The 46,450-nt window shown below is 57.2% G+C and carries 32 protein-coding genes and 2 pseudogenes; 12 read left to right on the top strand and 22 right to left on the bottom strand.

Translation table 11 applies throughout. The features are described 5' to 3' along the window. The 13 genes and pseudogenes from Q2B33_RS05485 to Q2B33_RS05545 form a co-directional block, all read right to left on the bottom strand. A pseudogene (locus Q2B33_RS05485) lies at positions 1-764 on the bottom strand (hypothetical protein); the annotation flags it as partial. Positions 765-971: 207 nt separating this feature from the next. Then, positions 972-4,760, bottom strand: a complete 3,789-nt coding sequence (locus Q2B33_RS05490; protein ID WP_300566166.1) for a DUF4132 domain-containing protein — start codon at positions 4,758-4,760, stop codon at positions 972-974. Between the two features lie 132 nt (positions 4,761-4,892). Then, positions 4,893-7,856: an SWIM zinc finger family protein gene (locus tag Q2B33_RS05495; protein WP_300566164.1), complete on the bottom strand. Its 2,964-nt coding sequence runs from the start codon at positions 7,854-7,856 to the stop codon at positions 4,893-4,895. A 217-nt stretch (positions 7,857-8,073) separates the two neighbouring features. After that, positions 8,074-9,063, bottom strand: coding sequence for an aldo/keto reductase (locus Q2B33_RS05500; protein ID WP_300566162.1), 990 nt, complete (start codon positions 9,061-9,063; stop codon positions 8,074-8,076). Positions 9,064-9,457: 394 nt separating this feature from the next. Continuing rightward, on the bottom strand, positions 9,458-10,591 hold the full coding sequence (locus tag Q2B33_RS05505) for a VWA domain-containing protein (RefSeq protein ID WP_300566160.1): 1,134 nt from the start codon (positions 10,589-10,591) through the stop codon (positions 9,458-9,460). 141 nt (positions 10,592-10,732) lie between these two features. Then, positions 10,733-13,084: a DUF5682 family protein gene (locus tag Q2B33_RS05510; protein ID WP_300812641.1), complete on the bottom strand. Its 2,352-nt coding sequence runs from the start codon at positions 13,082-13,084 to the stop codon at positions 10,733-10,735. Beyond that, entirely contained in the window at positions 13,072-14,181 is a 1,110-nt protein-coding gene (locus Q2B33_RS05515; protein ID WP_300566156.1) for an AAA family ATPase, read from the bottom strand. The genes Q2B33_RS05510 and Q2B33_RS05515 overlap by 13 nt, the downstream gene beginning before the upstream one ends. A 116-nt stretch (positions 14,182-14,297) precedes the next feature. Beyond that, the gene (locus tag Q2B33_RS05520) at positions 14,298-16,937 is read right to left on the bottom strand and encodes a glycoside hydrolase family 3 C-terminal domain-containing protein (protein ID WP_300566154.1); all 2,640 of its coding nucleotides are present in this window, start codon (positions 16,935-16,937) and stop codon (positions 14,298-14,300) included. Continuing rightward, positions 16,937-17,104 (bottom strand): hypothetical protein, encoded by a 168-nt coding sequence (locus Q2B33_RS05525; RefSeq protein ID WP_300815079.1) that lies wholly within the window; start codon positions 17,102-17,104, stop codon positions 16,937-16,939. Before Q2B33_RS05525 ends, Q2B33_RS05520 begins: the two co-directional genes overlap by 1 nt. A gap of 59 nt (positions 17,105-17,163) precedes the next feature. Beyond that, positions 17,164-18,366 carry an MFS transporter gene (locus Q2B33_RS05530; RefSeq protein WP_300566150.1) on the bottom strand — a complete coding sequence of 401 codons (1,203 nt, stop codon included), beginning with the start codon at positions 18,364-18,366 and terminating at the stop codon, positions 17,164-17,166. Beyond that, complete coding sequence (locus tag Q2B33_RS05535; RefSeq protein ID WP_300566148.1) at positions 18,363-19,217, bottom strand: MurR/RpiR family transcriptional regulator; 855 nt, start codon at positions 19,215-19,217, stop codon at positions 18,363-18,365. Before Q2B33_RS05535 ends, Q2B33_RS05530 begins: the two co-directional genes overlap by 4 nt. 249 nt (positions 19,218-19,466) lie before the next feature. Beyond that, a complete protein-coding gene (locus Q2B33_RS05540; RefSeq protein WP_300566146.1) occupies positions 19,467-21,215 on the bottom strand; it encodes a right-handed parallel beta-helix repeat-containing protein in 1,749 nt (582 codons plus the stop codon). Positions 21,216-21,345: 130 nt separating this feature from the next. After that, a complete protein-coding gene (locus Q2B33_RS05545) occupies positions 21,346-21,621 on the bottom strand; it encodes a hypothetical protein (protein ID WP_300566144.1) in 276 nt (91 codons plus the stop codon). 268 nt (positions 21,622-21,889) lie between these two features. Between Q2B33_RS05545 and Q2B33_RS05550 the strand changes: the two genes are divergently transcribed. Both Q2B33_RS05550 and Q2B33_RS05555 read left to right on the top strand, forming a co-directional pair. Next, on the top strand, positions 21,890-23,194 hold the full coding sequence (locus Q2B33_RS05550) for an MATE family efflux transporter (protein ID WP_300566211.1): 1,305 nt from the start codon (positions 21,890-21,892) through the stop codon (positions 23,192-23,194). 142 nt (positions 23,195-23,336) lie between these two features. Further along, complete coding sequence (locus Q2B33_RS05555; RefSeq protein ID WP_300566142.1) at positions 23,337-25,679, top strand: ADP-ribosylglycohydrolase family protein; 2,343 nt, start codon at positions 23,337-23,339, stop codon at positions 25,677-25,679. On the opposite strand, the gene Q2B33_RS24705 is transcribed toward Q2B33_RS05555, so the two are convergent. Genes Q2B33_RS24705 through Q2B33_RS05565 form a run of 3 tightly spaced genes read right to left on the bottom strand, consistent with a single transcriptional unit; the run spans position 25,676 to position 26,587 of the window. Next, positions 25,676-25,771, bottom strand: coding sequence for an AraC family transcriptional regulator (locus Q2B33_RS24705; protein WP_369124242.1), 96 nt, complete (start codon positions 25,769-25,771; stop codon positions 25,676-25,678). The two genes, Q2B33_RS05555 and Q2B33_RS24705, sit on opposite strands and share 4 nt — an antisense overlap. After that, the gene (locus tag Q2B33_RS05560) at positions 25,750-26,451 is read right to left on the bottom strand and encodes a putative ABC transporter permease (protein ID WP_300783749.1); all 702 of its coding nucleotides are present in this window, start codon (positions 26,449-26,451) and stop codon (positions 25,750-25,752) included. The genes Q2B33_RS24705 and Q2B33_RS05560 overlap by 22 nt, the downstream gene beginning before the upstream one ends. After that, a complete protein-coding gene (locus tag Q2B33_RS05565) occupies positions 26,420-26,587 on the bottom strand; it encodes a hypothetical protein (protein WP_300566138.1) in 168 nt (55 codons plus the stop codon). Before Q2B33_RS05565 ends, Q2B33_RS05560 begins: the two co-directional genes overlap by 32 nt. A gap of 82 nt (positions 26,588-26,669) precedes the next feature. Between Q2B33_RS05565 and Q2B33_RS05570 the strand changes: the two genes are divergently transcribed. From Q2B33_RS05570 to Q2B33_RS05580, 3 genes are all read left to right on the top strand, one after another. Next, positions 26,670-28,046 (top strand): MATE family efflux transporter, encoded by a 1,377-nt coding sequence (locus tag Q2B33_RS05570; RefSeq protein ID WP_300783747.1) that lies wholly within the window; start codon positions 26,670-26,672, stop codon positions 28,044-28,046. Positions 28,047-28,135: 89 nt separating this feature from the next. After that, positions 28,136-29,485, top strand: a complete 1,350-nt coding sequence (locus tag Q2B33_RS05575; RefSeq protein WP_300783745.1) for a 5-bromo-4-chloroindolyl phosphate hydrolysis family protein — start codon at positions 28,136-28,138, stop codon at positions 29,483-29,485. Positions 29,486-29,555: 70 nt separating this feature from the next. Continuing rightward, positions 29,556-30,713, top strand: a complete 1,158-nt coding sequence (locus tag Q2B33_RS05580; protein ID WP_300770047.1) for a toxic anion resistance protein — start codon at positions 29,556-29,558, stop codon at positions 30,711-30,713. A gap of 133 nt (positions 30,714-30,846) precedes the next feature. On the opposite strand, the gene Q2B33_RS05585 is transcribed toward Q2B33_RS05580, so the two are convergent. The 5 genes from Q2B33_RS05585 to Q2B33_RS05605 are packed head-to-tail and all read right to left on the bottom strand — an operon-like array spanning position 30,847 to position 38,012. Further along, positions 30,847-31,623, bottom strand: a complete 777-nt coding sequence (locus Q2B33_RS05585; protein ID WP_300566131.1) for a carbon-nitrogen family hydrolase — start codon at positions 31,621-31,623, stop codon at positions 30,847-30,849. A 16-nt stretch (positions 31,624-31,639) separates the two neighbouring features. Continuing rightward, positions 31,640-32,830, bottom strand: coding sequence for an LL-diaminopimelate aminotransferase (locus Q2B33_RS05590; protein ID WP_300791888.1), 1,191 nt, complete (start codon positions 32,828-32,830; stop codon positions 31,640-31,642). Between the two features lie 30 nt (positions 32,831-32,860). Beyond that, positions 32,861-34,276: an amidophosphoribosyltransferase gene (gene purF / locus Q2B33_RS05595; RefSeq protein ID WP_300791886.1), complete on the bottom strand. Its 1,416-nt coding sequence runs from the start codon at positions 34,274-34,276 to the stop codon at positions 32,861-32,863. After that, positions 34,273-35,886, bottom strand: coding sequence for a CTP synthase (locus Q2B33_RS05600; protein ID WP_300791884.1), 1,614 nt, complete (start codon positions 35,884-35,886; stop codon positions 34,273-34,275). Before Q2B33_RS05600 ends, purF begins: the two co-directional genes overlap by 4 nt. 29 nt (positions 35,887-35,915) lie before the next feature. Further along, positions 35,916-38,012, bottom strand: a complete 2,097-nt coding sequence (locus Q2B33_RS05605; protein ID WP_300791882.1) for a glutamine synthetase III — start codon at positions 38,010-38,012, stop codon at positions 35,916-35,918. Positions 38,013-38,373: 361 nt separating this feature from the next. Here Q2B33_RS05605 and Q2B33_RS05610 point away from each other — a divergent pair, with 361 nt between their 5' ends. From Q2B33_RS05610 to Q2B33_RS05630, 5 genes are all read left to right on the top strand, one after another. After that, the gene (locus Q2B33_RS05610) at positions 38,374-39,468 is read left to right on the top strand and encodes a glutamine amidotransferase family protein (RefSeq protein WP_300795013.1); all 1,095 of its coding nucleotides are present in this window, start codon (positions 38,374-38,376) and stop codon (positions 39,466-39,468) included. Next, entirely contained in the window at positions 39,468-40,973 is a 1,506-nt protein-coding gene (locus tag Q2B33_RS05615; RefSeq protein WP_300795017.1) for a glutamate synthase-related protein, read from the top strand. The genes Q2B33_RS05610 and Q2B33_RS05615 overlap by 1 nt, the downstream gene beginning before the upstream one ends. Positions 40,974-41,020: 47 nt before the next feature. Further along, a complete protein-coding gene (locus tag Q2B33_RS05620) occupies positions 41,021-41,743 on the top strand; it encodes a glutamate synthase (RefSeq protein WP_300795015.1) in 723 nt (240 codons plus the stop codon). 120 nt (positions 41,744-41,863) lie between these two features. Then, on the top strand, positions 41,864-43,114 hold the full coding sequence (locus Q2B33_RS05625; protein ID WP_300775273.1) for a glutamine synthetase family protein: 1,251 nt from the start codon (positions 41,864-41,866) through the stop codon (positions 43,112-43,114). 88 nt (positions 43,115-43,202) lie between these two features. Continuing rightward, entirely contained in the window at positions 43,203-43,787 is a 585-nt protein-coding gene (locus Q2B33_RS05630; protein ID WP_300785445.1) for an ANTAR domain-containing response regulator, read from the top strand. 20 nt (positions 43,788-43,807) lie between these two features. Here Q2B33_RS05630 and Q2B33_RS05635 read toward each other — a convergent pair. Continuing rightward, a pseudogene (locus tag Q2B33_RS05635) lies at positions 43,808-43,954 on the bottom strand (IS1380 family transposase); the annotation flags it as partial. A 684-nt stretch (positions 43,955-44,638) separates the two neighbouring features. On the opposite strand from Q2B33_RS05635, the gene Q2B33_RS05640 reads away from it, so the two are divergent. Both Q2B33_RS05640 and Q2B33_RS05645 read left to right on the top strand, forming a co-directional pair. Next, positions 44,639-45,703: a helix-turn-helix domain-containing protein gene (locus tag Q2B33_RS05640; protein WP_300785446.1), complete on the top strand. Its 1,065-nt coding sequence runs from the start codon at positions 44,639-44,641 to the stop codon at positions 45,701-45,703. A gap of 70 nt (positions 45,704-45,773) precedes the next feature. Beyond that, on the top strand, positions 45,774-46,394 hold the full coding sequence (locus Q2B33_RS05645) for a DUF6550 family protein (RefSeq protein ID WP_300566111.1): 621 nt from the start codon (positions 45,774-45,776) through the stop codon (positions 46,392-46,394). Positions 46,395-46,450: the final 56 nt, after the last annotated feature.

Here is a 46,450-nt window from a genome sequence, read left to right on the forward strand (position 1 = left end):
TTCATGGAAGGGTTCTCCGCCAGGAGATAGGGCACCAGGTGGTAGGAATAGGCCTTGATCACGCCGCCGATCAGGGTCAGGCCCCAGAGGAACAGGAAGAGGCCCGTGACAAAGTTCGCCACGGCCACATGGCACCATTTCTTCACCCGCAGCAGGAACCAGATCCGCTGTCCCGGCACCTTCTCATAGCAGCGCCCCTCCAGGAACATCCGTATGACCACCGTCCGGCACACGCCTACCACGAATATCTGGAACAGGCACAGCAGGGCCAGCGCCCCCAGCAGCAGGACGACTACAGCCGCCTCGTCCGTCCCCACCAAGGAGCGCAGGCCCACCAGCAGGGTCATCAGATAGGCCCCGGAGGCCAGCTTGTTCACCACAGAGGCGAACACACCCCTGCTCCGGCCGAATATCTCTCCGCCCTCCCGCTCCGCTTCCTCTGCGTAGCTCCCTTCCTTTTCCCGGATCCGCTGTTCCCGGTCTTCCTTCTTTCCCTCCGCCACGTCTACCACGAATTCCGTGAAGGAGGTGGCGATCGCATCCGTGAACGTCACCCGAGTCTGGGGCGTCATGTCCTCCGCAAGGCCCCCGCCGGACCTGCCGGATCCGCCGGACATGACCAGCTCCCCGGCCAGCAGGGATGCCGCCAGACATAGCAGCAGGAACAGGAAATAGTGCTGTTTCAGCGCTTTTTTGGCGGCTGTCTTCATTTGTTTTCTTGTGTGCATCTTCTCTCTCGATTCTGTGATTATTTCTGTGGGCATGGGCCCGCGCATGCCCGCGGCATACAGCGCTCCCCTCCCCCTTAAGCCATTATATGTCCGGCAGTCCAGATCGGCAAGGCGCAGTTTCGCACGATATCTCTCCGTAACGTGGACACGGGCGGCTGTCATAAGCCGCCCTCATCATGCATGGCATCCTTTCCTCTGTTCATGGCATATTCCATGCGCCCCCCGGCGGAAAGCGGAATCCTATTTCCGGGATTTCCAGTCGGCGTCCTTCTCCTTGCTGGAGGCTGTGGCCTTGGCCAACTGCAGCACGATCTCGCTGAAGTAACGCTCAGGAATCTCTTTCAGGCAGTAGGAATTGCTGTCATTGGCCTCATCGTACACATAGCTGCCCCGCCTGATGCCTGCGGGCGCGCTGCCTCCGGGAGAGGCGCTGTCCCCTGTCATGACGCCCCCGTTTCCGGCAAGGACGGTCCCTCCCGCATTGTAGAACCTGGCCTCGTATACGGTCACATCGTCGTTCTGGCCTCCCACGAAGCTGCCGGAGAAGTGGAGTTCCACCCCCAGCGCCCCGTCCTCCCTGTAATAGCTGTAGAAGCCCCCCGCGTCCTGGACGGAGCCCCGATACCAGCCAAGGGCCATGAGCTTGCCCCCCAGGGACAGGTCGTTCACGATGCAGCCGCCGAAGCGCTCCAGGCTCTTTGACTCCCCCTCCTCCTCTGTCCGGTAGTACACCGGCCTGTCGAGCTGCTCGATGGGCTGGAGGATCTCATAGTCCTCAAGCTGCTCCTTCCAGGCGCTGCGGGAGTCCTCCGACAGCTCGATGGGGTGCACGATCCCTACCATGGGCACAGGAACGGCGCTTTCCCCGGATTTGCCGCCGGATGCGGCCGCCTTATCGTCCGCTTCCTCCCTGCTCCCGGCTGCGTCCTGCAGGCCTCCAGTCTGCTGTCCGGCATCCGTCTGCCCCTCCGGCAGCTCGAACTCGTCCTCGTCCTCTGTGTTGAAGGAGCCGTCCTCCATGTAGCGGAAGGTATTTACCAGTTTTCCGTCTTCGTAGATGCCCCAGATCAGCCCGGTGGCGAACTGGTGCATCACGGGGTTCTTCACGAACAGGTTCCGCCAGGCCTCCACGGTCCACTGCCTGCCGGTGGACAGGGCCATCTCCAGGCGCATCTTCTGGCTGCTCACCGTGGCCTTCATCTGCTTCTTCATCTGCTTGAATTCCTCGTAGGCCGCGGGCGCTTTCTCTTCATCGTCCCGCTTGCCCGGGGCGGGGAGGTTCTTCAGCTTCTTGCCGCTCTCGTCGAAGACCTCTATCTCCAGGGCAGTGGTGATGGTGACGGTGAACTTCCGCCCGCCGTAGTCGAACACCCGCTCCATATTTTCGTTAAAGCCCAGATCCGGCACGATCCTGTCCGCCAGCTCCTCCGTGGTGATGCCCAGCTGCGCCGCCGCGAACTCCAGGGCCTTCCCCGCCGCTGCCTTCACCTGTTTGAATTTAAATTTGCGCGATATTCCGTCAACAATCAGAAGCGCCTGGGGCTCGGGGCTTAAGGCCAGGGCCTGCACCGCCTCCGAGGCGATGGCCCCTCTGGCCGCATTGGGCCACTCCTGGATTTGGTGGTGGAGCTTCTTCACCATGTCCGCGCCGCCGTGGATGGACGCCGCGTAGAGCACCCAGCGCTTCTTGGACTCCGCCCCGGCCTCCATCCATTTGTCGAAGAGCTCTCCCACATAGACGGCGAGCTCACGCCGGTCCAGATCCTGGGCCAGGGTGGCGGCCGTAGGGCTCACGCCGCAGGGGGACATGGAGGCATAGCTTAAGAACAGGGCCTGGAGGTACTCCTCGCCGGCCTCCTCCCCGTCCTTTTTATGTACTTTGGAGAAAGGCGTCTCGTAGGCCCAGGCCAGGGAGCGCTTCTTGCCGCCCTTGTGGAGGTCTTTCACCAAATCCTCCCGGGTCAGGGCCTTTCCGCCCTGGTTTTCATCGGCGCCGCTGACATGGAGGGCTGTCTCCAGCAGGGTGCGCACCTTGCCGTTCTTCTCCTTTTCCAGGCTTTCCTTCAGGACGGGGGCGTATTTCCCGCTGTCCCATCTGGTCAGGACGCGGATGGCGATCTCACGCTCCGCTGCCTTTTTGGAGGACAGGAGTCTCAGCATATCCGCCTCCCAGTCATTGCACCGATAGAGGATTTCCAGAAGTTCTTCTCTGACGGCTTTGGAGCTGTCCTGGGAGAAGCCCAGGATTTCCTCTCTGTACTGCCCCGGATGCTGTCCCAGAACCGTAAGACCCAGGCATCTTCCTGTGCTGGCGGCCTCCCGGAAACCGGTTACGGCCTCTTCCCGCCTGTCTGCCAGGTATCCCTGGAAGATCTCTCTGGCGGCGTTCTTCAGCTCGTCCTTCCATCTGTCCATGTAGAGGGAATCATAGGCGTCCGCATAGCCGTTGAGCTGTCTCCCCAGGCTCAGGCCCGCCCTGTCCACCGCGGCGAAGAGGCGCTTCACCCTGTCGCCGCTGACTTCATTGCTCCCCTGTCCGTTCCCGCCCCGCAGGCTGTTGGCGTTGACATACCCTCTGTACAGCATCAGGAAGGCCTCGCAGCGGTCGCTCAGCGCGTCATAGCCGTAGGTGTTCTGATAGGCCTGGAGGATGTTCCAGTGGCTGCCGCCCCAGCGGTAGCTGGCGCCGCTCTGCAGCCCGTCCTCATAGGGGTAGAGCGCGGAGATCCCGCTGCCGTTCTCCAGGTAATCCCGCACCGCGGCGGCTGCCTGGGTGTCCACAATCTTCACCAGGGCGTCGACGAGCCTGGACTGCTGCCTGGACTTGTCCGTTCCCTTCCGCTCCTGGTACAGATCAGGATCCATCTTCTTCACGATGTCGTTCATCCGGTTGAAGGTATCGAAATCCGCTGATTTCATGCACTCCAGGAAAATCTCCCTGTTGCGTTGGAACTGGCTTTTCAGGATTTTGGCCTTTCCCTTGGCGGCGGCCCAGGCGATGAACTTCTTTTTGTCCATGGAGAATGTCTCGTCGAATGCGCCGCCCCTTTCATTCAAATCCCCCCGCAGGTCTATATTGTCCATGATGTCCAGCATGTTGGCCGTGTCCGCCGCAAGACATATCTTCAGCACGTTTCCCAGCACGGGGGACTGGGCGTAGTTGACGAAGGCCGTGCCGCCCAGGATGCGCAGGATGAACCGGTTCACCGTCAGGTTCGCCCTGACCTTTTTCAGTATCTTGTCGTCTACTTCGTCACGGTATACCGCATTTTTAATCTCGTCCATCTCCAGCTTCGCCATCTGGTTCCCGTAGAGGCTGTGCAGGCTGTTGGCCAGGATTTCCCCGTACTCCCACAGAAGGGCCATGTCCCCGGAATCGATCTGCACCGCTTTCTCCTCCTGGCTTCCCCCGCGGCCCAGGAGCCTGTTCATACCGGCCAGGAGCCCGCCCTGCCTGTCGGCAGCCTCCTCTTCCGTCAGCCTTACATTGGGGTACTTCATCCGGAAATAGGCCATCAGGAGGATGATCTTGCCGTTCTCCGTTCTGCTTTTCTGATACGATATGGCTTCGCGGATGGCGTCAGGCTGGTCGGCTGCCAGCTTTATCAGGTTCTGGATGGTGTAGCGGTTGATCATGTGCTCATTGTTGCCGATCTGGGCCGCATAGACTGCCGTCTGCATGGAAGTCTGCGGCAGGAGGATGCGGTTCTTGTCGTAATTGTAGTAGCCGTTCCAGGGCATCATCTCGCTGCAGGTGGACTGGCCCGCGGCGAACAGGATATGGGCCAGGCGCTCCGCCTCCTGGTCCCGCCCCTTGTTGATCAGGTCGATGCCCATGGACCGCAGCCTCGCCGCCACCTCCTCGGGAGCGGCGGTGAGGTCGCGAAACGCCAGCTTCTTCAGCGCCTCCTCCCCCGCCGCCCCGGAAAGGTAGTCCTCCGCCAGGGCGATTTCATCCGCCGTGAACAGGTTGGTCTGCTCCAGCAGTTCCACTATTTTAGCGGCTCTTTGATTTTGTGGGTTGATCATTGGTTTGGTTCCTCCTTTTCCTGTGCTTGTGAGCGCATTCCTTTATCGGTTTGCTGCTGTCTGTTGCGGAAGCGCTCGCTGGTTATGCGTTTATGCCGGCAAATGGTTTCGGGGGGCATCAATGTTTTAATGTTATTCCCCGTAATAATCCTCTCCTCGGGAATATTCGTTTTTTTGTTTCATTAAGTATAGATATTCGCTTATTTCCGTATAGATTCCTGCCAGGGGCCCGTTCTCCTGCGCAATCCGGTGGCGGTTCGCCGCCAGATTTTGCTCCAGGGCGGCCAGAAGCCCCGAGAGGTACTCCATGCCGTACTGGGCTGTCAGGGCCGCGGATTTCTGCAGGCCTTTAAGCGTGCTGTCATGGACGGTGGAAAAGCCGCTCTGGCACAGGTCCGCCATCAGGGAGAGGATTTCAGCGGCCATGTCCTCCATGACCAGGAATTTGGGCTTGTGGTCTGTGGATATGGCTGCTGCGCCCTCTTTGCTCTCCGCAGTTCCGGATGCTGTCTGTTCTGCTACGGCGCTTTCGTTTTCTCCGGCACTTCTGTCCTCTGTGGCTGTCGCTTCTGCCAGGGTGCTTCCGTTTTCTCCGGCATCTCCGCTTTCTGTGGCTGTCCTTTCTGCCGGAACGCTTCCATTTTCTCCGGCATCTCTGCCTTCTGTGGCTGTCCCTTCTGCCGGGACGCTTCCTCCTTGCCTGGCTGTAACGTCTACCGGGGCGCTTCCGCCTCCTGGCGCTGCCTCTCCGTCGGGAGCCTCGATTTCCAGCAGATCCACCGGATACATCCGAAGCCTCCCGTCCCGCAGATAGACCTTTCCCAGGAAGCAGGGCGGCTTCTTCCCGGAAATCCGCTCCAGGTATCGAATCGTGCCCGCCTCCTCCTTGGAATAGGCCACCTCCACCAGAAGCTCCCGGCCCGCCGCGTCATAAAGAGGCAGGGTCAGCCGCTGCTCTGTCTGGGAGAATTCCGCCCTGGCGCAGCTCTTTGGCTGGACGAACAAGGGCTCCACGCCCTTTCCCCCGGCGTCCTCCTGTCCGGTATCGCCCGGGCTGTCCGGCTCTCCCTCTTCCGCAAGCCATGTCCTCTGCTGCTTCCAGATCTGCTCCCGGAACAGGGCGCCGAAATCCTGATAATACCACTTTGCTATATCGGATACGTGCAGCCCTGCCTCCCCAGTGACCTCCCCTTTGGTCTCCTGGCTGGAGGACAGGCGGTTCCGGCTGTCGCATTTGGCCCCGTTCAGGTGTATCCTGACCTTCAGAAGATTCTCGAAGGAAATGTTCAGTCCCCAGGGAGCGCCTGCCTGCCGGTTCCTCCAGGCCCCCTTCTTTTTGGATTCGTCATAGAACACGGGCCTTGCGTTGGTATAGGTGTACCACTGTTTCGTCTTCTCTTCCAGGAAATAGACTGTCTCCCCCTCGTATCCCGTCTGGCTCCGGAAATGCTCCATGGCTATCCCGATCAGGTCAAGGTTCCCCACAGGGAGATAACCGGCCCGGAATTCTCCCGCCAGCTTTCCCACTGCCTCCTGCCCCGTGACCTGGCCTTCCATCTGCCCCGTTGCCTGCCCCAGGAGCTGTACCCGCCGGCAGAGCCTTGTCAGCTGCTCCATCAGGTCTTCCGTGCGGAAAACCGCCTTTCTGGCAAAGTATCTGCCGTAGGAGTCCGCCAGCGCCCGGAAATATCCCTCGAACCTGGAGAGCCTGGCATTGTGGCTGATGATGGCAAGCCGCTCCAGGTAGTCCGGCACGTCGGGGGACACCCGGGACAGCCCGGTGCCCAAAAGCTCCTCCAGGAAGCGCTCCATCTGCCCGGCCGCGTCCCTCACTTCCTCCAGGTCGTAAACCGGCGTGTCCGCCGTCTCCGCCCGGAGGGCCTCTCTGGTCAATACGCCAGTCTCCATCTGGCACCAGAGGATGGCGGCGGCCTTGTGCCTGCACAGTTCCTTTTTATGGCAGGTGCAGGTGGAATATTCCAGAGGGGACAGGAGCTTCACTGTCATCCCCTGTTCCGGCAGGTGGACGGTGACCACCGAGGACTCCTGTATCACCGGGCGGATGCCGCCTGCGGCCTGGTTGACGAAAGCCTGGAAATAGCGGCTGCCCAGGGCCTTCTGGAGCTTATCGAAGGGGTAGGCGTCTATCTCTTTCCATGCGGGGCTGTGTCGGTTTTTATCGACTACGTTTATGTCGTTATTTTGGTTTTGATTAGTGGAACCGCCCCGCCCCGGCACGATGCCGGAATCCGGAATGGGCTCCGATTCTTGGGTGGCTTCCTGTAACGGACTGCTCTTTGGATTTTGGGCGGCTACCTGTACCGGACCTCTCTCCGGTTTTTGGGCAGCTTCTTGTACCAGGCTTCCCTCCGGTTTTTGGGCTGCTTCCTGTACCAGACTTCCCTCCGGTTTTTGGGCTGCTTCTTGTACCAGGCTTCCCTCCGGTTTTTGGGCTGCTTTCTGTACCAGGCTTCCCTCCGGTTTTTGGGCTGCTTTCTGTACCGGACTTCCCTCCGCTCGCTGGGCGGCCTCCTGTACCAGGCTTCCCTCCGCTCGCTGGGCAGCTTCCTGTACCAGGCTTCCCTCCGGTCGTTGGGCGGCCTCCTGTACCAGGCTACTCTCCAACCGTTGGGCAGCTTCCTGCACCAGACTTCCCTCCGGATTCTGGGCGGCCTCCGGCCCACACAGGACCGGGCTTCCCCCGTCATCCGCATCCCTCGCATCCTGCCCATTCTCCGTGCCCGCTGCCGACAGGTTCTGCGCATCCTGTCCTGCGGAATCCGTGCCGCCCCTAAGGCAGCGTTCCCGCAGAATCAGAATCCCATGTACCACATGGCGGCAGATGCTCCTGGAGGGGCAGGTGCACTTGCTCTCCCCCAGAGGAAAGCGCACCGTCACGGTCTCCGCCCCCACCTTTACCACAACCTCTTCCCCCAGCGCGCCAATCCCGGCAGCGGCTCCTTCCATGGAACTCTCCTCTTCCATGGAATGCCCTTCTTCCATGTCTTTATAGGCCCGCTTGACAATTCCCTTATTGCTGATGCCGATCAGATAGTCGTCGTCTATCCCGGCCAACCGTTCTCTCCACTCATCCATAGAAATCTCCTCTTATTAATATAGTAATTCCTGTCATTCTTCCTGTCAAGCCGCAATGGAGCGCCAAAACCGCCCTTTATCCATACTGAAAAACAGCTCCGGGCCTGTGAGCACCGGAGCTGTATATTTTTGAAATGCCATATCCTGTTTTCACTGCGGGCTGCATACAGCCTTTCTCCCGGAAAATCTATATATGCAGCGATTAAATGCCGTTTATTTACTCCAGTATCCGGTCAATCCTCTCCCGCTCTTCCCGGTCAAACTCCACATTGCCAAGCATCCCCACATTGTCCAGTATCTGGGATGGCCTTGACGCACCGATTAGCACGCTGGTGATGTCCCCGTCCCGGAGGATCCAGGCCAATGCCATCTGGGCCAGGCTCTGTCCCCGCTCTCTGGCGATTTCACCCAGGGCGCGCACCCTGTCCAGGGTCTCCTCCCGGATGGAGCTCTCCTTCAGGAACCTTCCGTCCGTGCGGACGCGGCTGTCCGCCGGGATGCCGTTTAAGTAGCGGTCCGTCAGGAGCCCCTGGGCCAGCGGGCAGAACGTGATGATGCCGATGCCGTTCTTTGCCGCATAGTCCTTCAGCCCATCTGCCTCGATGCTGCGGTTCAGCATGGAATAGCTCCTCTGGTTGATGATGAAGGGCGTGCCCATCTCCCGGAACAGCTTTGCGATGGCAATGGTCTGCTCCTTATCGTAATTGGAAATCCCCACGTACAGGGCCTTGCCGCTCCTGACGATGCCGTCCAGCGCCCTGGCGGTCTCCTCCAGCGGCGTCTCGGGATCCGGCCTGTGGTGGTAGAAGATATCTACGTAGTCCAGTCCCATCCTGCCCAGGCTCTGGTCCAGGCTGGCCACCAGATACTTCTTGCTGCCCCAGTCGCCGTAAGGCCCCGGCCACATGTCGTATCCGGCTTTGGTGGAGATGACCAGCTCGTCCCTGTAGGCCCCAAGGCTCTTTTTCAGGATGCGGCCGAAATTCTCCTCCGCCGCGCCGTACACCGGGCCGTAATTGTTGGCCAGGTCGAAATGGGTGATGCCATTGTCGAACGCAGTCTGGCACATGTCCAGCATGTTGTCGAAATTGCCGTTGGAGCCGAAATTGCGCCACAGCCCCAGAGACACCGCCGGGAGCTTCAGCCCGCTGGCCCCGCAGCGGTTATATTGCATTTTTTCATACCTTGATTCGTCTGCGATATACATTTTTCTATCCTCCTAAGTAAATCTATATCTATGCTTTCCTGTCGATGCTCTCATCCCCTCCGACAAATCCACCTTTTCCCATTGCAGTATAGCATACAAAAAATGCCTACAGGAAAAATATTGTGAAATTAGCAAAAAAAGATTGCATGGTCCCTCTCCTCCATGTATACTATAAGCAATAGAAGGGCTATATGCCTTTCATGTGGGCTGACACAAGAATCCGAAATTCATTCCAGACTTCGGGCGCTGGACGGTTGGCTGGCAACGGAAAAACCAGAGATTCATTCCAGACTTCGGGCGCTGGACGGTTGGCGGACAACAGAAAAATCAGTCAGGAAGAGGCGAGATTATCTGCTGCGGCAGGTAGATCGCCTTTTCGCATTCCCCACTCCCCTCACGCAATAATCTTCCCCATCCACCCCGCCAGCTCCTCCGGCGTCATAGCCCCCACGAAGGCCCCCATGTCCGACAGGGTCTGGGCGGCGTTGCGGTCATAGTTGGGGTTGGCGTCCATGTCCAGGGCTGTGAGCACCACCAGCTTCGCGCCGCTCTCGATGATTCCCTTCGCGGTGCTGTAGAGCCGCTGGTAGCCGCCGCCCTCGTAGAGGTCCGTCACCAGCACCACCATGGTCCGGAAGGGAAAATCAATCAGTCCCTCGCAGTACCCCAGGGCCCCGGCGATATTGGTGCCGCCGCCTAGCTGGACGCTCATCAGGGTCTCCACCGGGTCCTCCACATAGCCGCTTAAATCCACCACATTGGTGTCGAATATCACCAGCTTCGTGTCCAGCATGGGGAGCCTGGCGAATATCCCCGCCATGATGGCGCTGTGGATGACGGAATCCAGCATGGAGCCGCTTTCGTCCACGCAGACAATCACCCGCCACTGGTTGTATTTCTTCATCCGCGAATTGAAATATACGTTTTTCAGTACAAGCTGCTGCCGCTCCCTGTCATAGTTCTTCAGATTCCGCTGGATGGTCTTCTTCATGTCCAGGTTCCGGGCGGACTTTACCGGAGAGCTGGCGTTACGGTTGATCTGCCCGAAAAAGGAGACCCGCACCTCCTGCTCCAGCTTCCTGGCAATCTCCTCCGCCACTTTGCGCACGATTTCCCGGGCCAGGGAGAGCACCTCCCCCTTCATCATGTGCTTCAGCTCCAGGATGGTCTTCAAAAGCTCCTTGTTGGGCTCCAGCCTGCGCAGCACCTCCGGGTCTGTGAGCAGCTCTGTCATGCCGTACTTTTCCAGGGCGTGGCGCTCCAGAATCTCCACCGTCCGCCTGGGGAACAGCTTCTTCACCTGGTGCAGCCAGTCCGGCACGGTGAGCTGTGAGCCGTCGCTGCCGCCCCTGCGGTCTTTCCGTATCTCCTGCTCGTCCCCGTACTCTCTGGAATACAGATAGTCCAGCACATTTTCCATGTCCATAAATTTTAGGTTCACGGCCCCGGAGGAAAAAGGAATCTGCCCTGACGCATATTTCCCCAGCACCAGCCTCCAGCGGTTCAAAATCTCCTGTTCGTCTGCCATTTTTATCTCCTAATTGAGTCGCTGCGCGACGGCACTAAAGAGTAAAGTCCCTTCGGCGCACCTTTATGAGAGGAACTTTCATTCGAAAGTGCCTCATGAAAGTTCCTCTCGTGCGCCTTCGCGACTTTACCGGCCAGCGCATCAACGCTGCATTCGCGACTTCACAAAAGCATCCAGTTCTTTCCCATAAGCATACCAGTCCGGGTAGACCTCCTGCCGCTCCAGGATGTCTCTCTGGCCCTTTCCGTGGATTCCCGCGGCCATGGACGCGATCCTGTCGATCTCCCGGGGCGTGAAATAGGCAAAGGCCATACGCAGCTTGGGCAGCAGCTCCAGGAATTCCTCCTCGGAAACCGCGCCGTAGAATCCGTCCAGCATCCGCAGGAACTGCTCTCCGATGAACACCAGGTCCCTGGCCGTGAAGAACAGCCCTCTGAAGAACTGGGCCGTGGAGAACAGCTGCTCCCTGGTCCCGCTCAGATACCCCCTGCAGACCATCTCTATCTTTTCCGCCGTCTCCCGGCCGCTGCCGTAGAGGATACCGTGGACGCAGCCGTTCAGGCCCGCGTTGATCTCCCCGTCCAGCGTCATCTTTTCCAAGACATCATAGTAGTCATCTCTCTCCCGGCCCTCTGCCCCCTGCCGCCCCGTGACCCGGTACAGGAGCTTCACGGCGTTCATGCAGGGGTCCAGATCCTCGTCCTTGATCCTGGTCATGGAGGGCAGGAGGCCGATCAGTTTCCGGCAGCCGATGGAAATCAGTTCCCCGAATTCCAGTCCGGAGCCGTACAGCGTCTCCAGCTCTTCCATCATCATCAGGCTCTTTAAGGCCTCCGCCATGGAATAGAAATCCGTGTCCGCCAGCATCAGCTGATGCACCCGGGAAAAGACTGTCTGCAGCTGCCCCTGCAGCCCCATCTCGAAGACCCTGGTCAGCAGCAGGGCGCTCTCTTTGGCCCCCAGCTCCCGCTCCAGCTCCTCCTTCACCAGGCTCACCGCCGCCTCCTCAATAGTAGCGCCGTAGACCGACACCTCGATCAGGGCGGCGTCCACCTGGGCGTTCCATTTGTACTTCCAGATCTCCCGCATCAGGTTCCTGTCCTTTTTCAACTGCAGGTTGGGGCCCTTCACCTTTTTGGCAAAGGCAGTGTCCAGGTAGAGCATGCGGTTGAAGAACATGCTCTGCTGCCTGTGCCTGGGATTGGAAAATATGGACAGGGTGGACTCCGACTCCAGGGTGGAGGTTATCTTCAGACAGAACTGCCTGCACTCTCCCCGGAAGTCGTGGAGGATGGGCGGCACGTCCGCCTGGGGGCACAGCGCGCCCACGGCGTTCCCCGTCATGAGCCCGCGCAGGATCCGCATGGGCGTGTCGGAGGCCAGATTGTATTCCCCCTTCACAAAGGAGGAGAGCACCGCGTCCTGCAGCTCGTAAGCCCCCGGCTCCCGCTTCCCCCGCAGCTCGGCCAGGCCCTTTGCCATGGCGCAGGCGCAGATTTCGTCATAGGTGGACAGATACCCCTCCCTGCGCCTGGTCTCCTTGCCCGATGCCACCACCATGTCCAGCACCGCGTCCCCGTAAGGGACATCGGATTCCGCTGCCCGCTCCCAGATTTTCTGGTAGAATCCGGGAAAGGGCATGCCGCTGGCGTAGCCGTTCAGGGCGTCCGCCGCCTCCATGGAGTAGGGCATCAGGTACACGCCCTGGTCCTTTTCGGGAACCTTGCCGGTCTTGCCTTCTGTCCGCGCCGCTTCCTCTTCCCCTGCCAGCAGCGCCCGAAGCCCCGGCGTGTGGAAGCCCCCCGTGACCGCCAGCACCGTGCCCCCTGTCCCTGCCAGCTCCCGGGCGTGCTCCCCGATCCGCTTCGCCATATGCGCCTCCCGGGCCAGGCATCCGTCCTCCTCCATGGATTCCCGGGGCGTGTTCTCCCTGGCCAGCCCGCAGTACACCAGCAGATTGTCGAACCAGCGTTTGCTTTCATCCCGCATACCGTTCAGTTCGAAATACTTCTCCCAGAACTCGTCGAAGCTGCGCAGCCCCGTCCGCTCGCAGAGCTGACGCAGATAGTCGTTTCGGGACAGCAGATAGTCGTCGTTGTAATTGCTCTTCTCCTCTTCCTCCTTCCGCAGGCCCTTCCCCTCCCGGGAGGCCGCCAGGATGTCGCCGTAAGGCAGGTCGATGAAAGCCGTCCGGATCCCCAGCCGTTTTCCCGCCCGGAATGCCGCCAGCTCCGGCGAATAGTCCAGAAAAGGATAATAGCATTTATAGCGCTCCTTGTCCTCCGAAATCCGGCCTGACTGGTCATGATAGGAATAATAGATGGCAAAGGGCGCCTTCGTCTGGTCATGGACCATCACCGGAATCAGGGAATCCGCATTGTCCGGCCCCTCCACCAGGATGACGTCCGGCCGCAGCTCCTCGATCGTCCGGTCCACATGGTACGCGCAGGCGGGACTGTGATGGCGGACCGGAAGCAGGATTATCTCAGCCATTTCCTTGCTTCGTAATATTCTTTCCATAATCCGCCCTCTTTGCTGCTCTTGTCCCGGATCACCGTGTTGAAATACCCCTTCACCTTCTCCAGGTCGTCCTTGTTTTCCTTGGAGATCGCTCCCACCAGGTTCTGCACCAGGCTGTCCATGGCAATTCTCCCGTCCCCATAGTAATAGCCTGTGATCATAGCCTGGTAGTACACCGACACCGCCTCCGCCGTGCTCATCACCGCCGACGGCCTGTCGATCCTGTGCCCGTAGGAGGAGACCCCCTCCCGCAGCTCGTGGTAGGTGGAGGCCAGAATCTCCGCCACGTCCTCGTCCACTTCCATGGCCATATGGCTCTCCGCCGCCAGCTTCTCCACCTCGTTCACGATGATCCGCTTCTCCATCGCCGCCTCCCGCACGGGCATCACCGTCTCGAAATTGAACCTCCTCTTCAGGGCGCTGCTCATCTCGTTCACGCCCTTGTCCCTGGTGTTGGCCGTGCCAATCACATTGAAGCCCGGCCTGGCGAAGAGGAACCCGTCGTCCCCCAGCTCCGGCACGTTGAGCACCTTGTCGGAAAGCACGCTGATCAGGCTGTCCTGGATCTCCGCGGGCGTCCTGGTGATCTCCTCGAACCGGGTCAATATCCCCTTCTCCATCCCCACGTAGAGAGGCGACGGCACCAGGGCCTCCCGGCTGGGCCCCTGGGCCAGCAGGAGCGCGTAATTCCAGGAATATTTTATCATATCTTCGGTAGTCCCCGCCGTGCCCTGGATGGTGTTGGTGCTGACCCCGCTGATGGCGGCGGAGAGGAGCTCCGAGAGCATGGTCTTGGCCGTGCCCGGCTCCCCCACCAGCATCAGGCCCCTGTTGCCCGCCAGGGTCACGATGCAGCGCTCCACCAGCGCGTCGTTGCCGAAGTATTTCTTTTCTATGGTATATTCTTTTCCGTTGTACAAGACGGGCTTTGCACTCCCCAGGATGAAGGTCCGCACCGCTCTGGGGGACATCTGCCAGTTCTCCGGACGGCTGGCTGTATCGTTGGCCTTTAATGCCTCCAGCTCCTCCCGATACCGAACCTCCACCGGAGGTTTTATGTATTGCTCCATTGTCTCTGCCTCCTGTTCTGCCATTTTGCCGCATCGCCCCGGCCCCTTCCCCTGCCGTCCGGCGGAATGCTTAGGATAAGTATAGCAAATGCCGCCAGAAATTTCCATAGGCTTCCTTAGGCCTGCAGCATAAATTCCCCTGTCAGCAGAATGTCCGCCGCATTGTCCCCGACCATGACCCTGAAGCCTCCGGGTTCCACATGCCACTGAAGGTTCCGGTTCAGGGTCCGCAGCTGCCTGCTGCCGACAGCAAACTCTACCCTGCGGCTCTCCCCGGGATGCAGGGCGACCTTTTTGAAGCCTGCCAGTTCTTTCCCAGGCTTCACGGTACTGGAAACCAGATCCCGAAGATAGAGCTGCGCCGTCTCTTCTCCGAAGCAGCTGCCCGTATTGGTGACAGTGAAGGACACCTTTACGGCGGCTCCCTTCTCTACGGCCTCCGCGGCAATCCCGTCCCCCTGGATTTTCAGATCGCTGTAGGAAAAGCTGGTGTATGTCAGCCCATAGCCGAAGGGATACAGCGGATTCCAGTCCATCTCCACGTAGCGCCATCCGCCTCCGGGAAGCCGGTTATAATTGCAGGGCACCTGCCCCACAGTTCTGGGGAAGGACATGGGAAGCCGTCCGGAAGGGTACGTTTTCCCGAACAAGACCTCCGCGATGGCCCTGCCGCCCTTCTCCCCCGGGAACCAGCATTCCAGGATGGCCGGGATATGGGCTTCCTCCCAGGTCAGCGCAAGGGGCCTGCCGTTTTGCAGCACCAGCACCACAGGGGTTTTCGTGGCCGCGATTTCCTTCAGGAACTCCTGCTGCTTTCCGGGCAGAACCAAATCCGTGCGGTCCAAATTCTCTCCGCTGGTCTCCACATTGTCCCCCAGACAGACGATAGCCACATCCGCTTTCCTCACCATATCGATGGCAGGCCCCCAGTCCTCTCTGCCCTTATTGTAGCCGAAGACCACCCTGGCTCCTCTGGCATCATTGCAGAATTCCAGGCGGATATCGTATTCCCGCCCTTCCTCAAAGACGAAGTCCGCCATCCGGGAAGCCTCCCCGGCCCGGCCGCCGCCCTGGTTCCAGGCATCGATGAGCAGCTTCCCGTCCACATACAGCCGCATGCTGTCCTGTCCGGGAATGGCAATGCAGCCCCGGAAGCCGCTCCTGGCCTTCAGCCTTCCGGTCCACGCCACAGAGAAGCGCTCTGCCTCCACATCCGCATGGGGCTTGGCATAGATCCAGTTGAAATTGACCATACTGTCCCTGCGCGTCACCACCGGTTCACCGCTCAAATCCCAGTTATTATAGTAGCGCGCGGTAAGCCCCGCTTCTCCGTCCTCATCGGCGAGCCAATCGGTCTGGAAGGGGAAGACCGTCTCCCCCAGATAGCTGCAGCCCTTTTCATAGATTACACTTCTGTCTTCTCCTGCCAGCTTCCGGATGCCGTCCAAAACAGTCACTTTATGGGAATCGGCCGTCTTCGGAGCATAATCCCCCAGCGCCGCTTCGTCCGCTCCCGGCCCCACTACGGCGATGACCCTATAGGAATCGGACAGGGGCAGAATGTGCTTTTCGTTTTTCAGCAGACAGATTGACTTTCTGGCAATATCCAGGGCGGTCTCCTGATGCGCTTCACAGTTCACTGTCTTGTCGTACAGGCTCTCGTCCACATAGGGATTTTCAAATAGCCCCAGCGCGAACTTCAGCTTCAGCACCCGTCCGCAGGCCGTGTCCAATACCTCTTCGGACATCTCGCCGTTCTCGATCAGGCTGCGGATACTCTCCATCCATTCCTTATGGGTGAAATCATACAGCTGTAGGTCGACCCCTGCCTCCATCCCCTGGCGGATGGCCTCCCGGTTATCCTTCGCCGTGTAAAAACTGCCTTTCAACCGGGCCACAGCAGTCATGTCAGAACGCACGAAGCCGGGCATGTGGTACTGTCCCCGGAGCACATCCGTCAGCAGCTCACGGTCAGAGGCCACGGGCTGTCCGTCAATGGCCGCATAAGAGCACATAGCATTCCAGGCGCCGCCCTCCACGAAAGCCTGCTCGAAAACCGGCAGCCCCCAGGCGAACACGTCATGGCGTCCCATGGCGGAGGGCGCGCAATTCAGCCCTCCCACAGGCGTTCCGTAGCCACAGTAATGCTTGGGCTCTGCCGCCACCGTATCCGGGCGCTTCAGACTCTCTCCCTGCATTCCCTTTACGATTTCTCTGGCAAACTCGCCGCCCAGATAGGTATCCTCGCCGAAGGCTTCCTCCACCCTTCCATAGCGGGGATCCCAGCTTAAGTCCATTACAGGATTCCAGGTTTCGTGAACCCCGCTGGCCCTTGCTTCCGCCCCGATGGCGCGCCCCATCCGCCGTCCCAGCTCCGGTTCAAAGGTGCCAGCCAGGCCAATCTGCTGCGGGAAGCAGGTGGCATAGCCGTCATAAAGCCCATGCAGCGCCTCCTCGCTAAAGAGGAACGGTATCCCCAGGCGGGTCTTTTCCACCGCGTAGCGCTGTAGCTGATTGGCCAGCTGCGGGCTGGCGGAGCGGAACTGTACGCTGCCCACGCTTCTGTCTTTTATAGCTTCCTCAAATTCTTCCCAGCGAAATTCCTCCACCCTTTCCTCGGCATCCCTTTTGGTATAGTCGCCTATAATAGAATATTGGTCTGTCTGCATGATTTTTTCTTCCAGGGTCATCCTGGAAAGCAGATCCGCTACCCGCTCCTCTATGGGCAGGGATGCATCCTTATATTTATCCATCATCAATTACCTCCTTCTGCTCCGCAAAGCGCCTTCGCTTCCCAAATCACGAATTCCGAAGGAACCACCGGCCTCCCGCCCCTGGTCTGATAACCGGCGGCGAACCGTCCGTCCCCATCGATGGCAACAGTATACCATACCTGATAGCCGTTTGCATATCTCCCCGCCAAAGTTATGGTTATGGAATTTCCGCTTCTTTCCGCCAGGACCGCCCGGATCTGAGACGCTGTCACGCTCCTTTCCTTAAGAATCTGAATTGTTTCATACCGCTGCGCTGTATGAAGCCGAGAAGCAGAATCGCCGCCGCTGCCAGAAGCATCCACGAGAAGAACATTCCGGCATAGCCGTTTTCCTCCAGATGCTTTCCATAGACCAGGGAGCCGATGCCTGCGCCGGCATAGGTCGCAAAATCCAGCAGCCCTACTACCCTGGACACACATCCCGCACCTTGATATTTCATGGGATAGATGGTGAGAAAGGAGGCGTTGACCAGGGAGAGGGCAGCCGCATTCATCCCCAGGCATAGCGCGGCTGCCCCGGCCGGCGTTCCTGGCAGGCAGAGCGGTATGAGACATACGGCACATATTCCCAGCGATACTATGGAAACAATATGCTCCTGCCGGCGGAACAACTGGTATAATGGCATATAGACCAGCCGGCCGGCAAGGCTGAGCAGGGGCACCGCAAACACATAGAACGACATAGACGCCAGGTCTATTTTATATGTATCTATAAAAAAGGTTGCCGCCCACAGATTAATGCCATCCTTGAGGATTCCATGACACAGGGCGGGAATCAGCAGAATCAGCAATTGCGGGTTCAACAGGGCATGAAGGCTGTCCTCAGATGCCTGGGACCTTTTGTGCCGCCTTGGTTCTGCGGGAAGCAGCAGGAAGGACATGCCCGCTGAAAGGAAGGCGAATCCTCCCGGCAGCAGAAAGGCATACCGAACTCCAAGAGCCGGGATCGTTCCTGCCGCCAGCGCAATTCCCAGTACACTTCCCACTCCGATAGAAGAGCCCAGCACAGATGCCGCAAAGGATTTCTTCCCGGAAGGATACATGCATCCAACGGTGCGCAGCAGCGGCCCCCACAGCATGGACTGGGCAAATCCGTTCAGCGCCCATAGACAGATAGCATTATCGGCCTGCAGAGACAGCCCGATTCCGACATTACTTGCGGCTGTCAGAAGGAGGCCTGCCGTAACCATCCGTCTTGCGGAAAAGATATCTCCAAGCCATCCGTTCAGCAGCTGCCCCAGAGAATATAGAAGAAAGAATACGCCGCCCATCAGCCCTATCTGCGAGGCGGATAGGATACCCTCCTCAATCAGGGCAGGTGCGGCTATCGTCAGATTCATCCGTGCAATGTAGACAGCGGCATAAGATACATAAGCGGCAGCAAATCGGAACCGCCGGGCAGAATCCTTCATGACTCCTCCTTTCTGCGGATGTGCTCCAAAATCCGGTTTTTTGATGCCAGGCGCTCAGCGGTTTCCGTTCCTCCCTGTAATGCCAGGGCAACGGTCAGCACGTCCATAAGGCACAGATGGGCCAGCCGGGCCGACACTGCTTCCACCGGATATGTGATGTCGTCCGCATAGGCGACAAGTGTGTAATCGGCCATTTGAGCCAGGGGACTTGCCCGATAGCTGGTGATTGCTACAGAGAGCGCCCCCTGTTCCTTAGCCAGGCGCACTGCTTCCAGAGTGGCCTCGGTACGGCCACTGTGGCTGATTCCGATGGCGACCTCCCCTTTTTTCATATTCATGGCGGCCACGGGCATAAACAGGATGTCTGTGTAGCAGGAGGAAGGATATCCCAGCTGAAGGAAACGATATTGGGAGTCTTCCGCGATGGATGCCGAAGTGCCTACGCCAAAGATGCAGATCCGTTCAGCCTGTGCGAGGACGCTTACAAGCTGCTCCAGTTGGGATTGTCCGATCATGGCAGCCGTATTTTGCAAAGTGCGCATACCCGACATAAAAACCTTTTGCGCCACCTCGGCGAGGGATTCCCCTGCCTTGGGAGACTCGGAAGGCACACCGGGGCGAACTGCCAGTTCCCTGGCAAGGGCCATACGGAACTGCGAGTAGCCCGTGTAACCCAGTCTTTTACAAAAGCGGATCACGGCAGAACCTGCCGTCCCGGCAGCGGCGGCGAGCTCTGCGACATTCATTTCCAGAACCTGCCCGCTGTTGTTCAATACATAGTCGGCAATCTGCCGTTCAATCCGTGTCAGCATTTTATATTGATTGCGGATGGCAGCAAGGCATAATTGCATAAAATTCCCCTTTCATAGAATTTTATTCTAAATCAAAATACTTTTTTAGAATATTGTTATACTAATATATCCGCAATGAACTGTCAAGAGCAAATAATAAGAAATCGGCATCTTCCAGATTCCATCTTTCCATCACGCAAAAAAGCCGGGCGAAAATCCCCTCAGAATCTTCGCCCGGCCGCACTGCTCCGGCCCCCTCATAAAAGCCTCTTTGTCACATGCGTTCCAAAGGCAAGCCGTGCTTTTCCTTCAGGATACGGGGCCAGCCCAGCCATCCTGATATATCCCTGTCTGATTTTCATTGTTCCTGACCGCAAACCCATTGCAGCCGGTCAGGAAGACCTTCCCGCCCGCTTCCGGAAAGATGTTGTCCTCCACCCGGAAGCCCTTTGTTCCGACAGCCCTTATTTCCACAGCCTGTCCCGTAAACCTGTTCCCTGTCACAGCGATATTGGAATGCACTGTCTTCTCCGGATCCGCCGATACCGTCTGGGGATTGGAGTGAATCTGGGGAGCCTCCCCGTCCTCGAACAGATTATCCCTTATTGTCATATCACGGATAAGTCCCGATTCGAACCATCCCCTGGCGTCATCCTCCAGGAGGATCGCCGCCATCCCATGCTTCCGGAAGACATTCTTCTCGATGACCACCTTTCCCCGGGTCGTGCACAATATCCCCCGGGTAGGCACATATTCCGACAGGTTGTTCCGGATGGTCACATTCGGCGTCCATGTGATATTTTCCACCGCGTCACAGCCTGTCCTGATTCCCTCCGGCAATGCTTCTTCCAACATCAGCTCGATATCCGTATCATTCTTTCTGATAAAATCCTTTACTACGTTCCCGTGGTAGGGCACCAGGCTCTCCCCGTCTATCAGCTCGATCTCATCCCCCGCCTCAAAGGCCTGGAATCCCCAGGACTGCTCATGCATGAAACGTACCGTCAGTCTCCGCTCCGCCCTGTCCGCCTCCACGATCCGCAGGTGTGTTCCGTGGATGTTGACGGTATCGTCATGGGCACCGCTGAAGTGGCTGTCCGCGATGAGGATCTCGCCCCTGCAGCCCGACATCTGCACAAAATCCGCAAAGCTGGCGCAGGTCCTCCCCGTCTCCGGGCGGGGGGCGCATTCCAGCCGGCGCAGCGTCAGGTTTTCCGAGTACTGCCCTACGATTCCCAGCCCATGCATATAATGGAATCCGCAGCCCTCGAATGTCACGTTCCTGCTTCTATGGACAAAGGCCCCCACCTGATTCCTGATTCCGCCCCGCACCTGGTAGGTACAGCCCTCCCTGTAGCGGCTCCCCTCCGGGAATTCCAGCTGCAGCACATTGTCCCCCAGGTCTGTGATGCCGCTTCCGTAGCCATACCATGGGACGCGCCGAAGCGTGCCCCTGTCCGGATCCAGCTCCTGCAGCAGGCAGGCGGCATTCTCCCAGTAGCGGGCCTCCCCATCGGCCAGCGTCCTCTCGCCCTGCCACAGGATTGAATCCGGCCTTCCGTCCCCGTCCGTATCCTGCAATCGGTACAGCGAATCCTTATGCACCTTTATCCGAATATATGTATCCGTTTTCATGGTAACAGTATATTCGGATACGGTCGGCCGGGCATAATCCAGATTGAAGTCCCGGAATAGGATATCCTCGCAGCCGTCTATCAGGATGGGCGTCATCACCCCGTGCACCAGGAGCAGGGCGCCGGAGCCGTTTATGACCACATTTTTCATATCCTTCATCAGGATGGCGCTCCATCTCTCCCCATCCGGGTTCTCCGGTTTCCTGGCCGTATTGGTGATGTAATATCCCCTGGCATGGTATGCGCCCTCCGGCCACACCTCATATATCTTCCCAGTCTCGAAGCGGATTTCTACGAATCCGTCTTCATTTTTCGCCTCCTCGATTGCCGCCCGGATTTCCAGGGCCGCATCCATTCCCTGGCCCGGGTGCGCCACTGTGACAATCTTTGTCGAATGCTCTCCTGCTCTCTTCTCACGCATCATGCGGAATGCTCCTTCCTGTGCCGTCAACCATGCATTATCCAAAAACGCTTCCGAGGATATCAATCTGTATGCCTACACAGCACAACGACATCGTCTTTATGCTCATGATATCATATTCACCAAAATAAAGCTACCGGATAATTGACAGGATTTCCGCAGCCGTCCCTGCACCCCCGGTTCCCATCTCGCCCATTCCAGCTTCAGCATCTGGCTCTGACGCTATTTTGACTCTATCAAAACTTTCTTTGTGGAAAGAAAAGGATTTTGATAGAAAATTATGTATAATTTTATTGCTTTTTACAGCAAAATGATTATGCAAAATGCCGGAAAGATTTTTGTTGACAATCTCTGGCAATGAAACTAAAATACATCTAAGAAAATACCAAAGCCATTCGGGTGGGTTCATCCCCACTATCCGTTACGCGTAAAGGAGCGCGGCAGCAGAGAAGGAATTTATCATCGCATATTGGGTCAAATTTTGTTTTTTGTCCAATGTAGATAAAATCTTCAAACAGCACATTGCCACCATCCCTTGCGCGGGAGGACTCGAATGCAGCTTTGGCTTTTTTTATGAAAAATTTTATGTCTGGCGGTGGGTGCATATGATGAAGACAGGTTTGAGGAAATTAGGGGCACAGACTAGCTCAGGGGCTAGGGATTACACCTTGTACAGAATGCTATATCCAATCGTGCTGGAGTTGATTTTTGCCTACATCTGCAGCAGCATCAACCAGATGATCATCAACAGCTTCTCCAGCCAGGCAATCGCCGCCACCACGGCGGTGGGGACTTTCTCATCGCTGATGCTGACTACCTTTGCCATCTTCTATGCCGGGCAGAGCATCCTCTTAGCGCCCTGCTGGGGCAGGAAGGAGTATGCGGAGGGCCGCCAGATTCTGACTGTGGGGCTGATCGACAACATCCTGTTGGGGCTGGGGCTGGCCGTCATCTGGTTCTGCGCGGGAAGCTTCATCATGGGGCTGATTCATGTCCCCGCCGACCTCTGGGACATGTCCGGTGACTATCTGTCCGTGGCGCTGGGCCTGTCGGTCTTCCAGGGCGTCACCGCCACCTTTGCCACCGCTTTCCGGGCAATCGGCAAGATGAAGACCGCCATGGCAGGGAGCTGTCTCATCAACGGCAGCTGGATCCTGTGGGAAGCCCTGACTCTATGGCTGGTCCCCGCAGGCTGGCAGGACATCCGCCACTATGCCCTTGCCGCCATCCTGGCCCATATCCTGGGATGCGCATTTTACATCCACCAGGCCTCCAGGGATGAGAACATCCGCCTGAAGCTCCTCCACTCCAACTGGCGCGCCTCCTTTGGGGCCACCACCAGGCGAATCGCCCACCTGGGCGTATTCAGCGGGATGGAAAGCGTCATCTATGTGTTATCCCAGACCATAGTGGTCTCCATGATCGGGACATTGGGCACGCAGTCGCTACTGGTAAAGGGCTATACCGCGAATCTGATCAATTATATCATCCTGCCGGCCTCCGCCATTCCTATCGCCGCCTCTACCCTGATTGGGCTGAGCCTGGGGAAGCGGGACGAGGGGCAGATGCTCCGGTATTTCCGCCAGAGCTTCCGGCTGGTCTGCGGCGCCACGGTGCTGCTGGAAATCGCGGCCCTTCTCTTCGGGCGGCAGTTCTTTGGCATGTATACAAGCGACCCGCAGCTATTGGACGCGTGCATGGTAATCCTGAAAATCGAGATTGCCATGGAACTGTTTCGGAGCATCGCCGCCCTGCTGGTAGCCTGCCTGAAGGCCATCGGGGATGTGCGGATGCCGTTCTTCATGGTCATCCTGGGCTCCCTGATCAATATCGGGGCCTCATGGCTCTTCGGCATAAAGGCGGGCCTGGGGCTCCCCGGCATTTGGATCGGCTACGGGGCGGATCTGGCCTTCCGCGGCATATGGGGACTCCTGTTATGGAGGAAACATACCAGACGCCACAGCTATCCTGTGTGGAAATAATCAAGCTTGCAACGCTGCAGAGCAGATAGTGTCCTTCGGACACTTTGGTATTTGACCCTCGCGGCATCCGCCAACTGGCCGTGCAAGCATGGCCGCTTGGCTCATTGCCCGCGGGAATAAAAAACGAATGGAGCATAGCGACATGACGACAATGAATCCGGAATTCATCGAAAAAATCTACGCCGGGTGGCTGGCAAAGGTCATCGGCGTGCGCCTGGGCGCCCCCATAGAGGGCTGGACCTATGAAAGAATCCAGGCCGAGCTGGGAGAGCTGACAGGATACCCGAAGGAGTACAGACAGTTCGCGGCGGACGATGATACCAACGGCCCCCTGTTCTTCCTGCGGGCCCTGGGGGACAGCGAGGAGGGCTACGATATTTCCGCCCAGGACGTGGGCAATGCCCTGCTGAACTACGCCAGCTACGAATCCGGCTTCTTCTGGTGGGGCGGCTACGGCATCTCCACGGAGCACACTGCCTATCTCAACCTCCGGGCCGGTGTGGAAGCGCCCCTGTCCGGCAGTATCGCGAAGAACGGCAGCACCGTGGCCGAGCAGATCGGCGGGCAGATTTTCATCGATACCTGGGGCCTGGTAGCGCCGGGCAATCCCGACCTTGCCGCCAGATACGCCGAAAGGGCCGCCAGCGTCACCCACGGGGGCAACGGCGTCTACGGCGGCATCTTCGTGGCCAGCTGCATCAGTTACGCTTTTATAGAAACCGATATTCGGAAAATCATAGAAAAAGGCCTGTCCTACATTCCCGCGGACAGCGAATACACGAAAGTAGTCCGCAGCGTCATGGCCTTCCATGAGGCAAATCCGGCGGACTGGCGAAAAGGCTATGGTTACGTCAGGGACAATTTCGGCTACGACAGATACCCGGGGGCCTGCCACATCATCCCCAACATCGGTGTGATGATCGTCTCCCTGCTCTACGGGGAGGGGGATTTCGCAAGGACGCTGGACATCTGCAACATGTGCGGCTGGGACACGGACTGCAATGTGGGCAACGTGGCCACCATCATGGGCGTTCGCTGCGGGTTGGAGGGCATCCCCGAGGCCCTGCGCAGGCCCATTCACGATATCCTGATCTGCTCCAGCGTCATCGGCTCCCTGAACATTTCTGACATCCCCCAGGGCGCCGATTATATCGCCAGGCTGGCCGCCGCGGTGGCCGGGTGGGAGCTGCCGGAGCCCTGGAGGGAAATCCTGAATCGGAAGCATACCGGATGCCATTTCGAGTATCCCGGTTCCACTTTCGGGCTGCGGATCAGGGCCATGAGCCCGGAGCAGGCCGCAGCTCTCGGTTCCCTGTGCGGCAACAGCCAGAATTCGGCTCCCTCTGGCATTTCCACATGCGGCGACTGTCAGAATCCGGCTCTCTCTGACATTTCCACATGCGGCGACTGTCAGAATCCGGCTCTCTCTGGCATTTCCACATGCGGCGACCGTCAGAGCCAGGCAACTGCTGATGACCTGCGCTGCCAGAACCAGGAGCCGCCCGCCGCCGACCTGCGCAATACCGATTCGGATGCCCATACAGGAACCCGCGCACTGCTTGCCGCCGTCCCCCGGGCGGGCGGCATCGGGCATATGCTCTACAAAAAGACCTACTACGTCCCCGAAGATTTCGACGACAACAGATACCAGCCAAGCTTCTCCCCAACGCTCTACCCCGGCCAGCGATTCTACGGCTTCTTAAAGCTTGCCCCAGGGAGCGGGGACTGTACCGCTCTGGCCTATGCGCACAATGCCTCCACCGGGAAGATTATAACCTCCGAGGAAGAGGTACGCCTGACCAAAGCAGAATGGAAAGAAGTCTCCCTGACCATCCCTTTCCTGGAAAACGGCCTCCTGGATGAGGCCGGCTTTATCCTGAAAGGGGACGCAGAGCAGAAAGATAAGCCCCTGGACATACTATTAGATGATTTCTATCAGGAGGGTGCGGCGGACTATACCATTGACCTGGCAGAATCCGCCATGGAGGTCTGGAGCTTCAGCCAAAGGGAAATCCGCCAGTTCACCAGGCTGAAAGGCCTGACCTGGCTTAGCAGCGACAGGCTGCACTTAAGCTGCGCGGATTTCGGCGAGGTATACACCGGCGGCTACGACTGGGACGACTACGCCGCCACCTTCCATATCCGTCCGGAATGCCCCGGCTCCCATCTGGTGAACGTCCGCGTCAAAGGAGCCATCCGCTCCTATGCCGCCGGTTTCTATGCTCCGGGCAAGCTCGGCTTCTATAAAAATGAGAACGGCTATGTCCCCCTGGCGGAGACGGACTTCCCCTGGGAGCTGGGTTCTGACTATAGCATCTGTGTCACGGCAAAAGGAAACCATTTCACCGTGACATTAAACGACCGGAAAATGCTGGATGTCACAGACAGCAGCCATCCCTACTTAAACGGCGGCATTGGCCTCTCCGTCAGGGACGGCGGGCACATCAGCTGCCGCGGCATAGAGGTGGCACCCTGCCCCGCTTAAACCAAGACAGACTCCCGATAGCCCGCTGGCGTAAATCCGGTCTCTTTCTGGAACGCCCTCCGGAAGGTCTTCAGGCTGGCATAGCCCACCATCTCGCTGATCTGTTCCAGCGTGAGCCTTCCGGATTTTGCTGCATGATTTCCAGCTCCACTCCAGTGGCCTCCTGCCATGCCTGGCCGAAAGGCATGGCTGCCAGGTCCGAGGCGTTGGCCGTTACCGCCGCTTCTTCTACCATAGAAATCCCCCGCCCCGTATTAGGCCGCACGGCACAGTAGGTGGCATCCGCGATGAACATCGCCAGCAAAATCAGGCACAGCACAATCCGCCATTTTTTCGCGATTCTCTGATGCAGCCTTTCATACAGCGGCAGCAGCAGACAGACCAGCCCCGTGCCGCCCAGGCCGAAGACCACAGCTCCCAGCAGACAGATCCGCCCGTTCAGATTCCAAGCGTGCCCGCTGTAATCCCACCAGCGGATGCCCCAGAGCCGCTCCAGGAACCAGCTGGTAAAATATTCCAGCCCGGAGCACAGCGCCATGGACAAGAGGAACACCCGCACTGGCTTCCTCCGCAAGGGCCGCAGCAGAAGGCACAGCGCCAGCCCCCCTGCCCCGTATATCGGAAGGTAGGGTCCCCGGTACACCCCTCTGTTGATGAAGGCATGCTCCGTGGCAAGGTACAGCCCTACCTCCCAGAGCCAGCCGATGAAGGCCAGCCCGAAGAACAGCAGCACATAATAGTCAAATTCGTGAGTCGTCTTTTTTCTCGTCATACCATCCAGTATGCCCGAATCCGCGCCTCCCTATGTATTCACCGGGAGCGGCAGATTCCCGGCGGCTGTCCGCCTGCCGCTCCTCCTCATAGCTTTCATGGCTTTCGGCATGGAAGCGGCCATAGAAATCGGCCATAGAATCCCGTTTTCACATTGATTTACCCCTGCAAGCGTGATAAGATAAGTCATATTTGATTAAGCACGAATGGAGAATCGTCATGCAAAAGAAGAACCGACTCAAAGACGATGTGTTCTACCGCCAGATTTTCAAACTGGTGCTGCCCATCGTCATCCAGAACCTCTTAAGCGCCGCCGTCAGCTCCGCGGACGTGGTCATGCTCAATTACGTAGGCCAGTCCTCCATCTCCGCCGTATCCCTGGCCTCCCAGTACGCCAATGTGCTGTTCATGGTCTTCTACGGCCTAGGTACCGGGGCCACCATGCTCTGCGCCCAGTATTATGGGAAGGGGGACATGAAGGCCATCCAGGTGGTGGAGGGCATCGCCATGCGTTTCTCTCTGGGTTTCGCCTTTCTCTTTGCCGGTGCTGCTTTCTTTTTCCCGGAGGGCATGATGCGCCTCTTCACCAATGACGGCGAGCTGATTGCCATCGGCGCCTCCTATCTGCGCTTCATGAGCGTCAGCTACCTGTGCTGGGGCATCACAGAGGTCTATCTGGCAGTGCTTCGCAGCATCGGCAGGGTCACCATCAGCACGCTCATGAATGTGCTGGCCTTTTCCCTCAATATCATCCTGAACGCCGTGTTCATCTTCGGCCTCTTCGGCGCGCCGAAGCTGGGTGCCATGGGCGTGGCCATCGCCACCTCCGCCTCCCGCATGATTGAGCTGGCCGCCTGCTTCGCGGTGTCCCATTTCAGCAGAGATATCAAGCTGGATTTCCGATATCTTTTCTCCAAAAACAGACTTCTGTTCTCCGATTTCATCAGGCTCTCCCTGCCTGCCATGGGCAATGACATCATCTGGAGCGTGGGGTTCTCCATGTACTCCGTCATCATGGGGCATATGGGCACGGACGCGGTAGCCGCCAATTCTTTCGTGGTGGTAGTCCGCAACTTCGGCACCATTCTGTGCTTTGGCATGGCCAGCGCCGGTGGCATCCTGCTGGGGAATGTCATCGGAGAGAACAAGCTGGAGGAGGCGGAGAAGGACGCAAAGAAACTCATGAAGCTCACAATCATCACCGGAGCCATCGGCGGGCTAATCGTACTGGCGGCGACGCCTTTTGTGTTAAAATATGCCACTCTCACAGAAAACGCCATGCACTATCTGAAATACATGCTGCTGATCAACACTTACTATGTCATGGGCGCCGCCGTGAACACCACTTTAATCGCCGGGGTCTTCCGGGCAGGGGGCGACAGCCGCTTCGGCTTCGTCTGCGATGCCATCGACATGTGGTGCTATGCGGTTCCCCTGGGGTTTTTGGCCGCTTTCGCCTTAAAGCTCCCGGTGCTCTGGGTGTATTTCCTGCTGTGCACCGATGAGTTCGTGAAATGGCCCTGGGTCATCCGGCATTACCGCAGCGGCAAATGGCTCAACAACATCACCAGGGACGATCTCTTCATAGAGAATTAAGGATAAAATTGTTGCGGAACAGGGCGCGATGTGCAATAATAGGGGTGTGGATTCCTGTGAAAGAATTGAAAATAAAGAAGGTTCATCAAATGAGCGATAGTCGAAATTGGAACGGCACAGGGGAGCAGATAAAGAGCGCCCTGTCCGAGGCCCTGCAGAGCGGGGATTTCAAGAATCTCAACGACCTGGTGTCCCAGACCGTGACGGATGCCATCAATGCGGCGGGGAAGCATGTCTCCTCCGGCAATACTACAAAGCAGTGGTCTTCCGGCGCAGGCTTCGAGGATGCCGATGCCCCGGAGCAGAAGCATGCCGACGCCCCTCCCACTATCCCCCTGTGGCAGCAGCGGGCCATGGAAAGGGAGCGCCAGCGGCAGAACCGGCTGATGCAGGAGTGGCAGAGCAGGCAGCAGCGCATGCAGAGCCAGAACGCCCCCGCCCCGTCCCGCAAATCCCTCCCTGCCATCAAGGTCAAGAAGGTGGGCAGCGTCTCCAACGTGCTGTACCAGGTGTTCGGCGGCATCGGCTTCGGAATCACCGGGCTGATAGCCTTCTTCCGGATATTCGCCCTTCTGTCAGGGGATACCACCCTGGGGGGCTGGATCGTGAATTTCCTGTTCCTGGCAGGCTTCTACGGCATGATCCGCTTCGGCATCGGCCAGAAGAGGCGCCTGAAGCGGGCCCAGCGCTATCTCCAGCTGTGTGATTACAGAGTGTACGGCGAGATCGCCAAGCTGGCCGCCGGTACGGGCAAGAGCGAGAGATATGTAGTCAAAGACCTGCAAAAGATGCTGGCTCTGGGCATTTTCCCCGAAGGGCATCTGGATCAGCAGAAGACCTGCTTCATGCTGAATGATGTGGTGTACCGGCAGTACCTGGAGGCGGAGCGCGGCCGGACGCTTAGAGAGGCGGAGAACAGGAAGTCGCTGGAGGACAAGACCCCCGAGCAGAGGCCGGAACCCGCGCCGGAGGTATCCAGAGAGCAGGAATCCGAGCTGCAGACCATGGTGGGCGAGGGACAGGAATACATACGCAAACTCCGAGGCCTCAACGACAGGATTCCCGGCGAGGTGATATCCTCCAAGCTGTTCTGCCTGGAGAACCTCTTGAAGGACATCTTCGAAAGCGTGCGTACACATCCCGAGCAGATGCCCCGGATGCACAAGCTGATGAACTATTATCTGCCCACCACCCTGAAGCTGGTGGAGTCCTATGAGGAATTCGACCGGGTGAGCTCTCCCGGGCCGGACATCGTAAAGGCCAAGGCCGAGATAGAGAATACACTGGACACCATCAACGCCGCATTCCGGGAGCTCCTGAACACCCTGTTCCAGAATGCCGTGTTCGATGCCACCACGGACGCCCAGGTCCTAAAGTCCATGCTGGCCAGGGAGGGCCTGATGAAGGAAATGGCCTTTGCCGCAAACGACAGCCAGTGAATGCCCGGATGATCCCGAGAAGAACCGTGTATATAAATATAGAAGAAATGGAAGACTGGAGGAGACGAAAATGAGCAATGATTTAGATGAAATGCTGAGCCAGGGCCCCACCTTGACCTTCGAGCCCTTTTCCCAGCCTGAGGCCCCTGAAGTGCCTGCGGCGGCCGAGGCCACGCAAAAGATACCAGAGGCGGTGCTGACCCCTGCGGAACAGAAGATGGTGGACGATTTTGCCGCCCAAATCGACATTTCGAATACCCAGATGGTGCTGCAGTACGGCGCCGGCAGCCAGAAGAAGATCGCGGATTTCTCCGAGGGCGCCCTGAACAATGTGCGCACCAAGGACATGGGCGAGATCGGCCAGATGCTGGCGGACGTGGTCACCGAGCTGAAGGACTTCAACAATGAGGAAGAGGAAAAGGGATTCCTGGGCTTTTTCAAGAAGGGCTCCAACAAGCTGGAGAACCTGAAGATAAAGTACGATAAGGCGGAGGGTAACATCAACAAAATCTGCCGGGTGATGGAGGACCATCAGGTGACCCTGTTAAAGGATGCCGCCATGCTGGACAAGATGTATGAGCTGAACCTGAACTACTTCAAGGAGCTGTCCATGTACATCCTGGCCGGAAAGAAGAAGCTGGAGCAGGCCCGGACAGTGGAGCTTCCCGCCCTCCTGGCCAAGGCGGAGCGCAGCGGCCTCCCCGAGGACACCCAGGCCGCCAACGATTTCGCCGCCATGTGCGAGCGCTTCGAGAAGAAGATCTACGACCTGGAGCTGACCAGGACCATCTCCATGCAGATGGCGCCCCAGATCCGCCTGATCCAGAGCAATGACGCCGCCATGTCGGAGAAGATACAGTCCACGCTGGTGAACACCATCCCCCTGTGGAAGAGCCAGATGGTGATCGCCATAGGCTTAAGCCACTCCACCGAGGCCGCCAAGGCCCAGCGGGAGGTGACGGACATGACCAACGCGCTGTTGAAGAAGAACGCCGAGACCCTGAAGATCGCCACCATAGAGACCGCCAGGGAGACCCAGCGGGGCATCGTGGACATCGAGACCCTCACCGCCACCAACCAGACCCTGATCAGCACCTTAGACGAGGTGATGAAGATCCAGGAGGACGGCCGGGCCAAGAGGAAGAGCGCGGAGGCGGAGCTGGGCAGAATCGAGAACGAGATGCGCCAGAAGCTGCTGTCCGTCAGCCAGGCTTCCAGGCAGGTGTAAAAAATATCCCACAGGAGAGCAAACTGTCGGCAAGACATTGCTTCCTGTGGGATTTTTTCAGAACCGCATTCCTGTCTCAGATAAAGACCGGGCTGCCGGGAAATGGCGGGAATGCCAGGTTCCCGGCAGAGCCTTATAACCCGGGATGCCTGTCTCTGAACACAGGCATGCTGCCGCGGACTTCCTCCGCCAGGTTCATGTCGCATTCGGCAGACAGAATTTCTTCCGTTTCTTCTGCCAGCGCCAGAGTCCTGCCCAGAGGGTCGATCACTGCGGATGTTCCGCCATACACGGTACTGTCAGCCGCGGAGCAGGAATTACAGTTCACAACGAATATCTGGTTTTCAATGGCTCTTGCCGCCGTCAGGCATCTCAAATGGGCGATTCTTTCCCTCGGCCACTGGGAGACCACGAACAGCATCTCGATCCCGTCCAGGCTGAGCCTGCGCGTGAGTTCCGGGAAGCGCAGGTCATAACAGATAATCACGCCGCATTTGATCCCGTCCAACGAAAAAACGCAGATATGGTCGCCCCGGGCATAAAATCCGTCCTCGCCCATGGGCGTGAACAGATGCATTTTGTCATATTCCGCAATACAGGCGCCTTTTCGGTCAAACACCGCTGCCGTGTTGAAAATCTTTCCGCCGCGCAGATTGGAGACGGAGCCCGCTACGATATTCACACCATATTCCATGGCCAGACCGCCGATATGCTCCTTCACTTCGGCAAGGTTGCGGGAAGACAGTTCCGCAAGCCCCGTTTTTGGGAAAAATCCCGTATTCCAGGTCTCGGGCAGCACAAGCACGTCCGGATGTTCTTTTACGGCACGGCGAATCATCTGCTTTGCATGAAGAAAATTTTCAGACGGATTTCCAAGTTCCATATGCATCTGCAGACAGGAAACTTTCATAAGTGCAGACAATTCCTTACCCCCTTTCCAATAAGTGATAAAGGCGGTTTGCCGCCTCTTTGGTCTCTTCCGGATTTCCAAAGGCGGAGAACCGGAAATATCCTCGCCCGCACGCGCCGAAGCCCTCCCCCGGGATACCGACTACCTGGATCTCCTTCAGCAGATAGTCGAAAAACCCCCAGCCGCTCATGCCGTCGGGGCATTTCATCCAGAGATAGGGCGCATTTTTGCCGCCTGTATACCAAATGCCCGCCGCCTCCAACGCCCTCATGAAACAAGCGGCATTTTCTTTATATATCCTCAAATTGTCGCGGATCTGCCTCTGGCCTTCCGGTGTAAATACCGCCAAAGCCCCTTTTTGCAGGATGTAGGAGACACCGTTTGTCCTGGTCTCACGATTGCGCGCCCACATTTCATTGAGGTTCATGCCGCCCCGGATCAGATTGCGGGGCACCACCGTATAGCCCACCCGAGTCCCCGTAAACCCTGCCGTTTTGGAAAGGGAACAGATTTCGATGGCGCATCTGTCCGCGCCCTCCAGCTCGTAAATGCTGTGGGGAATCTCTTTATCTTCTATGAATATTTCGTATGCCGCGTCAAAGAGGATAACCGCGCCGATCTCGTTTGCGAAGTCCACCCAGGCCTGCAGCCCGCTGCGGCTGAATGCGGCGCCGGTGGGATTGTTGGGAGAACAGATATAGAGGATATCGGCCCGGGCTTCTTCACAGGGTTCGGGCAGGAAGCCCTTTTCCTCGTTTGAAGACAAATGTATAATCCTTCTCCCCGCGAGAAGATTGGTATCCACATACTCCGGATATGCCGGCTCTATCACCATAACGCTGTTATCCCGCTCAAACAGTTCAAGAATATCGCCGAGATCGTCGCAGGCGCCGCTGGAAACAAAGATTTCATGCTCGTCCATCTCAACGCCCCCATCCCGATAGTGCTCCGCAATGGCTTTCCGAAGCGCAGGATCGCCAGCCTCCGGCATATACCCATGGAAAGTGGCCGCCCTCCCCTGATCCTCAACGGCAGCGTGCAGTGCCTGTATCACAGCCGGACAAAGAGGCAGGGATACATCCCCCACGCCCATTCTAAATACCTTTTTACCGGCGTTTGAGATGAGATATTCGTTTGTCTTTCTGTAGATGGTGTTAAACAGATAGGCTTCTTTTAAGTCCCCGTATCTTGTATTAGGCTTCAGCATTGTTTGGCTTCTCCTTCTTACATATAATCTTTATTTCTCTTTCTCCGATAACCGCCGTTCAAACCGATCCTTTCTGGTATCGGAGGGTATTTCTGTGGGATACTCTCCGCTGAAGCAGGCATTACAGTAATTGCAGCTGCCGGTCAGCAGGGAAAGCTGTTCTACCGGAAGATAGCCCAGGGAATCCGCACCGATCCTGCGGGCGATTTCGGCAGTGGTATATTGGCAGGCGATCAGATGTTCTTCCGAGTCAATATCCGTTCCGTAGTAGCAGGGATGGAGGAACGGCGGCGAAGAGACCCTCATATGGATTTCTTTCGCGCCTGCTTCCCGCAGCAACGTCACGATGCGTCCGCTGGTTGTCCCCCGTACAATGGAGTCGTCGATCAGCACCAGGCGTTTGCCCCTCACCGCATCTTCTATGGCGGAAAGCTTGATCCTCACTTTATCAAGACGGTCTCCCGGCGCGATGAAGGTTCTGCCCACATACCTGTTTTTCATCAGTCCCATGCCGTAGGGAATACCTGACGTCCGGCTGTAACCCAGCGCCGCGTCCAGCCCGGAATCCGGCACCCCGATCACAAGATCCGCCTCTGCCGGATGGGTTTTGGCAAGAACGGCTCCGGCCCTGGCTCTGGCGGCATGAACCGAAACGCCGTCGATGACCGAATCGGAACGGGCAAAATAGATATACTCGAAAACGCAGAGCTTTTTCTGCTGCTTGCCGCAGTGTTCTTTTCGGGAGACGACGCCGCTTTTGCTGAAAACAAGGATCTCTCCGGGCTCCACATCCCGGATTACCCGGCCGCCCACCGCCTGGATGGCACAGCTCTCAGAGGCTGCCACATACATTCCGTCGCTTGTCTTTCCGTAGCAGAGAGGCCGGAATCCATACGGATCTCTGGCGCAGATCAGCTTTTGCGGCGACATCACGATCAGGGAATAGGCGCCGTCAAGTATGTCCATGGCGCCGCTTACGGCATCCTCTATGGAGCTTGTTTTCAGGCGTTCCTTTGTAATGATATAGGCAATGGTTTCGGTATCGCTTGTGGTATGGAAAATAGCGCCGGACAATTCAAGCCCACTGCGCAGTTCCGCCGCATTTGATAGATTTCCGTTATGGGCCAATGCCATTCTGCCTTTTTGATGGTTGACCTCAATGGGCTGGCAGTTGTTTCGGTTCGTCCCTCCGGTGGTGCCGTAACGCACATGCGCCACTGCCATCTGTCCTTCCGGCAGACGGGACAAGGCCTCTCCCGAAAAGACTTCGCCCACCAGCCCCAAGTCCTTATGGGAGGCGAACAGGCCGTCGTCATTGACCACGATTCCGCAGCTTTCCTGCCCCCTGTGCTGGAGCGCATACAGACCATAATAGCATATGCCTGCCACATCGCGGATATCGGGAGCCATCACACCAAATACGCCGCATTCTTCACGGATACTCATACCCTACCTCCCATGGCTTTCTCAAATGCCGCTCCGATAAATCCCTTGAACAGGGGATGGGGCCTGTTGGGGCGGCTCTTAAACTCCGGGTGGTACTGTACGCCCACATAGAACGGATGTTCGCCAATCTCCACCGTTTCCACAAGCCTACCGTCAGGAGAGGTTCCGCTGACGGTGAGCCCTGCCGCTTCAAAAGCTTCCCGGTACGCATTGTTGAACTCATAGCGGTGTCTGTGCCGTTCGCTGATGTCCGCGGCGCCGTAACAGCGCTCCATTGTGGTGCCCGCCTTGATGCTGCAGGGATAAGCGCCCAGACGGAGGGTTCCGCCTTTGTCAATGGCATCGCTCTGTCCCGGCATAAAATCGATCACCTTATGCCTGCACAATTCGTCGAATTCCCCGGAGTTGGCATCCCTCATGCCGAGAACGTTCCTGGCGTATTCGATGACGGCGATCTGCATGCCGAGGCAGATTCCCAGATACGGAATTTCCCTCTCCCTCGCATACCCCACCGCCAGAATCATGCCTTCCACGCCCCGGCTGCCGAAGCCCCCGGGCACAAGAATCCCGTCCAGTCCCCCCAGTTTTTCTTCCACGGTATCTGCCGTGATTTCTTCCGAGTCCATCCAATGGATGCGGACATGGGTATTGTGGAAATAACCTGCATGGGAAAGCGCTTCCGCAACCGAGAGATAGGCATCGTGCAGTCCCACATACTTGCCCACAAGCCCGATGTCCACATAATGGGGCCTGGCCTTGATGCGTTCCACCATCTCCTCCCATTCCGCCAGCCTGGGAGCGGGCGCTTCTATCCCCAGCTCACGGCACACAACGGAAGAGAAGCCCGACTTTTCAAGCATCAGGGGCGCTTCATACAGATTGGGCAACGTCATGTTTTCGATGACACAGTCCGGCTTCACATTACAGAACATAGATATCTTCTTGAAAATCGACTCCTCCAGCGGCTCATCGCAGCGCAGCACCACAATGTCCGGGTTCACGCCCATCCCCTGCAGCTCTTTCACCGAATGCTGTGTGGGTTTCGATTTGTGTTCACCGGAGCCGCCCAGGAAGGGCACCAATGTCACATGAATGAACAGGCTGTTCTCTCTGCCCACCTCCAGAGAAATCTGCCTTGCCGCCTCGATAAAAGGCTGGGACTCGATGTCTCCTATGGTGCCGCCGATTTCGGTGATAACCACATGGGCATTGGTCTTCTTTCCCACACGGTAGACGAACTCCTTGATCTCATTTGTGATATGCGGAATCACCTGCACGGTGGAACCGAGGTATTCGCCCCGCCGTTCCTTGTTCAGCACATTCCAGTAGACCTTGCCGGTGGTGAGGTTGGAGTATCTGTTCAAGTCTTCGTCGATAAAACGCTCATAATGTCCCAGGTCAAGGTCGGTTTCGGCTCCGTCCTCGGTGACATATACTTCTCCGTGTTGATAGGGGCTCATGGTTCCGGGATCCACATTGATATAAGGATCAAGCTTCTGCGCCGCCACCTTCAGCCCCCGCGCCTTCAGCAACCTTCCCAGAGAAGCCGCCGTGATTCCCTTGCCCAGACCCGATACCACGCCTCCCGTGACAAATATATATTTGGCCATTTCCTCCGCTCCTTCCGAATCCTTCGCCTCTATTGAACGCTGAAAAGCAGATCTCCATAGGAGGGATAAGGCCAATATCTTTTGGCGGTGAGGGTTTCGGCCTCATCGCAGGCCACCCTTAATTCGCCCATCCCGGCCAGTACCTGATCCCGAATCAAGGCAGCCTCCTCACCGATGTCTTCGGCGGCGGCAAGCGACAGAAGCGAATTTTCAACGGCAACCGCACCGTCATAGATCCTGTCTGTCAGGGCGGAAAGCTTCCGGACAAGCTCCGTTTCATAACCGCATGCCAAAGCGGAATCCAGGGCCTTCTTTGCCGCAGCTGTCCCTGCAAGCTCTGATGCATAGGCGCTGACGGCAGGCGCGATCTGGGTCTTTGCCATATCCACCATGGTATTGGCTTCAATGATGATGGTTTTGCAATAATTTTCTAACGTTATTTCATATCTCGATCTGATTTCCGCCTCTGTGAAGACACCGTGGGAAGTCAGCATATCCACATTCTTTTTGTCAAGAATATGGGGCACGGCGTCCGCAGTGGTGCGATAGTTGAGAAGCCCCCGTTTTTCCGTGGCTTCCCGAATCCAGTTTTCCTCATAGCCGTTTCCGTTGAAAATGATACGCTTATGGTCTTTGATGGTTTTTCTGATCATTTCATGAAGCGCGGTCTCAAAATCTTCCGCCCCTTCCAGACGGTCGGCATAGATTTTCAGGCTTTCGGCAACCGCGGTATTCAGCATAATGTTGGCACAGGCAATACTGTTGGAAGAGCCCAGCATACGGAACTCGAATTTGTTGCCGGTAAATGCGAATGGGGATGTCCGGTTGCGGTCGGTGGTATCGCGGTTGAATTTCGGCAAAACATCCGCGCCCAGCTTCATTTGCGTCTTTTTCGTTCCCTCATAAGGCGTATCGTTCTCAATCGCCTCCAAAACCGCGCTGAGTTCATCGCCCAGGAACAGGGAGACAACGGCGGGCGGCGCTTCGTTTGCGCCCAGCCGATGGTCGTTTCCGGCCGTGGCAACGGAGATGCGGAGCAGATCCTGATAATCGTCCACCGCTTTTATTACAGCACAGAGGAACAGCAGAAACTGCGCGTTCTCATAGGGCGTGGCGCCGGGAGAAAGCAGGTTCTGGCCGCTGTCCGTGGCAATGGACCAGTTGTTGTGCTTGCCGCTGCCGTTGACGCCTGCAAAGGGTTTCTCGTGGAGCAGACAGACAAGGCCGTGCTTTGCTGCTACTTTCTGCATGATTTCCATTGTGAGCTGGTTGTGGTCTGTGGCGATATTGGTGGTGGTATGAATCGGTGCCAGCTCGTGCTGGGCAGGAGCCACCTCGTTATGCTCGGTCTTCGCCAGGATCCCCAGTTTCCAGAGCTCATCGTTGAGCTCTTCCATATAAGCGGCCACACGGGGCTTGATGACGCCGAAGTAATGGTCATCCATTTCCTGTCCCTTGGGCGGCTTTGCGCCGAACAGGGTGCGGCCCGTAAAGCGAAGGTCGGGGCGCCTTTCATACATTTCCTTTGTGATAAGGAAGTATTCCTGCTCAGGCCCCACAGAGCTGGTCACTCTCTTTACGGTGTCGTTGCCGAACAGGCGCAGGATGCGGAGAGCCTGTTTATTCAGCGCCTCCATGGAGCGAAGAAGCGGCGTCTTCTTATCCAGTGCGTGCCCGCCGTAGGAGCAGAATGCCGTAGGGATGCAGAGCGTCCTGCCTTTGATGAACGCATATGAGGTAGGATCCCAGGCCGTATAGCCTCTGGCCTCAAAGGTGGCCCTCAATCCGCCGCTGGGGAAAGAAGAGGCATCCGGCTCACCCTTGATCAACTCTTTGCCCGAAAAATCCATGATCACACCGCCGTCAGGGGACGGCGTGATGAAGCTGTCATGTTTTTCTGCCGTTATACCGGTCAGCGGCTGAAACCAGTGTGTGAAATGGGTAGCGCCTTTGGACAGCGCCCACTCTCTCATTGCCATGGCCACCCCATGGGCTACGCTGATGTCGAGCTCAGTCCCCTGATCGATGGTCTTCTTCAGGGACGCATAGACCTGATCCGATAAAGTGGCTTTCATGACTCTGTCATCGAATACCAGGCTTCCAAAATAATCTTTTACCGTTTCCATCCTATTCCTCTCCTTTGCCGTTCCGGATTTTTGATTGTGAAAAAGAATCGCTTGCGTGAATCTGCGCCGCAAATGCGCCGCTACAGCAACAAAAAAACGGTGTCTTCGAGCACTTACCCTCAAAGACGCCGTTGCCTTTACGCTCTATGTTATACACCTGCCGGTTTTCTTTGTCAACCCCTTTTTTGTAATTTGCAGCATGAAAACTTTCAGGTTTCACCTTGACAAAGTACCTGTTTCGGCGTATGATACTCGTAAATGAGCAAAGGCGTTCGTTTTGGTGCAGACAAGTATCTGAGGTATCTGTGCCGAAAGGAACGCCTTTGCTCTATTCTATTTTCCCGAAAGGCAGGGTACTGATATGAAACTGGAAGGCCAGATACGAATCCCCTCCGGATGCGCCATCGCTGCCGTCATTTCCCGTGAGGGCAACCGAATGTCCGGCGGGACGATTGCCAATGCCATGAAGCCCATGCACGATCGTTCCAACGGACTGGGCGGCGGTTTTGCCGGTTACGGCATTTATCCCGAGTATAAGGAACTGTATGCGTTCCATCTGTTTTTCGACCAGCGCGCCACGCGGAAAAGCTGTGAGGCATTCCTGAAAGAACAGTTTGAAATCGTAAAATCGGAAAGGATACCCACACGGAAGATTCCGGCCATCACCGACGAGCCTGTCATATGGAGATACTTTGCCGCGCCTCTAAAGTCCGTGCTTGCGGATCTGCAGCTTGACGAAAAAGAGTTTGTCGCCCGTACCGTCATGAAAATCAATACCGGGATAAAAGGAGCCTATGTCTTCTCCAGCGGCAAAAACATGGGGACTTTCAAGGCTGTGGGGTATCCGGAAGATGTGGGTGCCTTCTATCGCTTGGAAGAATATGAGGGGTATTCCTGGACAGCCCATGGACGCTATCCTACCAACACCCCCGGATGGTGGGGCGGCGCGCATCCGTTTACGCTGCTGGACTGGTCCGTTGTCCACAACGGCGAAATCTCTTCCTATGACGCCAACCGCCGTTTTATAGAAATGTTCGGATATCAATGTACGCTCCAGACAGACACGGAGGTCATCACCTATGTGATGGACTATCTGATCCGTGTCCAGGGGCTCACCCTGGAGGAAGCGGCCAGCGTCATTGCCGCCCCTTTCTGGCGTACCATTGAAGGGAAAACGGATCCGGAAGACAGGCATAAGTATACGTATCTCCGTACTATGTTTCCCAGTCTGCTGATTACGGGGCCTTTTTCCATTGTCCTGGGATTTGACGGCGGCCTCATGGCCCTCAATGACCGCCTGAAGCTGCGTTCCATGGTAGTGGGCGAAAAGGGCGACAGGGTGTTCATTGCCAGCGAAGAAGCCGCTGTCCGGGCCATGGAACCGCAGGCGGAAAATATCTGGGCTCCCGCAGGCGGAGAACCTGTCATCATCAAAGTAAAGGACGGTGGGTTTTGATGAGTGTGGAATTTATCTACCCCGAATTTGAAGTAGTCAGAAACACGGAGCGCTGTACTGTCTGCCGTATATGCGAACGCCAGTGCGCAAACGAAGTCCACTCCTTTCGGAAAGACAGGGGCGTGATGGAGGCAGATGAGACCAAATGCGTCAACTGCCAGCGCTGTGTCTCGTTCTGTCCCACAAGGGCCTTGAAAATCGTAAAGAGCGATTGTGCCTTTCGGGAAAATGCAAACTGGCAGAACGATACCGTCAAGGAAATCTATAAGCAGGCCAACAGCGGCGGCGTGCTGCTGTCCTCTATGGGCAATCCCAAACCGCTGCCTGTATATTGGGATAAGATTTTGATCAATGCCTCCCAGGTGACCAATCCACCCATCGATCCCCTGAGAGAGCCCATGGAGACCCGTGTGTTTTTGGGTAAAAAGCCCGAGAAAGTCCAACGCGGCGAAAACGGCAAGTTAAAATACGAAATGCCCCCTCAATTGGAGCTTTCCATGCCGATTATGTTCTCGGCAATGAGTTACGGCTCTGTCAGCTACAACGCACATGCCTCCCTTGCCCGTGCGGCAAAGGAACTGGGCATTTTCTATAACACAGGGGAGGGCGGCCTGCATGAAGACTTTTACTGCTATGGGGAGAACACCGTCGTCCAGGTGGCCTCAGGCCGTTTCGGCGTCCATGAAGGGTATCTGAAAGCCGGCGCCGCCATTGAGATCAAAATGGGACAGGGCGCAAAGCCCGGAATCGGAGGGCACCTGCCCGGCGCCAAGATTGTGGGCGACATTTCGCGCACCCGTATGATTCCCCAGGGCTCGGACGCCATATCTCCGGCGCCCCACCACGATATTTATTCCATTGAAGACCTGTGCCAGCTTGTGTTCTCGTTAAAAGAGGCCACCGAGTATAAGAAGCCCGTCATCGTAAAGGTCGCCGCCGTACATAATATTGCGGCAATCGCCAGCGGTATCGCCAGAAGCGGCGCGGACATCATTGCCATCGACGGTTTCCGCGGCGGCACCGGCGCAGCGCCTACCCGCATCAGAGACAATGTGGGCATTCCGGTGGAGCTTGCCCTGGCGGCCGTGGACACCCGGCTCCGCCAGGAAGGAATCCGCAATCACGTATCCCTTGTTGCGGGGGGATCTGTCCGCAGCGCCGCCGATGTGGTAAAAGCGATCGCCCTGGGTGCCGATGCCTGCTACATTGCAACGGCAGCTTTGCTTGCATTGGGCTGCCATCTCTGCCGCACCTGCCAAAGCGGTAAATGCAACTGGGGCATCGCCACCCAGCGCCCCGAACTTGTAGCGCGCCTGGATCCCCATACCGGCAGCAAGCGTCTGATCAACCTGATGAATGCCTGGCGGCATGAGATCAAGGAACTGATGGGCGGTATGGGAATCAATTCCATCGAATCCCTCCGGGGCAATCGCCTGATGCTCCGGGGAATCGGCATGACAGACAAAGAACTTGAGATCCTGGGCATCTCCCATGCGGGAGAGTGACCGCACATAAAAATCCCATAGAAAAAACGGTAAAGGTGTGGTATCATATGATGTTAGTAAACGCAAAAAATCTCCATTACAGAGCTTTAAACGAAGCCCTCCGCAAAGCCGCTGATGACTGCACTGTCACCGAATGCTGCGGGCAGCGCTATATTGCGGCCGGGATGTCCCATAAAAGCATTACGATCAGCGGCACCCCGGGCAATGCCCTGGGCGCTTATCTGAACGGCGCCGCCATCACCGTCCATGCGAATGCCCAGGAGGCCGTAGGCGATACCATGAACGCGGGCAAAATCGTGGTTCACGGCAATATCGGCGATGCCGCCGGTTACGCCATGAGAGGGGGCAAAATCTTTGTCAGAGGAAATGCAGGCTACCGGGCGGGCATCCATATGAAAGCCTATGAAGAGAAGAGACCCCTTATGGTAATCGGCGGCAGGGCAGGGAGCTTTCTGGGGGAATATCAGGCAGGCGGCGTCATCGTCGTCCTCGGCCTTGGGGCAAAGGATCAGGAAATCGTAGGCAACTTTCCCTGCACGGGGATGCACGGCGGGAAAATGTTCCTGCGCTCTGACTGCAGGAATATCAAGTTCCCCAGTCAGGTCACTGCCCGTGCCGCAGACGGAACCGACAGGGAAGAGGTAAAAGCCTATGTGTCCGAATACTGCGATTTATTCGGTTACGACATCCGCCAGGTGCTGTCCTCGCCCTTTACTGTCATTACCCCTGACAGCAAAAGCCCCTACAGGCAGATGTATGTGGCAAATTAAGCGGCAGGCTGCCGGAACGGATAGCAGGAAAATTCCCGTCTGGCCGGCGGCCAGCAGCGGGGATTCGAGGCAGATTGCCGGTGTGTGGCATCAATCATGGAAAGGAAGAGGGAAGATTGTATGAAATATTCAAGGGAAGAGGTCATGCAGTATGTCAGGGAGGAGGATGTGAAATTTATCCGCCTGGCCTTCTGCGATGTGTTCGGCAGACAGAAGAATATATCGATTGTGGCAGAGGAGCTTCCCCGTGCCTTCGAATACGGAATCGCCTTTGACGCCTCCGCCATCGCAGGCTTCGGCGATGAAACAAGGTGCGACCTGCTGCTCCATCCCGATGCGGAGACCTTAATGCCCCTTCCCTGGCGTCCGGAGCACGGCCGGGTGGTGCGGATGTTCTGCGGTATCTCCTATCCGGACGGCACGCCCTTTGAATGCGACACACGCGGTTTACTGAAAAAAGCAGTGGACGATGCCGGGAAAGCAGGCTTTTCGTTCCTGTTCGGTGCCGAACAGGAGTTCTATCTCTTTCGGTTAGATGAATGGGGCAGGCCAACCAAAATCCCCTATGACGAAGCAGGATATATGGACATAGCGCCAGAAGACCGGGGGGAGAACATCCGCCGTGAAATATGCCTCACCCTGGAGCAGATGGGCATTCGCCCCGAAAGCTCCCACCACGAGGAGGGGCCTGGACAGAATGAAATCGACTTTCGCTATTCCGATGCCATTACCGCGGCGGACAATGCCATGACATTTCAAACCGTGGTAAAAACCGTTGCCCACCGGAACGGCCTGTACGCGGATTTTTCCGCCAAGCCCCTTGATCACGAGCCGGGAAACGGATTTCATATCAATATCTCCGTAAAGCCCAATGAAAATGCCAGAAATCTTTATCATGTGATTGCCGGTATCCTTGAGAAAACGGAAGAAATGACCACCTTCTTCAACCCGAACGAAGATTCCTACAAGCGCTTCGGACAGAATAAGGCCCCCCGCTTTATTTCCTGGTCAAAGGAAAACCGCTCTCAACTGATCCGCATTCCGGCGGCCATAGGAGAATACCACCGGGCTGAGCTTCGTTCCCCCGATCCAGCGGCCAATCCCTATCTGGCATTTGCTCTCATGATTTATGCCGGCCTCTACGGGCTCCAAAACAAACCGGACATGCCGGAGGCTGCGGACATCAATCTATATAAAGCCGATGCCGAGACCCTGGCAAAGTTCAGGAAACTGCCCGAAGATCTGCCTTCGGCGCGCAGAATCGCGGCGGCAAGCCAGTTCATCAAGACCCATGTGCCCGGGGCCATCCTGGACATCTACTGCAATCAGTCAAATCCCCCGCAGCAGACCGACGAGCCATCCAGTATGTAGCGCCGCAAGCTGCAGGGAATCCGCCCCTCGCGGCACCTGTCGCATTGCCCGCTGGATAATGAACCGGCCGAAAAAGGAGGCGCACAAAATGAGTCTTAAGGAACGGATATACAGTGTTCTGATCGTTTCTGCGGCAGGAAATCTCAATACCGCCCTCACCGCGCTGCTCCCCGAATCCAGGTACGCGCCTGTCCATAGCGTGTCAAGTGTCAGCGCCGCGAAGAGAGCTTTTGCCCAGCGGACATACGACTATGTCATCGTCAACGCCCCCTTGCCGGACGAGGTCGGGACAAGATTCGCCATAGACGCCTGTCATGCAGAGGGAACCGTCGTGCTGCTGATGGCCCGCGGGGAACTTCACGCAGATCTATACGATAAAGTGGCGGAGCACGGCGTTTTCACACTTCCGAAGCCAACCTCCCGGCAGACGATTATTACAGCGCTCAGTTGGATGGCGAGCGCAAGGGAACGGCTCCGCAACGCAGAGAAGAAAACCCTTTCCATCCAGGAAAAAATGGAGGAAATCCGCATTGTAAACCGTGCAAAGTGGCTTCTCATCAGCGAGATAAAGATGGACGAGCCCAATGCCCATCGCTACATAGAAAAACAGGCCATGGATCGCTGTGTCTCCAAACGCGAGATTGCCGAGGAGATCATTCAGACCTATTCCTGATCCATTCCGCTTTACCGCTGGATGTTTTCCGCCGCGTCATTCCCGGAATCCAGCTGCACAAGGAGCGGCTCGCCTGTGGTCTCCCGGCACAGGCGGATTGTCCCCCGCAGGAGTTCTGGCGTATGTTTCCGGCAGTGCTGTTTCCCCTCACGGAGTTCACAGTTGATTGCCATCATCGAGCTCATGGACGGATCCGTAGGCCGGCTTCCCCATGGCCGTCAGCCCTTTGCCGCCTTTCCGCAAATTCGGTGAAATCCCTGTAACGGCCTATTTCCCGCAAAGGAGCGCCCATATGCCGAAAAGGGCAAGAGACTACAGCCGCTTGTGCGGGCAAGCCCTTATGGGCATTTCTGGCAATAAACAAGGGTTGGTTGACCAGCTGTAAGACCTATGCCTCTCCACCTGCTTACCACCTTATGAAAAGATTTTATCTGATTTTAAACAGTCTGAAACGATGTTTATAAAAATGAATATTTTGGTGAAAAACTTTACGAAAGGACGGAAACTTAAGGAAACATAGGCATTGCAGGGATAAAGTACAGCAAAAAACCCCGCATGAAACGAGGTTCTTCAGAGGCGCAGACCGGATTTGAACCGGTGCATCAGGGTGTTGCAGACGTATGCCGCCAGACCCGCAACGCCGCATCCACACTGGCTTTGTTGCCCCTCTGATCCTCATGACCACCTTAAGTCCACCTTATTGTATGGAGGCAGTCAGTTTCTAAACCAAACAGATTATAGCATTACACGGGGCTGAAAGCAATGTTTTTCAGCCTCTTTTGCTGTGCTTCCTTATTTGTGCTTTATTTTTGCTGTTTTAAGACACTGTACAAGAGTTAAAGGAGACCACCATGGATTATCAATTAGAAGTCAAACAAATCGTGGACTACCCACGGTGCCGCATCTACCGTGAGTTCCTCCGCAGCCTTATGGAAGATAGGGACATCCGTACCAACGGAAGCTCTTATCTTTTTTATTACATGACACTCTGCTCCTACGCCAACTTCCGCTCCTCCTACCGCCGGATAGAGGGCATCTCCTACCTGGTGGGATCGGGAGAGTGGATCTGCAGGACTTCGGAGCTGGCGGAATGGTTCCGCACACGCTTCCAGCACCAGGCGCTCTCCATCCTGGACTACCTGCAGAAGCAGAACTACATCACCTACACAAGGCTGGACAGGAACGGCCTTGTCAAATTCACCATCAACGGCTGGAAACAGCACAATACGGCGCTCGACTACAACTACCCATGTCTGAAGGATGTGGGCTTTTTCTTTTTCCCGGTTGCGGCCGTCCATGAGCTGATCAGCATGGGGAAGTGCTCGGAGATGGACATCGTGCTGGATTTATGGGTGCATGCCATCTACAACGACGGCCAGGTTCAGGGTTCGGAACTGGGGCCGGTGGTCTACTTCCGCAACACCACCGGCAACCCGCTGACGAGCTTCAGTGACCTGGCACTGCGCTGGGGCATCTCGAAGGCCACGGTCAGCCGCATCCTGAACAAACTGCAGGACAAGGGGTACCTCTCGCTGGTATCCTTCACCGGCAGGCACGGCAGCGTCATCTATCTGCGCAGCTACTTATCTACTATGTTCAACGTCAGCGCCCGCATCTATGCGGACACCTTCCATTCCCAGAGGGAAGCGAACCTCGGCTCCTACATGGCCGACCTGCACCTGAGCGCCGCCTACCAGGATGCCCTGCGCGCAGGCTTCATCAGCGGGATGGAGGAGCGGGTACGGCTCGACGACTACACGGTTGGGAACATCAGCCTGCAGTTCCGCCAGCATCCCGACAGGATCGAATATGTGGTGGACTGCGACGCGACCTTCCGGATCCGGATGTTCGGGAACCTGTTCACGCCCATCACGCAGCACATCACGCTGACGGGCTCCCACAATACGAAATATTGACGGGAAGGCTGTTGTCTTTCCGCCCTCCGGCGCGTATAGAATAGAAACGAGACGAAAGGAGCCCTATCTTATGAAAAAGAACAATAAACCTACCGACACAAAAAGAACCCCTGCCATCTGCGGCCTGTCCGCGCTCTGCATCGCAGCGCTCGCAGGCGCCTGGCTCCTGACGCGGGAGCCGGAAAGGGATTTCACCCCCGCCCCCACGGGGCAGGCAGACCAGACCGACAGATGGGAGGAGAACCCTGGCGTGGAGGCTGCCACACTCCCCTCCGCAGCCCCTGGAGGCACCCGGCAGGAGGGCACAGCCTCCGACAATACCCAGACAGTGGTCTCCGAGGACGGGACAGGCTCCACCACGAGCCTCTCCGACAGCTCCACCAGGGAGGAGGCCCTGCAGGAGAAGCCCTCTGAGCCTCCCGTGACCACGGACGATGTCACCGATCCCGACAGGCAGCCGGAGTATGACCCGCCTGTCCAGCAGGCGCAGGCACCCACACCTCCGCAGGACAGCCCCACCGACGGCTCCAGCACGGAAACGCCCTCCGGGGATAGCGGCAACGACAGCAGCCATCAGGGGCAGGTCTACGACCCGGTCTTCGGCTGGGTGACGCCCAGCAGCGTACAGCAGGACACCATCGACAGCGACGGGGACATCAACAAGCAGATCGGCACCATGGGCGGCAGCTGAAGGCTGAAAACTGAACACTGAACAATCGAGTAGGAGGCGGTGACTAACCGCCGTCC

Origin of the sequence: uncultured Acetatifactor sp. (assembly GCF_948601915.1) — a bacterium.
GTDB lineage: Bacteria > Bacillota > Clostridia > Lachnospirales > Lachnospiraceae > Acetatifactor.

Bases quoted from the DNA above. Each gene is read 5' to 3' on its own strand.
- Q2B33_RS05490 (WP_300566166.1), bottom strand. From the start codon at position 4,760: ATGATCAACCCACAAAATCAAAGAGCCGCTAAAATAGTGGAACTGCTG.
- Q2B33_RS05495 (WP_300566164.1), bottom strand. From the start codon at position 7,856: ATGGATGAGTGGAGAGAACGGTTGGCCGGGATAGACGACGACTATCTG.
- Q2B33_RS05500 (WP_300566162.1), bottom strand. From the start codon at position 9,063: ATGTATATCGCAGACGAATCAAGGTATGAAAAAATGCAATATAACCGC.
- Q2B33_RS05505 (WP_300566160.1), bottom strand. From the start codon at position 10,591: ATGGCAGACGAACAGGAGATTTTGAACCGCTGGAGGCTGGTGCTGGGG.
- Q2B33_RS05510 (WP_300812641.1), bottom strand. From the start codon at position 13,084: ATGGCTGAGATAATCCTGCTTCCGGTCCGCCATCACAGTCCCGCCTGC.
- Q2B33_RS05515 (WP_300566156.1), bottom strand. From the start codon at position 14,181: ATGGAGCAATACATAAAACCTCCGGTGGAGGTTCGGTATCGGGAGGAG.
- Q2B33_RS05520 (WP_300566154.1), bottom strand. From the start codon at position 16,937: ATGATGGATAAATATAAGGATGCATCCCTGCCCATAGAGGAGCGGGTA.
- Q2B33_RS05530 (WP_300566150.1), bottom strand. From the start codon at position 18,366: ATGAAGGATTCTGCCCGGCGGTTCCGATTTGCTGCCGCTTATGTATCT.
- Q2B33_RS05535 (WP_300566148.1), bottom strand. From the start codon at position 19,217: ATGCAATTATGCCTTGCTGCCATCCGCAATCAATATAAAATGCTGACA.
- Q2B33_RS05540 (WP_300566146.1), bottom strand. From the start codon at position 21,215: ATGATGCGTGAGAAGAGAGCAGGAGAGCATTCGACAAAGATTGTCACA.
- Q2B33_RS05545 (WP_300566144.1), bottom strand. From the start codon at position 21,621: ATGAACCCACCCGAATGGCTTTGGTATTTTCTTAGATGTATTTTAGTT.
- Q2B33_RS05550 (WP_300566211.1), top strand. From the start codon at position 21,890: ATGCTATATCCAATCGTGCTGGAGTTGATTTTTGCCTACATCTGCAGC.
- Q2B33_RS05555 (WP_300566142.1), top strand. From the start codon at position 23,337: ATGACGACAATGAATCCGGAATTCATCGAAAAAATCTACGCCGGGTGG.
- Q2B33_RS24705 (WP_369124242.1), bottom strand. From the start codon at position 25,771: ATGGTGGGCTATGCCAGCCTGAAGACCTTCCGGAGGGCGTTCCAGAAA.
- Q2B33_RS05560 (WP_300783749.1), bottom strand. From the start codon at position 26,451: ATGACGAGAAAAAAGACGACTCACGAATTTGACTATTATGTGCTGCTG.
- Q2B33_RS05565 (WP_300566138.1), bottom strand. From the start codon at position 26,587: ATGGCCGATTTCTATGGCCGCTTCCATGCCGAAAGCCATGAAAGCTAT.
- Q2B33_RS05570 (WP_300783747.1), top strand. From the start codon at position 26,670: ATGCAAAAGAAGAACCGACTCAAAGACGATGTGTTCTACCGCCAGATT.
- Q2B33_RS05575 (WP_300783745.1), top strand. From the start codon at position 28,136: ATGAGCGATAGTCGAAATTGGAACGGCACAGGGGAGCAGATAAAGAGC.
- Q2B33_RS05580 (WP_300770047.1), top strand. From the start codon at position 29,556: ATGAGCAATGATTTAGATGAAATGCTGAGCCAGGGCCCCACCTTGACC.
- Q2B33_RS05585 (WP_300566131.1), bottom strand. From the start codon at position 31,623: ATGAAAGTTTCCTGTCTGCAGATGCATATGGAACTTGGAAATCCGTCT.
- Q2B33_RS05590 (WP_300791888.1), bottom strand. From the start codon at position 32,830: ATGCTGAAGCCTAATACAAGATACGGGGACTTAAAAGAAGCCTATCTG.
- purF (WP_300791886.1), bottom strand. From the start codon at position 34,276: ATGAGTATCCGTGAAGAATGCGGCGTATTTGGTGTGATGGCTCCCGAT.
- Q2B33_RS05600 (WP_300791884.1), bottom strand. From the start codon at position 35,886: ATGGCCAAATATATATTTGTCACGGGAGGCGTGGTATCGGGTCTGGGC.
- Q2B33_RS05605 (WP_300791882.1), bottom strand. From the start codon at position 38,012: ATGGAAACGGTAAAAGATTATTTTGGAAGCCTGGTATTCGATGACAGA.
- Q2B33_RS05610 (WP_300795013.1), top strand. From the start codon at position 38,374: ATGAAACTGGAAGGCCAGATACGAATCCCCTCCGGATGCGCCATCGCT.
- Q2B33_RS05615 (WP_300795017.1), top strand. From the start codon at position 39,468: ATGAGTGTGGAATTTATCTACCCCGAATTTGAAGTAGTCAGAAACACG.
- Q2B33_RS05620 (WP_300795015.1), top strand. From the start codon at position 41,021: ATGATGTTAGTAAACGCAAAAAATCTCCATTACAGAGCTTTAAACGAA.
- Q2B33_RS05625 (WP_300775273.1), top strand. From the start codon at position 41,864: ATGAAATATTCAAGGGAAGAGGTCATGCAGTATGTCAGGGAGGAGGAT.
- Q2B33_RS05630 (WP_300785445.1), top strand. From the start codon at position 43,203: ATGAGTCTTAAGGAACGGATATACAGTGTTCTGATCGTTTCTGCGGCA.
- Q2B33_RS05640 (WP_300785446.1), top strand. From the start codon at position 44,639: ATGGATTATCAATTAGAAGTCAAACAAATCGTGGACTACCCACGGTGC.
- Q2B33_RS05645 (WP_300566111.1), top strand. From the start codon at position 45,774: ATGAAAAAGAACAATAAACCTACCGACACAAAAAGAACCCCTGCCATC.